Below are 57671 nucleotides of genomic sequence, written 5' to 3' on the forward strand. Positions count from 1 at the left end.
CTCGCCTGACGAGACGGGCTGGATCGCCCGGACTGATCAGCGATGGCTCTGGAACGGCGGCGCACTCACGACTGCGAGTGCGCCGCCTGTGACGGGAGACATAACGAAGAACCGGCTGGTTTGGTGGAACAGCAGCTATCTCGGTATGATAGCGGTCAGACTCGGTGCAATTTCGGCGTGGTCGCCGTCTCAGCCAGTCACTAAGCTAGAACGGATGCCCCATTCGTGAATATTAAAATTCACCACTTGGATTCCAAATCATCGATAAAACTCGGAGCTGGGCCCAGGTCAACGAATATTGAGTACCGTTCCAAACGTCAGTTGATAATCGAATTCGGATCCACTGCATGAGTTCGCTCGTCAGTCAACGGTTGGGCCGGTACTAGGTGGAAGTTTGAATCCAAAAGCGACCTACAAAATACATATATTATAGAAATAGTTTTATTCGTGTTACGAGTGGTATTCCATGCCAAGTCCTTGCTGAACCTGCAACACTACATCCCAGACTGGTGCATAATCAATTTCAAGCCATTCCGTGTTGTCGATTGCCTCTTCAATGGAGGTACCGGCATAATCGTAGTCGAGAACTGCCCGTTCAATTCCTTCTTTTACATCTGGGTGAAGGTTGTGCATATAGCATAGAGGCGCAAATGGGAACGGCTCACTCATGTAAACAATTTTGATTTCGTCAAAATCAATCTCGTCTTCGACGCGTTGCATCGACCCCGCCGCAATCGGTGCAGCGTCGTAGTCCCCGTGATAGACACCGAGTTGTCCTTCGTTGTGGCCACCGGAAAATACCATGTTGTAATCCTCTTCGGGATTGATACCGGCTTCGTCTTCGAAAAGAACACTTGGTGCTTGATGGCCGGAGAACGATCCATCGCTCGAATGGGCTACCGTCTTTCCTTCTAGGTCTTCGAGCGAGTTGATGTCGTCGTTATCTCGCCGCGTAATCAACCACAATCGATAGCCATATCGGCCTTCATTGACGGGCATTCCAATTGGGACGGCTCCACCGACATTAACTGCCAGGGGGACAGTGCCGGTAGCAAAATTAGAGACATGGACGCGGTCCGAACGGAACGCTTCTATCGTCGCCGAATAGTCCTCCATAACGTTGAACTCCACCTCACGACCGGTTTCCTCTTCGATGTTTTCTTCAAGTGGATAAAAGAGGTCTTGATAGATACCATCTGCTTCTTCACCTGAACCATATGCTAATTGGATGACGTCTGGATCGACAATCTCGTCTTCGTCATCGGGTTCATCCCAAACTGGATCACCATGTCTCGGCTCATCGAGATCCCGTTCCATTGCTTCTTCGAGAGCAGCTTCAGTCCCCTCGTGAAGATTGTTTTCGTACAACGTAGGGGCTAAAGCTGGCAACGTCTCTCTGGGATTGTCCGGATCAAAGTCCTCGTATGGGGCTACTCCGTTTCCGCTGTCTGCACTGTCGTCGGTATCCCCATTACCGTTTCCATTACCGTTTCCATTTTCTCCTCCGGTACAACCCGCAACTCCAACAGCACCAGTTGAGGCAATACCTGCTAAGTAAGCCCTTCTATTAATGGTGTTAGATTTCACCATGATCCATTAGTATGTCTCCTAATACAAATACCTATCCCTCCAGTGGAACGTGACAACAACTGAAATCTCCGCTGAGTCTGTTCGTCGCAGTTCCGCCTATCGGGTCGAACGTGCCAGAATGACTCGATGTTCTACTCTCGCCGAACGTGGTCACCTGAAAGAGGCAACCGAAGCGGTTGCCTTCATTACCTCGTATCTGGGACGCGGATACTTATACTGTCGGAGAACGGGCACAGAATACTCGAATACGCCTCACGGGTGAGTCGAGCTAGAGTAGTGATATTCCGTCACTGCACTCCCCTCGAACTCGGGCGCGGAGAATCGTTTCGACGATTACTATACTATCTACTGAAAGTCATTGCACACCTGATCGCCAAACGGAATGGTCTGGATAAATCCTAACCTCGTCACGGAGCCACTTTGCGTCGATTTCTCTCGGGTAATTATTGATCGCCAGTTGAGGTGTTCAACTATTACGCTGATTGCACATTAGCCCGCGGCCGTTCTGTTTTCCGGTATAAGACCAATTCTGTTCGTCTCAATCGGTCATCAACGTCCCAGTTTCTCGTTCAACGTATGTTCGCTTCAGTCACAGAGGACGATAAACGGGAACCTCGGGAAGGTCGAACCCACCCTGCCGAAGGCAGACGACGAAATAGAGAATTAAACCCCTCCGATCTTTTTTCGAAGATATGCAGATATCCCCTCACTGAATATTACGATTAACAAAATACTTAGCAGAATAGTGGTTACACCTGGCCAGTACAGTCGAGTGATTGCACTGTCAAGTACTAGCCCGATTCCGCCAGCACCGACGAGCCCCAACACGGTTGCCTGACGAATATTGATGTCCCACCGGTAGGTACTCATACCGATGAACGCCGGTTTGATTTGAGGAACGATGCCGTATACGAATACATCAATTTTATTTCCACCGGTCGCAGTGACGGCTTCAACCGGTATTGGATCTATCTCTTCGATTGCTTCGGACAGCAACTTGCCAATAAACCCTATCGAACGGACAGCGAGGGCGAATATTCCGGCCAAGGCACCTGGTCCAAACATAACGACAAAGATAAGCGCCCAAATAATGGCGCTAATAGACCTAGTAACCGAAATGATGAACTTACCGAAGTACACTAATGTCCAATGTGGCGAAACATTGTTTGCCGCTAAATAAGCTATAGGTACAGAAACGATGATCGAGAGAGCAGTTCCCATGATAGACATGTGTATCGTTTCTATTAGCGGTGAGGCAATCTCGTTAACATAACCTAGGTCCGGTGGGACCATTCGGTACAAAAGATCATAGATCTCGTAGTGAGCCGTTAGTAGATATTCGTAGTTAACGTTCATCACTCGCCAAGAGACGATCAAAATTGCAAGCCCAACCAGCGCGGTGCCGTAACGCCGTATGTTGTCTCGTTTATCAAACCGATTCCACATCCCTGAATCCTGTTGTGGCGCTGTAGTCATTGTATCAACCTTATATTATTGATATTTCTCTCGAACTTTGAGACTCATTACTTCACCTATCATCACACAAATGAGAATGGTGATTAGTATAGCTAGACTGAAATCCAGTTGAAACCGCTGAAACGAGGACATCAGGGTCGACCCGATACCGCCGCCGCCAACGATACCGATAATCGTGCTCGCACGAAAGTTGATGTCCCACCGGTATACCGAAAGACCAATGAATCGAGGTTTGATCTGGGGGATAATGCCATAGGCCAATGACTGAAATGGATTTGCACCCGTTGCACGAATCGCGTCATACTGTAGACGATCCATGTCCTCTATCTCTTCTGAAAGCAATTTTGCAAAGAAACCAATTGTCACCACCGCAAGGGTAATTACACCCGCCAAAGGCCCGACACCTACCGCTTTTACAAAAACAATAGCCAAGATTAATGGATGAAAGGTTCGTGAGAATACGATGATTCCCATTCCAATATAGTATACCGGTCTTGGGGCGTAATTTTTCGCAGCCATAAACGCAACTGGAGCACTGAGTATAACCCCAGCTATGGTAGCAACGATAGACATCGCTATGGTATCTATCATTCCGGTCCAAATACGTCCCCTGGCTGTAGGTCCGAAGTCGGGCGGAAACATACTAGATACCATATCCGCACCTGCCCCAAAGCCAACTATAAGCCGATCAATCGGTACACGGAGTTCCCAAACGCTCCACAAAACAAATAGAACAATCCCAGAGTATACAGCCCACTTCCTTACCCGTGACTGGAAAACGGATGGCCGATTCCAGGTGTGAGATTCCTTCGTACTCATTTATATTTCCTTTATATCAGTCGACTGGAGTTCGGAGTCATCAGATACATCTACCTCTTGCTCCGGATCCTCGCCTCGATAGATCTTGTCCTTAGCAGATTCATCTAATTCCGCCGCAAGACCCTCAAATACAACCTCTCCATCACGGAGCCCGAATATCTTATCAGCAAACCTCGTTGCCAGGTGGACCTCGTGAATATTAATGAGGACAGAAATGTCCTCTTCTTGAGCGATATCTATCAGCAACTCCATCACCTTCCGAGACGTTTCCGGATCAAGGGCACTTGTTGGTTCGTCTACTAACAAAATTTTGGGGTTCTGAATCACTGCGCGTGCGATTCCAACACGTTGACGTTGGCCACCGGAAAGTTCGTCTGCTCTGTCGTCCTCATAGCCCGCCATATCTACCGTTGAAAGGATTTCACGCGCCCGTCTGATATCCTCTTCCGGATAATTCCTTCTGAAAGCATTTAAAGAACTCATATAACCCAAACGGCCAGATAATACGTTTTCCATTACAGTCAATCGATCGACGAGGCCAAACTCCTGAAAGACCATCCCAATATCACGTCTGGCATTTCGCAGCTCCTTCTTCGAAAGTGAAGTTACTTCTACATCATCTAGAAAAATGGTGCCCTCCGTTGGTTCCTCCAGTCTATTTACACACCTAATCAAAGTACTTTTGCCGGCACCACTCGGCCCAATAATTGCAACGATCTCACTACTATCAACTTCAAACGAGACACCCTTCAGGGCCTCATCCCCGGTTGAATAGGTCTTCTTTAAACCATCTATTTTCAGCATGCGGGTTACCAATATTGCCTTGCAGCATATATATTTGACTGAATATGATGATTTATCTAGTGATATCGGGGTTAGCAACAGTACAACGTGTTCGGGATCAGTGAGAAACCACTCAATGGTGTCTCTCTATGGGGGCTTGTTGAGCCCGTAGTACCAGACGAGTCCGTGCTGGAGTTCTCGCGTGGCTGGACGTGTTCCGTAGATATTCTTGTAGTAGCAATGGAGAAAGGCGTAAAAGAGATCTGGTGGTTGGTAAACTCGCGTTCGCCCCCGGCGATAGGGGGCAAACACCCGTACTCCACCAAAACTCGAATTCAAGATAGTCAAACAACGGAACTGTTTCGATAGCGACTGTATTCAAAAACTCGTCGACCGAAGCAACGTCGTGCAGGATCGCGGTTGTGTTGGACACACATTCCGTACCCTGTTGCTTCGTTTGTGACGCTTTCTATGAGATGGCCAACCATTTATAACGGAAACTGGCATAGTGTAATATAATATTTTTGAGAGAGACTGTTTAGCAGTACTTCCGTGGTTTAGACCAAGCAGGTGATTTTTCGCCGGAGAATGCAACTATACCTACGTGGGCTGAGCAGATGACACAGAGTACGAAACACAACAGTAGCGAGAACTCTTCGCTAAGCGCCGAGAAAATGCGAATAGTCTAAACGACATTGAACACTGGGCGAAACGCAAGATTGCAATTGAACTCGTTAAACATGTTGTCTCGGCCGATATCGAACATGGCCATGTCGTTGCTGATCGGAACTACGGTAGGTCCCGGAGTTTTCGAGAGAACCTCCGAAGTCTACGGCGAAAGGAAAGAGGCTGTAACACCGCGACCGATTCAGAATCGAGTCTTCTACTCGAGATAGACCTCTTCAGCCTCCGCGGAACCGATTCCACGGTGGCATCCCTCTCTCGTATTGAAGTGAAACACGACCTCAACGAGAGAGGGTTTCTCGTTAATGCTGACGACTATCTGACTGCCCCTTTCGCCACAAAGTAAACGGTCAACTCGATACCAACGAGCGAAACCACATTGAAAAGTGGCTTCAGACGCTCTTGATGCGGATCAATCGTTCCACGCCTCTTGGCGGAGCTGTCCAGCCCGCATTTGCCGCTGGCCCAGGCACCCCAGACATCACTATAACCATGATGAGGCGAATCAAGCGCTAAGCGGTAGAACACCCGTCAAAGAGGTATAAGGTTTTTGAACATTGGTGAAGAGATTCTGAGATAAGACCGGCTAAACAGAGTTAGAGATGGATCTAATCTGGGTGAAAATTTTCCAAAGTCCTAATAGAAGGTGTGACTATAATTTCGTATGAAACATCTCATAATTGGGGATATTCATGGAAATCTACCTGCCTTGGAAGCAGTGTTGGCAGAGGAGTCAGATTGGGACAGCGTCATTTTTTTGGGGGATGCAGTCGATTCTGGTCCCCATCCAAATCAAGTCCTTACGCGCTTAGCGAATTTATCCGGTACCTTCCTCATGGGAAATCACGACAGCGAAATCACTGAATCGAAGGACAAAGATCCACCAACTCCCCGTGAGTACACTAAGTGGACCAACAATGTAATTTCTGAGGAGAACAGAAGCCTGATCAGGAGCTTCATCCCGGATACAGTGCTATCATTTCCCGATGCAGAGCTGGGAGATATGCGAGTACACCACGGGGATTTTACAATTGAGGATAGTGACATCGATTGGAACGGGCGTCTCTGGCCGGATTCCGATAGCGAAATATTCGAGTTATTATCTGATCGATATGACGAACCAATCGTCGTGTTTGGCCACTCACATGTACAATTCGAACGATATAAAGACGGAACGAGATTTATTAATCCAGGTAGCGTTGGACAACACCGATTACAGACGGTGAAAGCGTGTTATGCGGTACTTGAGGATGGCATCTTCGATTTAAAAGCAGTCGAATACGATGCAGAAAAGGCGGTCAAGGCTCTTCACGAACTTCCACTCGGTGATGCATTGATCAAAGAGCGAAGCCAGATTTATACGGATGGGATACTCACAATCGACTTGCGAGATTTCACGTCCTTACGAGAGGCAGGGTACCGGTAAATTACAATGTTCCCCCCTCCCCCCCTATATAAAGTGGAGTTCGGAAATCGAGGACCAGCTTGCAAGGACACTCAATAAGAATTGTTCCAATGGCAATTATTCAGGATCTCATAACCGATTATGGGCCTCTAAGCTTTTGCCAGACTGAAACTAAGACTTGGTCTTGAGTCCAATCCGATCGTCTAGAGGGTTGCTGAAGGAAGAAATAAGGACTGGTACTTAAACAAACGGCGTTTCCACTTTTGACGTCGAAAATGGGTTCGTGGTCACCGGCTCCGTCAGTGATCAGAGCGTATTATCTCTCTTTCAGTGGCTTTTTTTCATCACTCTCCCGGTGGGTTCTTCACCAGGTTTGTTCTCGAAAAGGACGGTCTTATTGCAGTGTTCACACTTGAACAGGCAGCTTTCGCCGTGAGCTACTAATCGATACTTCTCCATCTCCGTCGGAACGGAGCGGCAATTACACGTTGGGGAAAGATCGGCGTACCACTTGACCATTATCTCGACTCCTACTCAAGAATAGGAGTTTCTTCTATTCAATATTTTGTTTCTCTGTGAACTAGAAACACGAGAGTTGAACGAATCCGAGGGATACCACCGAATCCCCTTTGCCCATCGTGATACACGTCGTCGAAGTCGCACCCCCTGATAACGAAGCGAACTAATAGTGTGTCGGAATCGATGGTACGAGTCGTCATGACACGGGTGATCGATCGACGATAGCCCACAAATGAGGAATAGCAGTCGGTGAAACGATGAAACTATCGTACATTTTGAGTACCGAGGTGAAATGCGAGTACATACTAGGTAGTGCATCAATCGATACTCTATCGCAGGTGGCGAACGGTTCCTCTCTCCGATACGTGGCCACACTCATTCGAAAGCATCCGCATTCGACAAAACCGACGAACTGAATCGAAATGGAAACGGTCCAAACGCGATATTGAAAACCGTAGTTTTCTGTACACTTGGTTCCAGTGGTGCCACGCCGGCGGACGACGAAAGAGTTCGATGACCGATAGAGATTTAAAACTGAAAATAGGACAATAGTAAATGATGGATCAGATAAACCGGTCGGAAAGCGAATCGTTGTACGCGACCGACGGCGGATCGAAAATCCACAAGTCAGCCCACACCATCCGGCTCGAGCTGGTCGACGAGCCGGGTTCACTTCTCGAGGCGTTGAAACCGATCGTGGCGAACGAGGGCAACTTGCTCTCTATCTACCACGAACGGGGGAAGAAAAGTCCCCGTGGGCGCGTCCCGGTCGAGGTGGACTTCGAGGCGACCGATCGCCAGTACAATTCGATCATCATGGCGTTTCGCCGTTCCGGGTTCACCGTCGTCGAGACCGGAAAATCACAGTACTCGGAGGAGTTTATCGTCCTCCTGGCCGGAGACGTGATCGAAACGGACGTCACCGATACGATCGAGCGGGTTCGGGACGGATCGAACGTCTCCGTCATCGACGTCTCGCTAACGCCGGGTCAAAGCGAAGACGAAATTTCGGGAGCACGGTTTAGACTCGCAACCCAGGAAGGAAAGATGTCCGAGACGCTGGAGATGCTGCGCGAAATCACCGAGGAAAAGGGGCTGAAACTGATCGAGCCGCTGACGGAGGTAGAACGATGAGACTCGTCGTGATCGGGACCGGATCCGTCGGTCGATCGATAGCCGAACTCGCAGCCGACTACGGTCACGAGATCGTCGGACTCGCCGATTCAGCGGGGGCAGTCATCGCCGAAGACGGGGTCGACGTCGCCGACGCGTTCGAAACCAAAGCGGCTGACGGGACGGTCGGTTCGGCCGACCCAGCCGACGTGTTCGAGACGTCGTACGACGTCCTCGTCGAAGCGACGACGACGGTCGACGACGCGAACCCCGGCTTCGAGAACGCTCGAGAGGCGCTCGCTCGAGACAGGGACGTCGTGCTCGCAAACAGGGACCCAGTCGCTAAACGGTTCGACGAACTCCGGGAACTCGAACGGAACAGCGACGGAACGGTCAAATTCGGGGCAACCGTCGGTGGCTCTCTGCCGATCATCTCGATACTCACCGATCACAGGCCATCGAACATCGTCTCGGTGAGGGGGGTGCTCAACGATACGTCGAACTTCATTCTCTCGCGGATGGCCGCCGAGAAACTCGACTACGAACACGTGCTGACCGAAGCGAAAGAGCTCGGTATCGCCGACGAGGATCCGTCGGCGGACGTGAACGGAACCGATACTGCGGTGAAGTGTACGATACTCTCGAACATGTTGTCGTCGTACGACGAAAGCGCCATCGACGACTCGATCACGGTCGACGACGTCGACACCGACGGGATCACGAACATTCCCGGAAGTTTGCTCGAACTCGCCGCACAGGATAGCCGAACGATTCGGTTGATCGGCGAGGTGAACGGAAACGGCGTACGGGTCGGACCCCGACTCGTCCCCGACGACAGCCCGCTGGCAGCCGAGGGGGCACAGAACATCGTCCAAATCGAGACCACACACAGCGGAACGATTACGCTGAGCGGACAGGGAATGGACGACCACGGAACTGCGAGTGCCGTGTTCACGGACATCGATCGACTGTAACACGCAGCCGAGGTGACTTCTGATACGGATTGCGGTACCTGTGTACCTGAGACCGCGGGACGACGCCCGATCTTCGGTACTGACGGACAGTAAACAGTATGAGGCCGCCAGGTCCGGTCCATCGCTTTTCTATCTATCAGTAACCCGATCCGACGGCGGCGGCGGTGTCGGCAACCGTCGAGTGGGTGAGTAAGAGCGGATTCGAACCAGCCTCGAGTGGACGAACGAAACCGTCAGGGGAGCGGTTCGGAGAGGGAAGATCTACAGTTTCTCGGGTGAGGTCGCGATCATGACGAGAACACTCAGACACCCGATGACGGTAAATGCCACCGCCGATCCACCGAGCGAGTACCGAATTGCGTCCTGAAAGCCGAAAATCGGCTCTGCAAGCGTTATCACGCCACCCAGGAAGACGGGGGCGAACGTGGCCCCGACGCGACCGACCGCTTCCCCGGCACCCACGAGTCCACCGCGGTACTGGACCGATGCCAGTTTGGAGATGATGCTCCTGTACAGCGATAGAATAAAGCCGAATCCGACTCCGATGAGTATCGCCCCGAGCGCTGCGACGAGGACGCTCGGGGTGTACAGGACGACGAGAAATCCGAGACAGAGAAGCGAATTCGCTCCCACCAACGTAATCGTGTGTCCACTGATCATGGAGTTGATCCGTCCCGCCTGAATCGCGGTCAGCGCGTAAACGAAGTTGACGATACCCACGATGATACCAGCATCTCTCGGCGTTCCACCGACCAGTTCGACGACGACGATCGACACGTAGGTCAAAAACCCGATGTACACGAAGACGGGCGTAAACCGGGCGACGAGAAAGCTGAATACGTGAGTCTTGAGACACTGCCGAGATAGCTCTACGACGTACTCGAGGGGGACCGATCCCGAAGAGGTCGACTCCTGATCGTCGGTAGATGGGGTTCTCGATTCGGACAGGAACAGATACGACAGGCCCGCGAGCGGAATCGAAAGGCCGTACAGGTAAAACGGGTACTGCCAGGCGACGACCACGAGAATGCCCGCGAAGACGGGGAAGACGGCCGACAACAAGCCGGAGACGCCGAATCTCATCCCCTGTGCCGTCGTTTCGCGTTCGCCCGAAAACAGGTCACCGACGATCGTGATGAGGACGGGCGTGATTCCGGAAAGACCGGCCCCCTGAAGGAACCGGAGGGCGAGTGCGATTCCGAAACTCTCCGTGAACGCGATCAGGACGCCACTCGTTCCGAACAACAGTAAGCCAACAGACAACACCGGCTTTCGGCCGTACGTATCGGCCAGAAAACCGCCGAGAACGATCAGAACGATTCCCGGCGCTGTAAACGCAGTGATCATCAGCCCGACTTCGGTCGCCGACACCGAGAACGGATCCCGGAGCGAGTCGAGTATCGGCGAGACGAGGCTCGTACCGAGTGGGGTAACGATTCCCGCGATCAGAACGATCTGAAAGTCACGATTGCCGACGACGTCGTGGTTATCGCCGACTAGTCGGCTCAAAACTGAACGAGCAGTCATACCGCAGCCACTTACGGCCGGGTCAGTTCGTTGGTGATTACCTCTTCGGTGGACGCATCGAACAGGTGGACGTCCTCGTGAGTGAACGTCAGGTCGAACTGGTCGTCGGGTTCGGGGATGTCATTCGGCGGAATCGAGACACGAATCTCTTCGTCGGAGGACTCGACGTAGACGATGTTCTCGTCGCCCATCTGCTCGTAGATACGGACCGAGCCGGTGATGATCGAGTCCTCTCCGTCGGAAACCTTGTTGACCTCGTTCGGCCGGACACCGACCAGAACCTCGTTGTTTTCGACCTCCCTGTCGACGGTTTCCTGGAGTTCCGCAGTAACCGGGAGCGGACGGTTGAATAGATCAGCCGTGATGACGCCGTCCTCGACGGTCCCCTTGATCATATTGATCGTCGGCGATCCGATAAACCGTGCGACGAACGCGTTCTGTGGGTGATCGTAGATTTCGTCCGGCGGCGACTTCTGCATGATTTCCCCGTCGTTCATCACGATGACGCTGTCGGACAACGTCATCGCCTCGACCTGATCGTGAGTGACGTAAATCGTGGTCTTGGGGAGCATCTGGTGGAGTTCTTTCAACTCGGTTCGCATCTTCGATTTCAGTTTGGCGTCGAGGTCGCTGAGAGGTTCGTCGAGAAGAAACACTTCGGGATCCCGAATCAAAGCTCGTGCAAGTGCTGCGCGCTGTTGCTGGCCGCCCGAGAGCTGCGGTGGCTTCTTGTTCAACAGTTCCGTGATACCGACCATCTCGGCCATTTCACTGACCCGGCTGTCGACCTCTTCGCCCTCGGCGTCCGCGTACTTCAGACCGTATCTGATGTTGTCTTCGACCGTCTTGAACGGAAACAGGGCGATACTCTGGAAGACCATCGAGATGCCGCGGTTCTGTGAGGAAACGTCGGTGACGTCCTCACCGTCGAACAGGATGTCACCGCTCGTCGGGGTTTCGAGACCGGCGATCATACGGAGAAAGGTCGTTTTGCCACATCCACTCGGTCCAACGACTGTCGCAAATTCCCCCTCTTCTATCGTGACGTCAATCGAGTTGACGGCGACTTCTTCACCGCCATCGGAGAGTTCGAAGACACGTCTCAGGTCAATGCATTCAACACTTGCCATAGTGGATACCGGGTTTTCCCACTCCTAGTATTTATTCATACCCATTTATCGCCATCTCCAAAAATCGATACTCGATTACCGCGACGAATGGCGGGAGTACTGGGTACACCTGCTGGAGATTCTCGAGACCACCGAAACTACGTGCGGACGATCCGTGGGTGGGACTGAACGTGAAAGAATGGAACGTCTCGAACGATCTTTCGGTCAGTATCGAAGGGTTTCACTGGAGTGATGATGCCCGATTTCAGACGCCCAACGAGAAACGAGAACCGAGAAAGCCAATGGGGGCCGCCGCGGGATCAGTCCATTCCGCCGACGGAGAACCCTTCCAGGAGGTACTTGTTGAGGAAGTAGATGACCACGAACGGTGGAAGCACGAGGAACGCGCCACCGACCATGATGTGATTCCACCTGGTTTCGGTCCCGCCGACGAACTGTGCGATTCCCGTGGTGAGCACTTCCTGGTTCGGATTGCTGATCAGGACGAACGCGAAGGTAAAGTCGTTCCACGAGATCGCGAACGCGAATATTGCACAGGCGACGATTCCCGGAAGCGCCGCCGGCATCGCGACCTCGAAGATCGTCCGGAATCGAGACGCACCCATGATCCAGGCGCTTTCTTCCCACGCCAGGGGCACCGTCTGGAAGAACTGCCACATGATCCAGGTCGTGAACGGGAGCGTTACGGACGCGTGTGCCAGTATCAGCCCGATATTCGTGTTCACCAGTCCGACGCGCTGGAAGATGACGAAGAACGGGAGCCCGAGCATCATCGACGGGAACATGTACGAGAAGATAAACGCCCGTGCGACGTTCTTGCGCTGCCAGACGTCGTACCGTGCGAGGCTGTAGCCGGCGAACGAGGCCACCGTGACGCTAAAGATGATGTTGCCGGCCGCGACCATCAGACTGTTCTGGAGCCAGATCCGGTAATCGGTCTGCTCGAACAGCATGAAGTAGTTTTCGAGGGTGACCCGTCCCGGAACGAGTTCGGGCGGATACGTGATGATATCCTCGAGCGGTTTGAAGCTGGTTATGAGTAGCCAGTAAAGCGGAAGACCGAACACGATGACGGTGAGTCCGATCAGGATGCGGGTGGCGATCGGTCGGACGGTTTCTTCAGAGAGCATCAGGATTCCACCTCCTCTTCTGGGGCGAAGTAATAGAAGTATATAATTGCAACGACAGCGAGCAGGAGGAACATGATCGTCGTGACCGCAGCACCGGTTCCGTAGTCAGCGCGACCGAACGCCTGGTAGTACGCGTAGATGACCATCGTCCGCGTCGAGTCGAACGGTCCTCCGCGAGTGAGAATGTAGATCATGTCGAACTTGTTGAACATGAATATCCCGCGAAGGAGGATGACCAGAAACAGCGCACTCCGGATGTGCGGGTAGGTAACGTCGATGAACCGGCGGAACGCGTTTGCGCCGTTGATCCGGGCGAGTTCGTACAGTTCCGAGTCGATAGACTGCAACCGGGCCAGGATGATGAGGACGACGAAGATCGTAAACTTCCAGCCGGAGATCCAGGTTACGCTGTGGATCGCAAGCTCCTGCGAGAAGAAGTTGATCGTGTCGTCGACGGGCGTGTACGTTATCAGGTAGTAGTTCAAGACGCCGATCTGGTGGTCGAGCAGGAATCGGAAGATGATCGCCACGGCGACCGTCGGGATCAGATACGTGACGAGAACGAGCGTCCGGACGAAGTTCTGGAAGCGGAACGTCTCGTTGAGCAACAGCGCTATCGCGACGCCAGCGACCGTCTGCAAGACGACCGAGTAGACCGCGTACACCGCGCCCAGCCACACCGAGTGCCAGAAGTTCGAATCGGCGAACAACAGGTTCTGATAGTTGCTGAGACCGACGAAATCGAGGTTCGAGCCGGCCCCGCTGTGAAAGCTTATCCAGATCCCGTACAGGATCGGAAGGACGGACAGGAACAGAAAGACGAGGACGGCGGGAAGCAACAACAGGTATCCCAGCAGATTATCACGACTGTCGATCCACTGATTCAGATTGTCGAAGTTCACCGATATTCGCTTTTGTATAGTGCTCATCTCAAACACCCGATATTACGCGCTGATCCATACATACTACCGTATCGTAGCTTTTGGGCTCATAAGTGTTCTGATCGCTGTCGTCGCGTACCGGCCGTGACGCGGGGACGTGTGTCTCTGTCGGCCCTGTGCATCATAATGATGAAATTCGAGAGCGGCTACTGGTTGAAGCGCTCTTCGAAATCGGGAATCTCCGTTCTGAGTTCGTCCGCCGCCCAGTCGACAGCCTCCTCCGGTTCCATCTGACCGGCCATCGGCGCGGCGAGCATGTTGGTTCCGATCTCCGTCCCGCGGATCAGCGTGTCCCAGTACGGCGTCACCGCGTCGTCGCCAGTGATATTCGTATAGAACATCACACCGTCGGCGTTTTCTTCGACGTAATCGATGTACTCCGGCGAAGATTGGACGATCTCGTTTTCCTGATACCGATCCGAGCGAAGGATATTCAGGTCCGTCGGCACCCTGTGAAGCGGCACTTCGAGCAGGAAGTCGACGTAGTGGTCGGAATTCATGAAGAAGTCGACGTAGCTCTCAGCGAGATCGGGGCTATCCGCGCCGATGTCCTCGGTCGGGACCGAGAACCCTTCACCGATCGTCGCGATGGAGTAGTCGGCGTCACCCGACTGCATCGCAGGCGTGTCGGGGAACGGAGCCATCTTCACGTTCTCGGCTTCGTCTGGGTTTTGCTCGTGGAAGTTGAGCAGGGCTCGAGCCGGATATTTCGTATCCATCACCTGCTCGGTAGTGAACAGTTCGGTCGCCTCACCGTATCCGTAGTTAACGGAGTCCGGCGAGTACTGGTAGGCCTCCTGGAGGTACTCGAGGTACTCGATCGCACGGGATCGGTACGGCTCTTCGTCGACGACGACGTACGGCTCTTCGTCCATGCTGTCGCGGTCGATGAACTGGGATCCGTTGCTCAGCATCGGGTGGTAGTGCCCGTAGATCATGTACGGGTGTGCACCGTTTGCGATGTACAGGGTCGGATCCTGATCGTCCGGAAGGTGATCGTCGAGTACCTCGAAGTTGTGGAGTTGTTCCTCCCAGTCGCTGCCCCACTCGATGCCGGCTTCCTCGTAAACGTCCTCCCTGTACCACTGGGCACACATCTGGAGGTTGCCGGGAACGTACACTTCGGTTCCCTCGATGTTCAGCCTGAACGAATCCGGAATGCCGCTGGGAACGATATCCGAGAGGTCGCGGAGATACCCCTGAAGACCGAACTCGGCGTGGTAACTGACGCTGGTGAAAATCAGGTCAGGTGCGTCCTCGGCCGCCAGTCGCTGGTCGATCGTCTGGCGGATGTCGTCGCTCGGAACGACTTCGAACACCGGCTCGACGTCGGCGTCAGCCTCCTGTTCTTCCCACTCCTCGAACGCGTCCTCGAACTTCTGATGAGCGGACTGAACTTCGACGTCGCTCAGGACGTGCAGCTCTCTCGTTCCGCTACCGTTACCGCCGTTACCGTTACCGTTACCGTTACCGTTACCGTTACCGTTGCCACCCGTACAGCCGGCGATTCCGGCCGTAACGATCGCGGAAGATGCCAATATGCTTCGACGACTGAGCGGCGTATTGGTTCCAGTACCCCTCACACCATTTCCTTTACCATCATTGCTAGTCATAATCTGACTGTAATCGCAGATTGGAGTCGTCCTATATATATATTTCCCAACGGCTGCGGGGTCTCAGATCGGTCGGTTATCAATCCGATTTATGAGGGAAGTTGAAAATCGCTCACCTAAGAACCGATCTACGGCGACTGGAATAGCGTCTCGGTGATGGGATTGCTAACACTGGTAACCAGTGGATCGGTGAGCTGTCGAGGCCCGCTGGCAGTGGCTGGGATGGGGACCGGTATACTGCCGGACAGCAGTCAGTGAGACGTCGGTCGCGAATTCGCGGCCGTGCCATCGGAGACGACCGCAGGATAGCGACCGATTGTCGAATAGTTCTGTCCGACAGTATAACGACCGACAGCGGCCCGCCCAGGATCGGTAGAACGCCGACCTGCCGAACGGCCGAAACCGTCGTTGAAAAGTCGGAACACCGAAGATGAATCGTGGGCCGTCCGAAACGCCGTGGAGGCCGGTATCGGTCGAACGGGTAAGTAACGGAAACACAAAAAGTATATACAACATCGACTTTGAACATTCCAGTATGGATCTCTACGGGATAATAGGGAACCCTGCACATCACTCGATGTCTCCGCCGATGCACCAGGCGGCATACGAGGAGTACGGGATGGACGCGAGTTTCGTCACCCTCGAGTCGGATCCCGAGGACCTCGAAGCCGCTATTCGAGGTGCTGATGCCCTCGGAATACAGGGGTTGAACGTAACGATGCCGTTCAAAGAGGACGTCCTCGACCTCGTCGAACTCGACGAGGTCACCAGTCAGATCGGCGCCGTAAACACGATCGACTTCACGGGAGAGGGAGCCCCTGTCGGATACAACACCGACGGCGTCGGAGCCCGCCGTGCACTCACACACCACGGCGCGTCAATGGACGGAAACGCCGTCGTCGTGGGGGCCGGGGGGACCGGACGAGCCATCTCCTTTGCGCTCTCCGAAGCGGGGATGTCGGTCGACATTCACAACCGGACGGTCGAACGAGCCACGGAGGTCGCAGAGATCGTTCCCGGCGCGTCGAGTTACGGGTTAGACGAGCTTTCCGAACGGGTCCCGGAGGCGAGCGTTCTCGTTGACGCGACGAGCGTCGGAATGCACGAGGACAACTCGCTCGTGCCACCGAGCGCCCTGCACGAGGACCTGACCGTGCTCGATGCGGTGTACACGCCACTCGAGACCACGTTGTTGCGTGATGCGAACGAACAGGGCGCGACGACCGTCGACGGGGCCTGGATGTTGCTGTTCCAGGGTGTGGAAGGGTTCGAACTCTGGACCGACAAAGAGGCACCCGTCGACGCGATGAACGACGCCTTGCGTGAGGCCCTGTAAGGTCTCTCGCCGGTACAGTCAGCCAATCGACTTTCGAAACGAGAGAAGATACCCATGACCGAAGACGCTTCCGAAGACCGACCAGTATCGATCGATGGAGAGTGGAACGAGATCTACGTCGATGGCGAGTGGCGGCCGGTGCCGGACCGCGACCGGATCGACGTCGAAAATCCCGCGACGAGAGAGCTGATTACGCAGATCCCCGCCGGCACCACCGACGACGTCGACGACGCCTACGAGGCGGCAGTCGCCGCACAGACCGAGTGGGCACAGGCGACGCCGGCCAGGCGAGCAAAGGTCGTCAGACGAGTGGCGGAGTTGCTCGATGAGTACGCCGACGAGATCCGTGAGATCCTCGCCGTCGAAGCCGGGAGTGCGCCGCCGAAACTCGACATCGAACACGGCGGTGCGGTGACGTTCGTCCACGACACTGCGTCGTTCCCGTTCCGGGTGTCCGGACGACACAACCAGTCGAAGATCCCCGGCAAGGAAAACATCGTCCAGCGCGAACCTGCGGGCGTCGTCGGCATCATCAGCCCGTGGAACGTGCCGTTGAAGCTCGCGATACGGGCCGTCGCGCCCGCTATCGCCCTCGGGAACAGCGTCGTCCTCAAGCCGCCGACCGAGACGCCGATTTCGGGCGGCCTCGTGATCGCGCGGCTGTTCGAGATGGCGGGCCTCCCCGACGGCGTCCTCAACGTCGTCACCGGCCCCGGTTCGACGACCGGCGACCGCGTCGCCTCCCACCCCGACAGCGACGTCATCGCGTTTACCGGATCGACCGGCGCGGGCCGACTCGTCGGGAAGAACGCGATCGACCACTTCGCGCTTCCCGCCCTTGAACTCGGTGGCAACAATCCACACGTCGTCCTCGAGGACGCGGACCTCGACGACGCGGTCGCCGCCGGAACGTTCGGCTCGTTCTGGCACCAGGGACAGGTGTGTATCTCGATCAATCGCCACCTCGTCCACGAATCGATCTGCGACGAGTACGCCGAGCGACTGGCAGCGCGTGCAGCCGAACTGCCGATCGGCGATCCACGCGAGGAGGAGACGGTCGTCGGGCCGATCATCAACGAGTCCCAGCGCGACGAGATCGTCGGCTACATCGAGCAGACGGTCGAGGAGGGAGCCACGCTCGAGACCGGCGGCGACTACGACGGCCTGTTCGTCGAGCCGACGGTGCTTACGGGCGTCACCAACGACATGGCGGCGGCCTGCAACGAACACTTCGGGCCCGTCGCACCGATCGTTCCGTTCAGTACGGACGAAGAGGCGATCGAACTCGCGAACGACACCGAGTACGGACTCGCCGGCTCGGTTCACTCGGCCGACCGCGGTCGTGCTCGCGACGTCGCCGATCGGATTGAAGTGGGGATGATGCACGTCAACGACCAGCCAGTCAACGCGGAGCCACACGTTCCATTCGGCGGGAAGAAAGCCTCCGGCGTCGGTCGGTACAACGGCGACTGGATCATCGACGAGTTTACGGAAGTGAAGTGGACGTCGATCCAGCGCGAATCTCGCGAGTACCCGTTCTAGACGTCCTCCGATCGGTCCGCTGCGACCGGAATTGTTCACACCGCCACCGCGTGAGACGATGCGGAGAGATTTTGAGGGACCCATGCATTGGTCCCAGACGATGCTACACGCGAAAGGCACCTTACTAACGATCGACGTCGGCGACCGAACTGCCACGACGTCGAACATCGACGACGAACTCGCCTCGTTCATCGGCGGCCGCGGCGTCGCGACGAAACTCGCTCACGATCGGATCCCGTTCGACGCGGACCCCCTCGGTCCCGAGAACCGCCTCTATCTCGCTTCGGGTCCGCTTCAACAGTCCCGGATGAGTTTCACCGGGCGAATGAACCTCACCGGCCTCTCGCCGTTGACCGACGGCCTGCTCTCCTCGAACGCAGGCGGCTATCTCTCGCGTAACTTCGTCGCCACCGGCCACAGCGTCGTCGAAATCGTCGGCGAGAGCGACGAACTGCTCGCGATCCACGTAACCGACGACGGGGTCGAGTTCGAACCGGTATCGGAACTCGAGGAAGCCGGCGTGCCGGACGTCACCGACGCGATGAACGAGCGCCACGGTCTCGAGAGCGAGAACCTCGTCACGATCGGTCCGGCAGGAGAACACGAGGTCAGGTTCGCGTCGGTGATGACCTACGACGAACGCGCGTTCGGCCGGGGCGGTCTGGGAGCCGCGCTGGGAGCGAAAAACGTCAAGTGCGTCTCCTTCGCAGGCGAGTCGGCGCCGGAACTCGAGTTGCCAAACGAGGACCTCCACATGGAGGTCCACCGCGAGGCGGCGACCAGCGACGACATCATGCGCCGGCAAGGGACGTCGAACCTGACCGAGTTCCTGAACGACGAGTTCTCCCTGCCGACGCGGTACTTCAACGAACTCGAGTTCGAACACGCCGCGGACATCGGCGGGAACGCCGTCGAAGAGAAGAAATACGAGAAGGCGTCGTGTTCGGTCTGTGCGTTCGCCTGCAAACTGCCGACCCGTGACGAGGCGAGTGGTCTGGAGACCGAGGGGCCGGAGTACGAGACGGTGTTTTCGTTCGGGTCGAACTGCGGCGTCGACGACGTCGTCGACGTGATGAAATCCAACGAACTGTGCGACCGGTACGGGATGGACACGATCTCCTGTGGCGTCACCGTCGCGGCGTACCTCGCGGCCAACGACGAGTTCGGCAACGCCGACCTCGTCCACGAACTCGTCGAGAAGATCGCCTTCCGTGAGGGGGACGGCGACCTGCTCGCGGAGGGCGTCGCCCGCATCCACGAGGACCTCGGCGTCGACAACTGGGCGATCAAGGGACTCGAACACGCCGCCCACGACGGCCGCGTCGTCCAGGGACAGGGACTGTCCTACGCCGTCGCGAACCGCGGCGGCGATCACATGTACTCGACGACGATGATCGACGAGTACCACGGACGGATCGAGCGGGAGGGAACCACCGGCAAAGCCGAGACCGTCATCGAGAACGAAAACAGGAACGCGCTACGCGACAGCGGGATCATCTGTCAGTTCGGCGTCGGTCGAGCGGTCGAGGCGGATCGATTCGAACGACTGTTCGACGCGGAGTACGACGAACTCCAGCAAGTCGGCGCGAACGTCGTCGAACTCGAGCGTCACTTCAACAATCGACGCGGGTTCGACGACGGCGACGACCGGGTTCCGTACGACCTGCCCGACCTCGAATCGTCGAAGAGGGACTACTACCGCGCACGTGGATGGAACGACGACGGCACCGTTCCCGCAGACGCCGTCGCCAGCGCCTCGCGGTCGGACTGATCGAGGGGGTTGAGGACCGATCGGCGAGGCTCGAGGACCGTCGGTGAGGATTCGAAAACCGAATCGCTGTTGGACGGTCTGTCGCGAGTCGGTGCAACCGTTTCTGGAATCTCGCCAATCGTACCAGGGACCACGTCAGTTGTACCAGAGACCGCATCAGTCGCATCTGGGACCATGTCAGTCGCATCTGGGACCACGTCTCCGGGTGCGCCGGTAAACAGTTACAGTAATCCGTATCAGTCAGCGCCTCCTTCGACGGGCGGATACGCCCGGATCACGTCACCGTCTTCGACCGGCGTCTCGAGGCCCTCGTCGAGGCGGACGTGTCTCGCATTGACGGAGACGTTCATCGTCTCGCGAAGCGTTCCGTCCGAGAACAGCGCCTCCTCGAGTTCGGGATGCTCCTCGGCGATGGTCTCGAGGAGTTCGCCGACGGTCGTTTCGTCCGATACGTCGTGGGTGACGGATTTCTGTCCGACCGCATCCCGAAGAGTTCCGTAGAAGTCACACGTCACAGCCATAGCCGGACGTTAGCTACGCAACGACTTATACTGTCCGTTGACCGCGATTCCAGCGAATTTCGGCTCGAACGACCGGGTTGAACGGGTTATCTCCAATAGTATTAAATACCGGCGCACAGATGACTACCCACATGCCGGTTGATGCAGCAATAGTGGGTCCTGGGAATATCGGGACCGACTTAATGTATAAGATTCTCGATAGAAGTGACTCGATCAACCTCCAGCGAATGATCGGTATCTTTCCGGTCGAGGAGTCGGAGGGACTCCAGGCGGCCGTCGACGAAGGTATCGACGTCGGGACCGACGGCATCGATAGCGTCCGAGAGTACGCCGACGAGTTCGACGTGGTCTTCGAGGCGACGAGCGCGACGGTTCACGAACAGCAAGCGCCGGTGTACGAAGAACTCGATCTGTTTGCGATCGATCTCACGCCTGCGGCGGTCGGGCCGTACACGGTCCCGGCCGTCAATCTCGGAGACGTCGTCGACACCGAGGACAACATCAACATGGTCACCTGCGGGGGACAGGCGACGATTCCACTCGTCCACGCGGTCGACCGCGTCGCGGACGTCGAATACGCGGAGATGATCTCGACGATCGCGTCGAAAAGCGCCGGACCGGGGACGCGCCAGAACATCGACGAGTTCACCCAGACCACCGCCGCCGGTCTCGAGCAAGTCGGCGGAGCCGACGAGGGGAAGGCGATTATCGTGCTCAACCCCGCCGAACCGCCGATCATGATGCGAAACACCGTCTACACGAAAGTTCCCAACACGACCGACATCGAGGAGGTCCGAGACTCCGTCGACGACATGGAAGCGGAGATCCAGTCGTACGTGCCCGGATACGAGGTGACGCTCGATCCGGTCGTCAAGGATCAGGACGATGTCGGCTTCGATCTCGGAGAGTCGATCGTCATCACCACCATGCTCGAAGTCGAAGGGGAAGGACAGTACCTCCCCTCCTACGCCGGTAACCTCGACATTATGACCAGTGCAGCCCTCGGCGCGGCCGAACGCATCGCGACTCAACCCGCTGAAGCGAACCCGATCGGAGGTGAAAGCGATGACTGACCCCGACGTTCGCCTGGTCGACATGACGCTTCGCGACGGCATGCACGCCGTCGACCACCAGTTCACCCCAGAACAGATGGCCGACGTCGCGAGCGCGCTCGACGACGCCGAGATGGACGTCGTCGAAATGTCCCACGGCGACGGGATGGGGGGCTCGTCGATCAACTACGGCTTCGCGGCCGCCGACACCGGCGAGTACCTCGACGCCGTCGTCCCCGAACTCACGGACACCAAACTGTCGGTGCTGTTGTTGCCCGGAATCGGAACCGTCGAGGAACTCGACCTCGCTGTCGACCGCGGCGCTGACATGTGTCGAATCGCCACCCACGTCACGGAAGCGGACGTCTCCGCCGAACACTTCGAGTTCGTCAACGAGCGCGGACTCGAGGCGAACGGGCTGTTGATGCTCTCGCACATGGCCTCGCCCGAGACGGTCCTCGAGCAGGCCAAGCTCATGGAGGAGTACGGCGCCGAGGCTGTCTACGTGATGGACTCCGCGGGCGCGATGTTACCCGAGGACGTCCGCGAACGCGTCGGACTGCTCGCCGACGAACTGTCGGTCGACGTCGGCTTTCACGCGCACAACAACCTCGGTCTCGGCATCGCCAACACGCTCGCCGGCATCGAAGCCGGCGCGACCACCGTCGACGGCTGCCTGCGCGGGCTCGGTGCCGGCTCGGGCAACGCACAGATGGAGGTGCTCGTCGGCGTTCTCGAGAAGGCGGGCTACGACGTCGAGCCGGACTTCTTCGGCGTCATGGACGCCGCCGAGGACGTACTCGTCCCGATGCTGACTGAGGATACGATGCCCGAACTCGACAACGACTCGCTGGTGCTCGGCTACGCGGGCGTCTACTCGTCGTTCCTGCGACACACCCGCCGCGTCGGAGAACGCTTCGATCTCGATCCCCGCGAGATCCTCGTCGAACTGGGCGACATCGGCGTCGTCGGCGGTCAGGAGGACATGATTACCGACGTCGCCGCGCGGATGGCCGACGACGAACCGGCGGCCGCCGAATCGGAGTCGGACGACTGATACGGATTGCTGTAACTGTGTACCGGAGCGGCCGCGGACGGTACCCGGTCTTCGGTACTGACGGACAGCAAACCGTATAAGTTGGTTTCCCGCGTTTCCGGACGAAATCGTTTTTCTCGGTATACACCGATCGGAGAGCGGAGACGCTCGAGGCGAGCGGCAAACGGAGACGGAGAAGCCGATTTCGCTACGCAGTGTACCCGCCGTCGGTCTCGAGAAGTGAAAACCGTGAGAAAACGTCGGATAGCCGTCTGTGACAGTTGACGGGCGCAATCGCGACACCTCACCCGGCGGATGGACGAAACTGCTCGGCGGCAACCGCAAATACTCCACAGCACCCACAAGAGCTCGACGGCAGCCCGTATCATACGGTTTACTGTAAGTCGTTACCGGAGCGACCGGGCGCAGTCCCGCGGTCGCTCCGGTACACAGTTACAGTAATCCGTATCAGTCGAACTCCTCGACCAGTTCGATCCCGTAGCCGTCGGGGCCCTCGAGGAACGCGACGCGGGCGTTCGCTCCCTCGGAGTCGAGGGGACCGCGCTCGAGGGTGCACTCGGTCTCTTCGACGAGGCGTTCGACTTCGGCGTCGGTGTCGTCGACCGCCAGCGCGACGTGGTCGATGCCGGCCGGCTCGGATACTTCCCGGTCCGGATCGTACTTGAACTGCAACTCGACGCCGTTGTCGCCCGCGACGTAGACGTTGCGGGCACCGTCACCGCTTACGAACTCGTTCGTCTTCTCGAGGCCGAGTTCGTCCACGTAGAACGCGAGCGTTTCGTCGATGTCCGATACCCAGATCGCGCTGTGTATGACGTTCATACCTCGAGATTCCGATACAGCGCAATAAAATAACCGGATCGACCGCGTCGACGGAGTCGGCGACCGCTGCCGGGACTGTCCGTCGCCGCCGCGGTACTCCGAGGGGTTCGTCGCCGCCACAGTACTCCGGGCAGTCCGTCGCCGCCGCGGCCCTCCGGACGGCTCGATGCCTCCGAAGTGGCTACTCCGGTCGGGAGCGACTCGAGATCGAACCATCGGCGTTTCACGGTCCGTATCCGGAGTTTGTACGCGAAACGAGGACGTGAGCTTTATGTGGTGGGTGTCCGTTGCTGTTGATGCTCATGAAGATCGACGCATTCACTCACGTACTGACCGAGCGGTTCTACGAGACGCTGCTCGACGAGCACGGGTTTCAGGGACTCAGCGGCTCGCCGTCGTTCCTCTGGGACCTCGAGCAGCGACTCGAGGACATGGACGAGTACGGCATCGACAAGCAGGTTCTGACCATCGCCCTGCCACCGATCTGGCAGGGGATGGACGACGAGACGGCCCTCGAACTGACGAAGCTCGCGAACGACGAGATTCGCCACATCACGGACGAGCACCCGGACCGGTTCGTCCCCGTCGGGACGATTCCGAAGGTCAACGACGAGTTCATCGACGAGTTCGACCGGTGTGTGAACGACCTCGAGATGGCCGGCATCCAGATCTTCTCGAATATCGACGGCGAGCCGCTCGACCGTCCCCAGTTCGATCCGCTGTTCGCCAAAGCCGACGCCGAAGACGCGCCGCTGTGGCTGCACCCACAGATTCACGAGTGGTACGACTGGGCGAGTGAGTATATGGACCACCGACTGTTCGGCTGGCCGTTCGATACGACGCTCGCGCTGTCGCGACTCGTCTTCGGCGGCGTCACCCAGAAACACGACTTCGACGTCGTCGCACACCACGGCGGCGGCATGATTCCGTACTACAGCGGCCGGATCGACGGCTTCTACGAAACCCGACAGCAGTACCCCGAAAACTACGCCGACACCGACCTCCCCGACCTCGAGCAACCCGTCAGCGACCACTTCGCGGAGTTTTACACGGACGCCTGTCTGGGCAGTTCCGTCGCCGCCCACGAGTGTGCCTACGACTTCTTCGGCGACACGCTCATCTACGGCACCGACTACCCGTTCGGACCCGGCCGCGGTCGGACCGGAATCGAAACCGGAATCGACGCGGTCGAATCCATGGACATCGACGACGAGGCTCGCGAGGGGATCTACGCGGAGAACCTCCTCGAGTTGATCGACTGATCGACCACCGACGCGACTCGTCCACGAAAACACCTAAATAACATACCTGCAAATAGCCGACCAAGCCGCTATCGAGGGGTTGTGCCCGTAGAAATCACAGTGCGGCTGCCATCAACTCGACCATGACTACGAAACCACCAATTGCCAAACTCGGCCACGTCGCTATTCACACGCCCGACCTCGACGAATCGCTCTGGTTCTTCGAAGACGTTCTCGGGCTCTACGTCGTCGAGCGAGACGACGAAACGGCGTATCTCCGTGCACAGCGTGACTGGGAGCACCACACCCTGCGCATCACCGAATCGGGACAGCAAGGCGTCGATCACATCGCGTTCCGAACCTCGAGTCCCGAAGCGCTCGACGAACTCGCGGAGGGATTCGAAGCCGAGGGAACCGACGTCACGTACGTCGACGCCGACGAGAGGAAGGGACACGGGGAGGCGATCCGCGTCGAGAAGTTCGGCCATCCGTACGAGTTTTACTACGACGTCGAGAAGCCGGACGCACCCGACGGAGAGCGGTCGGGGCTCAAAAACAGGATCTACAGCGAGACGGACACGAACCGCATCGCACCGCGACGAATCGATCACGTCCACGTCCAGGACGAGGACGAAACGGCGAAAGAACACGCCGCCTGGCTGCAAGACGAGCTCGGATTCCAGCTCAACGAGCAGTATCGCGCCGGTGACGGCGAACTGTGGGGCTGGTGGTTTGCGGTGACGGCGCTGCCCCACGACATCGCGATCCACCGCGAGCCGGCCGGGTCGCCCTCGGAGTTTCACCACCTCTCGTATCACCTCGATAGTCTCCACGATCTCTGGAGCGCGGCCGACATCTTGAGCGAGGAAGGGATCGAACCGGACGGCGGTCCCGGACGTCACGCGATCACTCGAGCAGACTTCCTGTACGTCTCCGATCCGGCCAGCGGATTCCGTATCGAACTGTTCGCCGGACCGGGATACCTGAACTTCGAACCCGACTGGGAGCCGATCGAGTGGACCGAATCGGACATCGGCGGCGAAACCAGCCACCAGTGGGTCGGCCAGGGGCCGGACTGGAACGGTCTCGGGTACGTCGACGAGTAATACTATCGGACAGAACTACTCGAATATCGGTTGCTCTCCTGGGGCCGTCTCCGATGGTGACGGCCGCGATTCGCGACCGACGTCTCTCTGACTTCTGTCCGACAGTATAAGCGACCCCCGTTTTCGATTACACTGCCGGCCAGCAGGAGGCGTCGGAGTCGACTACGTTAGCCACGGAACGTCACTGTACACCCGATCGCCGGACTGATCGGCGATGGGCGGGTAAATCGTTTCAGGTGTTACTATCGTGGCGTTCCACACCTGAACTGACGAGCGAAACCGGCGGACGGGATGGCCTCGAGTCGGTAGTCGACGACGTGGTGGGATGGGCGGCCTGACGAAGGCGGTACCGTTAAATAAGTCGTCTCCAATATCCGGACACTGATGAGCCTCAGTGAGGAGAAACTGGACGAGTTCGCCGAATCGTTGTACGACGCACAGCAGAACGGATCCCCGATCCCGCCGTTGACCGACGACGAGGAGTTTTCGGTCGAAGAATCCTACGAGATTCAATCACGAGTGGTCGAGCGCCTTCGCGGTGACGACGGCGGAATCGTCGGACACAAACTCGGTCTCGTCAGCGAGGCCAAACAGGAGCAACTGGGCATCCAGGAACCAATTTTCGGCTACGTAACCGACGATACCGTCCTCGAGGAACCCGTAATTCCGACCGAATCGATGATCTCGCCGCGCCTGGAAGCGGAGATCGGTCTCGTCCTGGGCGAAGACGTACCCGCGCCCGCCACGCCGACGGACGTCCTGACTGCGACGGAGGCGGTCGTGCCGATGGTCGAGATTCTCGAGAGCAGATTCCAGGGCTGGTCGATTCCGTCGGCACAGGACGTCATCGCGGATAACACGTCAGCCGGCCGTATCTACGTCGGAGAGACGCTACGGGACGTGACAGACGTCGATCTGGCGATGGAAAGCGTCGTCATCTCGGTCAACGGGGAGGTCGAAGCCACCGGCGTCGGTGCAGACATCATGGGCAACCCCGCCCGCGCCGTATCGTGGCTGGCGAACCGTCTCGAGGATATCGACGACGGACTCCAGGCCGGCGAAGTGATCCTCACCGGCGGTATCAACGCCGCGATCGATATCGAACCCGGTGACGTCTACACCGTCACGTTCTCGAACATCGGCGACATACAACTTCGCGCCGAATAGCCGACCGGTACGTATCTGCTACGGATTGCTGTCGCGTTTTCCCAGTGATCGTCGATCCCACGAGCGATCGCCGGAAGCGATCTACAACGGCCCGTACGATACGCCCGCGACCAGTCAGTGGCGGGTAACCGCGACCGATCTTGCGGTCGTGGGGACGTAACGCAGTTCGTCCGAGATGCAGGGCGGACCCACCGGCCGCATCCGACCCATCCCGAACCGTTCGTGTTTTGATATCGAAAACACCATCGAGCGGAGTGATCGGCCAGACACACCCATCGGGGATCGAGGGTGATCGGAGAGTTTTGTCATAGAAAACGCACAGAATGTCGCGGAAACGGGGAAATCGAACGAGAGCGGGTTACATGTACTTAATATCCAGTGCGATCTCGTTCGCCGTGCTCTTGACCTGGCCGACGAGGTCGTCATCGAACGCACGATCCCCGAGGCGACTCGTCGGTGCCGAGATACTGATCGCACCGAGGATGTCGTCGCCCGGCTGAATCGGTGCAGCGATACAGCAAAGCCCCTCGGTGCGTTCCTCGAGGTCGGTCGCAAACCCCTGCTCGCGGACGGACTCGAGTTCCTCGAACAGCGTTTCTCGATCCGTGATCGTGTTCTCGGTTTCCGTCGGAAGACCCCATTCGTCGACGATCGCTTCGACGCGTTCGTCGGGAAGATACGCGAGAATCGCCTTTCCGATCGCGATGTTGTGAAGGCGAAGACGGTGGCCGACCTGCGTGTCGAGATTGACGGCGTACTCACCGCGAGCCTGGTAGAGATAGACGCTCTGCCCGTGTTCCTCGGTCGCGAGGTTGACCAGCATCCCCGTGTCGGCAGCGAGTTTGTTCGCTTTTGGGCGGCCGAACTGATAGATAGAGTAGTTGCTCCGAACGTACCCTCCGAGAGTCAACACCTTGAGGCTCAGCCTGTACTCGTTGCCCTCTTTTATAACGTATCCGTGCGTCCGAAGCGTGCTGAGGTGATTGTGGATCGCGCCTTTCGTCATCTCGAGTTCGTCCTCGAGTACGTGGATCCGCGCCCCATCCAGTTCTCTGAGTTTTTCGATGAGGTGCAACGATTTCTCGGTCGTTCGCACCGGGTGATTTGCTTCCGTCGTCATACACCACACCATACCGTCCACACACATAACCGTTTTCAATTCGAAAACAGCGATGCGGACGACCAGACAGTGAAACAGCGGCTTCGATGCCCACCTCTGGGGCCAGAGCGGCGTTACTCGACCCGACTCGTCAGCGTACCGATCGACGTGAATTCGACGGTGATCACGTCACCCGGTTCGACGTCGACTGCCGGCGTCACCGAACCGCTCAGGATGAACTGGCCGGCCTCGAGGGTCTCGTCGAGTTCCGCAAGCGTGTTCGCGAGCCACGCGACGGCCCGCGCGGGGTGATCGAGAACGGCCGCACCGACGCCGGAGGACTCGAGTGTCCCGTTTCGATACAGCTTGACGCCCTCTAACGAAAGGTCGACGTCGTCGACGTCGCTTCTCGTCTCCCCAGTGAGGTACAGTGCGGAGGATGCGTTGTCCGCGATCGTATCCTGAATCTGGATGTCCCAGTCCCGGACGCGACTATCGATCACCTCGAGAACCGGAACGACGAACTCCGTCGCCGCCAGCACGTCGAGGTACGATACTGGGGGCTCGAGGTCCTCACCGATCAGAAAACCGATTTCGGGTTCGACCCGCGGTGCGATGAGATTCTCGCTCGGAATCGTTCGCCCGTCGACGAACATCGAATCGAGCAGTCGGCCGAAGTCGGGTTCGGAGACGCCGAGTTGGTTCTGTATTCCGTCGCTCGTGAGCCCGATCTTGTGACCGACGACGCTCGCACCGTCGTCCAGGCGGCGGTCGATAAACGCCGATTGGACGGCGTAGGCGTCTTCGATCGTGAGATCGTACGTATCGGTCGGTCGATCGATGGGGTCGGTCGTCTCCAATGCCTCGTACAGCGACGTCGCGAGTTGATCGCGCGTCTCGTCTTCGAGTGACATACGTACGGGAACCGCTGGGACCGACAAATAGATTGGGATAGACGCGACCGACGATCCTTCGAGAACGGACGTTTTCAGTGTCAAAATCCCCAAATTTGTTTTCGGTATGAAAACGGTATTCCGTCTTCCCTGACACGAGTACACCTGTAATATCTACCGTATTCGATTCGTCGATACCTCCAGGCCGGAGACACCGATCACACACCGGAAACGTCGTAATCGACCACCACCATTACACTTGTACTACTGTAAATAAAAGCCGATCAACAGGCGCGCCAATGGAATCGAACGGGACGTCGGTCGAGTAGTACGAATCCGGAATCGGACCTTTCTGCCTCGATTCGAGGTTCGACACCGCCCGAGTGTCATCTACCGGCGAGTCCACATCGCTGGAGACGACAAAAGAGAGCCTTCTGTTCGATTTTCGTATGGTCATTTTCCAGTTACTTAGAGGTACCTGATAGGCATGTTACCAACAGGATCTGGAGGGGCAGCCGACCCCACGTCGACCGTGGGTGATACAACAGGGGAACCACCCGCCGAACGACGAAGAGGGATCGAATACGTCGCGTTGAAAGGGACAATACACCGAACGGAAAGAGAGACCGTCGTAACCCACGTCGAGCCGGCCAGATACATGAAAGAAGGGGCAGTGATCGATGACGGTGGATACTCGGACCGGTCAGGGCCAAGACTGGTACGGTTTACTGTAAGTCATTGCCGGCGCACCCGCGAACCGAGCGGCGGGTGCGGCGGTAAATTGTTACAGCAATCCGTATGACGGGTTGTCATTAGTTCCCCGCTCGAGCGTGTCCTCCGTCCCCCACAGCTCGTGTAGTTTCCGGCCACGAGAAGAGACGCCCATGCTTATTCTTTCTGGTATGAATTTGTATATGATACGAGTTCGTCGAGAACGACGTCCGTCGAGCGTGTACGGCAAAGTCACAGTGAAATCCCGGTTCGACCGCCAACGGTGACGGGCCAGCTGCTAACGGGAGCCGACGCCCAGCTATTAGTAGGCGAAGGTGGTAACACGCCTATGCGAGATACGGTCCTCGTCTACGACGACGATTGCGGCTTTTGCACCTGGTGGGCCGAGTTCTTCGACGAACGGTCCGACGTCCCGATCGTCGGCTTTTCCGATCTCGAGTCCGACCTCGAGGACAGACTCCCCGAGGACTACGAGCGGTGTTCTCATCTGCTGACGCCGGAGGCGCGGTACTCGTGTGGCGCTTCGATAGAGGAGACGTTCGCCCGGTCGAGCGTCGGACGCCCCCTTCGGCCCCTCGTTGATCGTCTGCGGAGATACGACACCTACACCACCCTGAGGGAGGGGGCGTACCGCCGAATCGCGCACAACCGGGCCGTCTGGGGACGAGTGCTTTCGAAGACGCCTCCGGCGCGAGAGGGTGAATCGACCGAGGCATCGATAGAGTGACGGCGAGCCGCCCCACAGTCGGCGGGGCACGAACCGCTGGTCCCCCAGAGAAGGGAGGTCGAGCGCGAACGGACGACCAGGAATTCGAAGACAGATACCAAGACGCGACGGGGCTGTCGCGGTCGAGAGGCGAACGAAGGCTATAGTAGCCACTGAACGTCAATGGACACCCGATCGCATGACGGCTCTGCGATCGGTGTGTAACTCGTTTCAGTTGTTACTATACCGGTGGGTTCCCAAACACAGGATCGAGGACAAAGACCGGTCCCGGGCACACGGTTCCGAGTGAGGATGGTGCCAGAAGTCGATCAGATGGGGTCGGTTGGATCGTGTTCCTCGGCCATTCGGGTGGCCTCCGTCGCGTACCGTTCCTGAAGTGCCGTATCGTCGACAGTCCCAAGGTTCGAGGGGGCCGCCGTCACGGCTGCCGTCGTCGTCCGAACGTCCGTCGAACTCGTTAGCGCGCGCTCTTTCCGGAAGTACTGCGTTCCGTCGGGCGTCGCGTAAACGAGGATTACGAGGTTCTGCTCGTCGTCGGAGTACGTCCGTTCGACCAGCCAGACGCGTACGCCGTCAGTTTCGGTATCCATATCGGGAATCCTCAGCTGTGGCGTTCGATGAGCGCCTCGAGGGTCGCGCGATCCTGCGCACCGACGCGTCGATCGACCGGCTGGCCGTCGGCGTAGAGGACGAGCGTCGGGACGCCCCGAGCACCCAGCTGCTGGGCCAGACGCTGGTGGCTATCGACGTCGACTTTCGCGACAGCGGCGTCGGTATCGGCTGCCAGCGCTTCGATCGTCGGCTCGAGCATCTGGCAGGGACCACACCAGTCGGCATAACAGTCGACGAGGACGACGTCGTAGGAGTCGACCACCGTCTCGAGGTGGTCTTGCCCATTGATCTCGATCGGTTCCGCCGGCGGCTGCTCGGACGGAGAGTCGTCGGTTGCCGTATCGGCACCGTTCTCGAGTCGCTCTCTGAGTTCGCGTTTCTTTCGTTCGCGGATACGCTGACGTTCGTCGTCTATCGCGTCACTCATGCCTCCAGGTACGGCCCTGTCGACCATAATTGTTTGCATATACCCCACAATACACCAGCAAGACGGTGACGGTATACGACTACGATTCGTTCGGACTCTTATCTCCAAGCAAACCAACATCCCCTTATATCACGGTTTTCCCTCGAGCAGATTGGATGTCCATCGTGGTAGGATTCGACATCGATATTGGACTAGTTCCACAATAAGCCAGTGGGAACTGTTCCCGGTGAGTCCGGCCTATTCGCCCCAGTGCGAACCGGATGAGTCACCGTCCGCTCCGTCGACGAGTCGCTCACCGGAAAATCGACGGAAACCGGTTGGACCCGATCAGGACTCGAACGCCGAGCCACCCCGTCTCCGTCGTCGCTGGCGAACGTCTTTGAGTTCGCGAGTGAGTTCGCCGTAGTGGTCGATCAGGTCGTTCGTTGTAACGATTCCCCGCATCTCGAGGGCCTCGACGACCACGAGTTTCTTGATCCGTTCGGTTCGCATCCGCTCGACGACCAACCGTACCGACTGCCGCGGTTCGACAGTGACGAGTGGGTGACTAGCGACTTTCTGCGTCGGAATATCCGCGAACGGTCGACCGGTACGATAGCCCGCCATCACAACGTCCGACTCCGTGACGATTCCGTACGGCGATCCGTCGTTCGTAACGACGACGCTGCCGACGTCGTTGTGAAGCATCCACTCGGCGACCACCTCGAGGGTCGTCGACCGGTCTGCGGTGACCACGTCTTCGGTCATGACGTCCGCGACGCGAGCGCACATGAGGCCGATTCCGCACTCGAATCCGATAACTGTTCTCGCCGCTGGTCGGGTTTCGCTCGGTAGACACCGACACCGAACTCATCCACTCCAGTCTCCAGTGGGGAATAGACACCGTCCGTTCGGGCAAGTCGAACCCGATATCAACAGTATCGAACGGAACCGCTCGAACATGGGTCGCGCTACTGTGGTCGATCCTCAATGGTGGCGGGCGCGAACTCGCGGCCGACTATCCACTGGCTGCTGTCCAACAGGATACGACGGCCACGATCTGGACCCTCGGACGCGCCATCGACTGACCGCTGACTACGGAGACTCGAGATCGATCTAGGGACCTGCCAGTATACGTATGGAAAGTCCTTGCTACTAGAACAAATATGCTTTCGGCGTTCGGAACACTGGCCGGGCGGACCGTGCTGGTTCGATCGGATCGTTACAGCGTGTCGAACTCGACGACCGTCTTGATCCGATCGTCACCGCCCGCCAGTGCGTCCTCGACTTCCGCTGGCGAAAATACGTCGGTAATGATATCGTCCGTGAACCAGTCTGGAAGTCGGCCGAGCGACTCCTTTGCTGATTCGAAGTGACGGAGATGGGAGTTGACACTACCCAGTAATGCCTTGTTTTCGAGAACGATCTCGCGGTGCAGTCGGCCGCCGTCGATCTCGAACGACCAGTCGTCCGGAATGCCAAGCAAGACGCCGACGCCGTTCGGTGCGAGCGCGTCGACCGTCTCGTAGGCGTGTTTCGCGTATCCCGTCGCCTCGTAGACGAGGTCGACGGGTTCGTGCACCTCCGCGATCTCCGAAACCGGCGTCTCGCGAGAATCGACGTACGTCGCCCCGAGTTCGTCGATCACGTCGATCGTGGGATCGGGGCGGTCTCGGCGACCGAGACAGTACGACCGGTCGACCGTCTCGTCCAACATCGCGAGGGTCAACAGCCCCAGCGGTCCGTTCCCGAGGACAAGTGCCGTCTCGGGAGACCAGTCGAACATCGACCGAGAAGCGAACGCGTGTTCGAGCGCCTTGACCGTGTTGCTCATCGGTTCGACGAGAATTCCGGTTTCGGCGAACTCGTCCGGAATCGGGACGAGGTACTCCGCCGGGCTGGTGAAAAACTCCGCCATAAAGCCGTGCGCACCGTCGATCCCGCGCTCGAGGTACGTACCGGGTGGGGCCATGTCGGGTTCGCCGCGTTCGAAGTACTCGTTCGATCCGGCCGGCGGTCGGCGGACGGTAGGAACGACGAGCTGGCCCTCCTCGAAGTCGGTTCCGTTCGCATCCTCGACGACGCCGACGGCCTCGTGGCCGAGTACCTGATGGTCGTCGCCCTCGGGAAATCCGCCGTGGTTCCCTTCGATCACTTCGAAGTCGGTGCCGTCGATCCCGACACGCAGTGTTCGCATCAACGCCTCGCCCTCTCCGGGTTCCGGAACGGGCTTTTCGATGAGGCGTGGGGTGTTTTCCCCCCGTTCGACGCCGATTGCCTTCATTGGCTGACCCGTGCGATGATCTCGATCTCGACGCCGATATCGACGGGGAGATCTTCGACCTGAACGGCGCTTCGGGCCGGATACGGCGCACTCAGGTACTGCTCGTACACGCCGTTAATCGCGTCGTAGTTGTCCATATCCTGGACGAAGACGGTCGCTTTCACCACGTCGTCGAGCGAACTTCCGGCCGCCTCGAGAACCGCACCGATGTTTTTCATCGTCCGGTGAGTCTCTTCTTCGATCGTGTCGCCGACGATCTCCTCCGTTTCGGGGTCGATCGGACCCTGTCCCGAGACGTAGACGGTTCCATCGTCGACGATTCCCTGGGAAAACGGACCAATGCTCGGCGGTGCATCCGACGTAGATACCTCTTTCATACTCAGTTACCACGACTTTCGCGTCGATAAAGTAGGTTTCGGTTCGCCCGTGGACGTTCCGCCACGATCGGGGTATCAGTGGGACGGACCGACGCAGGCCTCGATGCGATCGAGGACGTAGTCTGCCTCCTCGTCCGTGAGACACATCGGATTGATCGTCACGATGTTCTCGTCGAGACGATCCGTTCCGACGAAGACTCGCGGGTTCTCGCGTCGTAACGCACGGACGAGGTCCGTCGCCGACACCCCCGCTTCGGACGGGACGATATGTACGACGACCTCCGGAGAAACCGACACGTCGTTACCCGACGTGACCGTCGTCTCGAAGCCGTCGATTTCCGAGAGGACAGTCGAAATTCGAGCGGCCCGATCCTGCCACTCTCGGGCGAGTTCCGCCTGATCCTCCTCGAGGAAGGACTCGAGAGCGACGATCAGACCGGCGAGTTCCTCCTTGCCGACCTTCATCGGGCGCCCGATTCCCTGGCGAGGAACGGCATCGAGTCGGTCGCCGTCGATGAGGGCAGACGGCGGGTCCCAGACGGCGGCTGCGGCGTGCATATCGAGTTGCTGTAATGCAATCGATTCGATGAGGTCACGCCTGCCCGCGACGATTCCGGTCGTCTGTGGACCACGAATCGCCTTCCCACCGCTAAACACGACGAGATCGGCCCCGTCGTCGATAAACCTCGAGAAGTTTTCCACTGGCGGGAGTTCGGCGGCCGCATCCACGATGACCGGAACGTCGTGACGGTGGGCGATTTTCGTGACGACCTCGAGAGGCGGTTCGGTGTAGGACTTTTGGACGTATCCGATCGCCGCCGTCTCGTCGGAGATCGCAGCTTCGATCTCCCAGGGTTCGACGTTGGTCGCGCCCGTTCCGAGGTGTCTGTCGTTGGTTCCGACGTCGACGATCGTTGCCCCTGCTGCACGGAAGGCGTGATCGTACCCCGTGCGGTGAGTCCGGGGCATGATAATTTCGTCGGGGATGCCGGACGTCTCCGGCAGACGATCCATTCGATGAACGTCCCGGCCCGCCAGCGTGGCGGCCGCACCGAGAAGGAGGCCCGCGGACGCACCACTCGTTACGTATCCCGCCTCTGCACCGGTTATTTCGGCGATGCGTGCGCTCGCTTCGGCCTGCATATCGGAGATTCGAACGAACGAGTCGGACGCCCGGACCATCGCATCGACAGCTTCGCTTCGAATTCGACTGCCGCCGATCCGTGTCTTGGTCCCTGTCGCGTTGATGACGGGGGGGACTCCGATCTCGTCGTAGATAGATCCATCTTCGACAACTCCATCCATGGGGGTAGTTGCTGGATAGCGGATAAAAAAGTTCGGGTGTCCGGCCGTTTCGTCCTGGGAAATATTAAAGGTCACCCGGGCAAAACACCTCGTCTATGACTGCAGAGGCGAAAACCGAGACGATCGAAGCGACGAATCGATCGTTTTCGGTGCTGAACGTGTTAATCGACAGTCCACAACCCGTCGGGGTTACCGAAATCGCATCGCAAACGGAGATGACAAAAAGTACCGTGTACAAGCACGTGAACACGCTCGTCGAACTCGGGTACGTCACGAAAGTCGACAGCAAGTACGAACCAGCGCTTCGGTTTCTCGACTGTGCGAGACGGGTCCGGTGGAACGACGACCTCGTCCAGACCGTACGGGGGCCGGTCGACGAACTCGCCGAGATGGCGAACGAGGTCGCCGGACTCCTGGTCGAACGCAACGGCGTCGCGGTCGACATCTACTGTGCAGACCAGTACTACAGCGGGACGTTCCCTGCATACAACACCCGACACTTACACTGCAGCGCCGCTGGAAAGGCGATTCTCGCCGAGTTACCGGACGAACGAGTCGAATCCATCGTCAAGACGGCCCCATCGTTGACCGAACACACGATTACGAACCAGGAGGAACTGCAGATCGAACTCAATCGAATTCGCGAACGGGGGTTCTCGCTCGACCGCCAGGAGCAGTTCTCGAACGTCAACAGCGTCGCCGTCAGTCTACAGACCGATTCGGTGATCGGCTCCGTCTACGTCTCCGGACAGGCCGACGAGCTCTCGGGAAAGCGATTCGAGGAGAACATCCCCGGCCTCCTGCTCAGCGTCGCCCGGACGCTCGCGTCCGCACTCGAGTGAGCGACCAGTACGGGAGCGGTCAGCAAAGAAATAGTTAAAAGCGGGCCATCGCAATGTACCCGTTGTACAATGGAACTGTTAGCAATCGTTGCACATCCGGACGATGCAGACATCTTCTGTGGTGGCACACTCGCCAAACACGCAGACCGCGGAGATACGGTTACGATCGCCCACATGACCAAAGGGGAGTACGGCGGGTTCGACACGGACGAAGAGACGATCGCCGAAACGAGAGCGGAGGAAGCACGGCGTTCGGGGAAGAAACTCGGCGCGGACGACGTCACGTTTCTCGGGTTCGAGGACGGCCGAATCGAATACTCCCTCGAGAAGCGCCTCGAGATCGTCGAGACGATCCGGGCACACGATCCAGACGTGATCCTGACGCACTTCCGTGACGATATGCATCCGGACCACAAAGCGACGGCACGGCTCGTCACGGACGCGTACTACATGGCGTCGCTCCCGCTCGTCGACACCGAACACGATCCGTGCGATCCCGACAACGTGTACTTCTTCGGGAAGCCGACGTCGTCGTTCGAACCGACGACGTTCGTCGATATCTCGGGATACGAAGATCGGAAAGCCGACGCGATCGATCAACACGAATCACAGGTCGCGTTCCTCGAGGAACACGGCGGAATCGACGCCGAGTTCGACAACCTCATCGAGGGCGTCGCGGCGGAAGATGCCACTCTCGGCAAACGGACCGGTGTGGCGAGTGCCGAAGGGTTCGTTGCGCTTCACGATCAGGCCAGCGACTATCTCGGTTGAACGGGGCCGGTAATCGTCGTCCCACGGCGATACCGTCTCCGATTCGTTCACTCGACTCGCCGACGGCCCCACCGTCGATCGTCACGCAATCGAGATCAGCGACCCGTTTTCGACCGACGACACTGCCCTCAGTGGCGGTTTGGGAATCCACCGCCCCTGTTCCAGCCTCGGGCTACCAATCGATCACACAACCCGTGACGGAGACGAACCGCCGCATGAGATTCCGCCTCCCTGTCGTGTGTTCTCGAGTTCGTATCGAACACGAGTCTTCCGGAGTTCCGACAGGCGCGAATCATTTCTTTGTGAGAAAATTCCGATTCACCCCGCCCAGTATTACACCCGTACGTGCGTAAATGACACCGATCGATCGGCACATATTCTCGAGAGGAGGTCTATTTGTTTCGTCTGAAGAAACCAGGTGATTTGAGAATGCGACATTCGAGAGATATTGCGGTGGGGTGACGTGCTCTAACAGCCCTCATTCAGTGGATTGATCGTGGTTAATTCCGTCTATGAGAGGTCGGCACCGGGATTTCTACAGTCGAAACGTCCGGATTCGGACCGGTACGCAGGCATCCGGCGAGACGAACCGTGATGCCAGTTCATACGTGAAAGTCAGGTCAGCACACGTCGGACGACCACGAGTCTCGTGGCCGAAATCGGACGGACACAGAACTGGTGGATCAAAATCGGACGGGCACGGAACTGGTGGACCGAAAGGAGGCCAGTCATACGGCCCGCTATCCGGCAGTGCCGGTGAGATTACTGTAACTGTTTACCCGCGCACCCGCCGCCCGGGTCGCGGGTGCGCCGGCAATGACTTACAGAAAGCCGTATCAGAATTCGTATCACCGAAAATGCACGCGGCGGACGTCGGTCACCACTCGGCGATGCTGCCGTCCTCGTGTCGCCAGATCGGGTTCGACCAGTCGAGGTCCTGGCGCGAACGCTCACGCACGGCCGACTCGTCGATCTCGAGGCCGAGGCCCGGACCGTCGAGCGGGGAGAGGTAGCCGTCGACGAACTCGAAAACCGAGGAGTCGTGAAGGTAGTGATCCGCCGCACTCTTCGGTGCCGGATAGATGTCGAACCCGTGATCCTGTACCAGCAGGTTCGGAATGTACGCACTCACTTGCAACGACGCCGCGAGCGCGATCGGCCCGAGGGGACAGTTCGGCGCGACGGCGACGTCGTGGGCTTCCGCCATCGCCGCGAGTCTGACGAGTTCGGAGATACCCCCCGCGTGGGAGACGTCCGGTTGAATCACGTCGATCCCGCCTCGCTGGAACAGCGGTTTGAAATCCCACCGAGAGTAGAGCCGTTCGCCGGTCGCCATGGGAACGTTGGTCCGTGCCGCGAGGTCCGGGAGGTACTCCAGGTTCTCCGGGAGCAGCGGCTCCTCGACGAACAGGGGATCGAACTCCTCTAAAGCCCCGATGACCTTCTTTGCGAGCGACTTCGAGATCCGGCCACGGAAGTCGACGACGATATCCATCTCACCGCCGATGACGTCGCGAACGTGTCCGACGCGCTCGGTGATCTCTTCGACTGCCCCGGGGGGCTCGAGGTGGCGCATCTGATTCGACGCGTCCATCTTCAGGGCGGTGTATCCCGCATCCGACAGCTGTTTCGCTTCCGTTCCGATCTCCGCGACGCGGTCGCCGCCGATCCACTGGTAGACGCGGATCCGATCCCGTGTCTGTCCCCCGAGCAGTTCGTAGACGGGTACGTCGAAACTCTTCCCTTTGATGTCCCAGAGAGCCTGGTCGATGCCCGCAATCGCGCTCATCAGGACGGGGCCACCCCTGTAGAAACAGCCACGGTACATCGCTTGCCAGTGATCTTCGATATTGTGCGGATCTTTCCCGACGAGGTAGCCGTTCATCACCTCTTCGACCGCAGTCCGAACGGTTCTGGCCCGACCTTCGACGATCGGTTCCCCCCACCCGGTAACGCCGGCGTCGGTCTCGATTTTCAGGAAGAGCCAACGCGGCGGGACTTCGAACAGTTCGTAATCGGTGATTTTCATAGCAGGCCTGTTCGTGACGTACCGGTATATATCCCCCCGATGGTGACGACAGCCGGTCGAATTGATACCGCTGCGGTTCCTGGCGCAATTTTGGAAACAGTTATGTATAATGTGTCACAATAAGCGGTCGAGGTTTCGCTATGAGAGAGCATACTCGCCGGAAGGTGTTAGCAACGACTGGTGCAGTAAGCGCATTCAGTCTAGCAGGGTGTATCAGTGATGGGAACGGCGACGGGACGACGATCGAAACACGGTACATGGACGCTCCAGGTGCCGAAGAGTACTTCGAAGAACACGCCGCGAACTTCGAAGAGGAGACCGGCATTCACGTCGAATTCGAGTTCGTCGGGTGGGGTGAAGCCCAGGAAGTCCTGATGAGCGACATCACGAGCCAGACCGGCCCGGACGTCCAGGAGATCGCCTCGACGTGGATCCCCGAGCAGGCCGACGCGGGCGGATGGATGGACCTCGAGTCCGACGAGGTCGTCGATCACATCCCGGACACCGGGATGTTCGAGGAGGGTGCGATGGACGTCGCGACGTTCCAGGACGACCTCGTCGGTATCCCGTGGTTCTGGGGGCCGCGCGCGTGGCAGCAGGTCGACGAAGAGGTCGAAAACGGCGGCGTCGGCGGACATCCCGACGACTGGGACGACCTCGTCGACCAGGCCCAGTCCTACGACGGGGACAACGATTTCTTCGCGCTGATGGGGTCGGACTTCGAACCCATGCGGAACTTCGCGATGTTCCTCTGGCAGAGCGGCGGACAACTGCTCAACGACGACCTCTCCGAACCGGCGTTTCACAACGAGGAGGGGGTTCAAGCACTCGAGTTCTACGCCGATCTGTACCGGGAGTACGACGTGTTGCCGTCGGAGACGGTCGAGTGGGCCGCAGCCGACATCAACGGCGCGTTCGCGGGTCGACAGATGGCCAGCACGGTCGACGCCCTCGGAACGGTCGGTGCGTACGAGGACGAGGACGGTCACTCGCTCGACGACCTCTCTATCTCCGCCCCGCCAGCCGGTCCCGACGGCGACGGCGGCACGTTCTTCGGCATGGAACTGCTCGGCATCCACCCGTGGACCGACGAACCCGAAGCGGCCGCCCAGTGGATCGACTACCTGCTGCGTGCCGAACCCAACGCCGAGATTTCGAGTACGATCGGCTTCCTGCCGACGAACCCCGACGGGTTCGACACCGACTACTACGATCACGACCTGTACGACGCGTTCAACGAAGACGTCTTCCCGGTCGCACAGACGTACCCACAGGTGCTCGGTTGGGGTGAGATCGAAGGCGAACTCAACAGCGTCGTCGCCGAGGTCATCCAGAACGCCGTCACCGGTGACCTCGAGGACGGAGACATCGAGGACGCCCTCGACGACGCCGCGGAAGTCGCACACCAGACGTTGTAATCGAACGTACGGAGCGTCGGTCCCTGACGGGATCGCACCGTGAGATACCACTGAGTTCGGATCGCCGACCACCAGTCGCATCCTGTCGCGGGCAGGACGACAGTCGCGGGACTGTCACGTCCGTGGCGCTTCCAAGAGCGAAAAGCATTAATCAGACTCATCCCACATAATCGTTATGGCGAGTACGACGAGACAATTCCGAAGACGAGTAGCCGATCTTCAACTCGGGAACTATCTCCCGTTTTACAGTCGGCTATCCGAAGAGCAACGCTTTGCATACAAGCTCCTCGCACCGGGGCTTGCGATGATGTGTATCATCCACTTTCTCCCGATCATCTGGGGGACGCTGATCAGTTTTATGGGGGTCGACTCGACCTACGCCCGACAGTGGCACAACGCACCGTTCGTCGGCCTCGAGAACTACCTCTACGTGCTCGATCCGCGTACCGTCATCGGCGGTCGGTTCTGGTTCTCGATCCGCCAGACTGTCATCTTCGCTGTGGGATCGCTCGTCGTGACCTACGTCCTCGGGCTGACGGCGGCGCTGGTCCTCAACCAGAAATTCAAAGGCCGGTTCGTAGCGCGGACCCTGCTGTTGCTCCCGTGGGTCGCGCCGGTCGTCGTCACGCTGCTCATCTGGCGGATGATGTTCCAGCAACAGAGCGGGATCATCAACAACATCCTCCTCTCGATCGGGATCATCGACGAACCGATCTACTGGCTGATCGGTGACAACACCATCTGGACGCTCGTGCTTACCCACTCCTGGACGCAGTTCCCGCTGGTCATGATTATGCTCTACGCCGGCCTCCAGGGGATCCCTCAACAGCTGTACGAGGCTGCCTCTATCGACGGAGCCAGCCGCTGGCAGAAGTTCCGGTACGTCACCTTTCCACAACTGAAGCCGGTTTCGGCGGTCGTCGTGTTGCTCGTGATGTTGTGGACGATGATCAACTTCACCGCACCGTACGTTCTTCTCGGGGCACAGCCCCCACGGGCCGGCCAGGTCGGCATTCTGTACATCTACGAGTTCGCCTTCTCGAACTTCCAGTTCGGACGCGGAGCCGCGATGAGCGTGATCCTCTTTATCATCGCGATGACGATGGCGATGGTCTACTACAAATATCTCTTCGATGACGACTTCACGGAGGATTCCCAATGATTCCCGAAGAACTACAGCTCTCGTCGGCCACAAAGGACCGTCTATTCGGACTGCTCGTAAAGGGAGTACTCGGCACTCTGTTGCTGTACGCCCTGTTTCCCATCTACTGGATGGTGATCTCGAGTTTCCGAACCCGAACCGAGATCACGGCCGCAGACCCACAGCTACTTCCGGTCGAACTCGGGCAGATCCCGGCTATCGTTCAGGACCCTGCACTCCTGTTGGAGATCCTCCACTACGAGAACTACATCACGATGTGGGCGCGGTTCCCAGTGTTAGATTACTTCATCAACAGTCTCATCATCGCCACCACGACGACCGTGTTCGCCCTCGTCGTCGGCTGTCTGGGCGGGTACGCCTTCTCGAAGTATCGGTTCCCCGGAAAGGGAGGCGTCGGCGGTGCCCTGCTCGGAACCCAGATGATCCCCGGAATCCTCATCCTGCTCCCGATGTATCTGCTTTTCATCTGGATTCAAGACACGATCGGATTCCCGATGACCAACACCTATCACGGAATCATCTTCGTCTACACCACGTTTACCGTCCCGGTAGCGATCTGGATGCTCAGGGGCTTTTTCGACACGATTCCCGACTCGGTCGAAGAGGCGGCTCGAGTCGACGGCTGTTCGCGGATACAGGCACTCGTCCGGATCATCCTCCCGATGGCCGCGCCAGGGATTGCGGCGACCGGGATGTTCGTCTTCCTCGTCGCGTTCAACGAGGTGCTGTTCGCGTCGATTCTCGCCAGCGGCGACGTGACACCGTTTGCGATCGGTATTCAGAGCTTCGAGACACAGACGACGGCCTACTGGGGTGAGATGATGGCGGCGTCGACCGTGGCGACGGCTCCGATCCTCCTCCTGTTCGTCCTCTTCCAGAAACCGATCGTCGAAGGGCTAACCGAGGGGAGCGTCAAGCAGTAGTGACGGAATCCGTCCGCGTTCCGTCTCGGTTCGTCTCACATTAGGTAGTTATAAGTATCTGCGAAAACCAGGTGAGTGCAAATGGCCCGTGTTATCGTAGACGATCTGACGAAGGAGTACAACTCTCCTGGGGGCTCGATCCTGGCAGTCGACGAGTTGAACCTCGAGATCGACGACGGCGAGTTCGTCGTCTTTGTCGGTCCGTCCGGGTGTGGAAAGTCGACGACGCTTCGGTGTATCGCAGGACTCGAGACGGTTACCGATGGCACACTTCACTTCGGCGACGAGGATGTCACGGATCAAAAGCCCAAAGAACGGAACATCGCGATGGTGTTTCAAAACTACGCGCTGTACCCGCACATGACCTCACGGGAGAACATGGCGTTCGGGCTGAAGATGTCGACTGACCTCTCGAAAGACGTGATCGACGAACGCGTCGAGGACACCGCCGAGATGATGGGGATCAAAGAGTTGCTCGCTGACAAACCGAAGGCGCTCTCGGGTGGCCAACAGCAACGCGTCGCACTTGGCCGGGCGATCGTTCGCGATCCGGAAGTCTTCCTGATGGACGAACCGCTCTCGAACCTCGATGCCAAGCTTCGCGCCCAGATGCGAACAGAACTCCAGCAGTTACAGAGCGAACTGGACGTAACGACGGTGTACGTCACCCACGATCAGACGGAGGCAATGACGATGGGCGACCGGATCGTCGTTCTCAACGACGGGAAACTCCAGCAGGTCGGAACCCCCCTCGAGTGTTATCACAGACCTGCAAACAGGTTCGTCGCGGGATTCCTCGGATCGCCCCCAATGAACTTCCTCGAGGTCGACGTCGACCTCGAAAGCGGGACGCTCTCGAACTCGGCGTTTTCGCTCCCGATTCCGGAATCGGCCGTCGACGACGTCAGCGGGTCGAAACTGACACTCGGAATTCGACCGGAGCACGTCTCACTCGTCGACGCTGTGGAAACCCACGCCGAACCCGATCACCTGATCGAGACGGAAGTCACCGTCACCGAGCCGATGGGAGACATAACGAACGTCTATCTCGACGTCGGTGGGGAATCGCTGACCGTCACCTCCGACGACCGCCTCGGGGTCAGAGGCGGAGACACGGTCCACATACACGTGCCAGCCGCGAAGATACACCTGTTCGATGCCGAATCGGGCGAAGCGATCAAACACAGCGACGAGCCGATCGATTCGACGCGGATCGCGGAAGCCAGTGGCCACGCCGAAACGGCGTGAACGGGGGGCCTTCGCCTCGCTAGCGCTGTAACTCCCGGCAGAATTGTTACACCGATTGTTCTGCGATTCGAAGTACCACCTCCGCGCCGTGACCGGTGGGAGTCGCTCCTCGAAGAAGTCAGCCGGAAACGGCCGGGAGTCAGATTGCGGCCGGTGGCGTTGTGAATCCCTCTATAGTAACAACCGGAACGAGTTACACACCGATCGCCGATCCGTCCCGCGACCGGGTGTGCAATGACGTTCAGTGGCTACTATAGTTGTTACTATAGATCGGGTGAGCCGTCTCGAGCGGGATGGTAACCCGGGAGCCTGGTTGCAATCGCAAAATAGTGTAGTTTTACAAATTATAGTATATTTTCACATATATTGTTGGCAATCCAATAGCTAAATCCCAGTTGCGTAAAACCATACTTCTCTTTCGGTATTATTTTATAGAAGGAGCCACGATATAATGATAGTCACGATAGATCGTGGCTATCCGGCGATGCAGGCCGGTATCGATAATCGACAACTATGAAACGAACACGTCGAAACGTTTTGAGTAACGCGACGAGACTGTCCGCACTGCTTGCCGGAATCGGTGCAAGCGGTGCAGCAGCGGCCCAGGAGTACCCCGAATGGGACCCCGACACGGCGTATACGGGGGGTGACCGGGTCGTCTACGACGGCTCTGTTTGGGAAGCCCAGTGGTGGACCCAAGGGGACGAACCGAGTGAGGACTCGAGCGTCTGGGAGCTGGTCGAGGACGGCAACGGAGGGAACGACGACGAAAACGGCGACGTCGACTACCCCGCGTGGGATCCCGACGTCGTCTACACCGGCGGCGACCGCGTCGTCTACGACGGCTACGTCTGGGAGGCCAACTACTGGACCCAGGGAGACGAGCCCGGCGAAAGCGAGTGGGGCCCCTGGGAGGAGATCGAAGAGCACGACGACGATGATGATGACGAGGACGAGGACGAACTGACTGCACGATTTACCGTCAGCAACCAGTTCCCGGATCCCGGCGACGAGATCGAGTTCGACGCCTCCGACTCCGAAGGCGAGATCGAGTCCTACGAGTGGGAGTTCGGCGACGGAACCGAAGCCAGCGGTGAGGTCGTCACACACTCGTTCGACGAGGGTCAGTACGACGTGACGCTGACCGTCGAGAACGCCGACGGCGAGACCGACACCGATTCGATCAGGATCACGGCGGGGCGTCCCTCGTCGGACGAAAAGCGCGTCGTCGCGTACTACCGCCAGTGGGCGCAGTACGATCGCGAATTCGTGCCGGCGGACATCCCGTACGACCAGGTCACGCACGTGCAGTACGCGTTCGCACGACCCGAGTCGGACGGATCGGTCAACCTCGTCGGCGACTCCCACGGCCAGCAGGCCTTCTGGGCGGAAGAGGACTGGCAGGGTGTCGAGGGCGGCACCTTCGCCGAACACGCCGCCGAGCACGACGACACCAAGTTCGTCCTGTCGATCGGCGGCTGGGGCGACTCGCGGTACTTCTCCGATGCAGCGCTGACCCAGGAGAACCGGGAGCGCTTCGCCGAGGACTGTATCGAGTGGATCGAACGGGGCAACTTAGACGGCATCGACATCGACTGGGAGTTCCCCGGCGGTGGCGGCTGTACGTCCGAAGACGCCGAAGAGCCCGCCAGCGTCTGTCCGAGCGATGGCAACATCGTCCGCGAGGGCGACCAGGAGCGCTTTACGCTGCTTTGTGAGACGGTTCGAGAGCGCCTGGACGAGCACGCACAGGAGGTCGGTCGCGACGAGCCCTACGAGCTCACCGCAGCCGTCTCGGCCAATCCCGACGTCGCCGAAGGAGTCGAGGATGGCAACGACGGACTCGAGCACGAGAAGCTCTCGGACCTGCTTGATTTCATTCTGGTGATGACGTTCGATTACGCTGGAGTGTGGTCCGAGACGACCCGTCATCACGCCCCGCTGCGGTCGAGCCCGGACGATCCGTTCGACGAGGCCGACACGTGGAACGCAGAGTACGCACTCCAGTACTGGGAGGAACAGGGCTGGGACCCAGACCAGCTCAACATGGCCGTCCCGTTCTACGGACGGAGCTGGGACGATGTCCAGCCGCCAGAGGGTGACTTCGGAACCGGCGAGAACGACGGCCTCTTCCAGGAGTACGAGGGTGAAGGAGCCGACGCCAGCATGGACGGCTCCTATCCGTCGCCTCCCGGCAGCCCCGGCTCCCAGCTTGGCGGTGTCTTCGAGTGGTTCGACCTCGAGGGCGACGGCCGCGGGGGGAGCAACTCCGTCAACCTGGACAGCTCCGATTGGGAGGTCCACTTCGACGAGGACGCGATCGCCGCGTGGGCCTGGAACGAAACCACCGGGGAGATGATCAGCTACGAGTCCGAGGAGTCGATGGCAGCCAAAATGAACTGGCTCCGTCAGTCGCCCTACGGCGGGACGATGCTGTGGGCCATCGGTGGAGACACCTACGAAGGCGATCTCATCGGGGCCCTCTGGAACAACCTCAACGGCTGAGACGGATTGCCGTCGGATGTATCGGGGCAACCCCAGACTGATCGCGGTTGCATCGATACTGACCGACAGCAGACCGGACGACGCGTTCGAGGGCTGCCCCGGCGACTCTCGTGACGCGACGCATAGCACACGAACAACTGATACGGTCTGCGATGACCGATTGCCGGTCGATCGCCCGCTGTCATGCGAACGGGCGGTACAGACTCATCGCAGTCCGTTTGAAACGGACTGTGGTGCCGACTTCCCGGTACGACCGCAGACGGGTTGCGGTCGTGTGGGAACGACGGACAACGGTCCATGCGACGGACGACTGACGATACCCAATGAAACGATCACGACGTGACATACTGAACGACGCATCGAAGGTACCGATCCTGTTTGCCGGACTCAGTGCGAGTTCGGCGGCAGTAATGGCACAGGAGTATCCCGAGTGGGACCCTGACGAGGTGTACAACTCCGGCGACCGGGTCGTCTACGACGGTTCGGTCTGGGAAGCCCAGTGGTGGACACAGGGTGACGAACCCAGCACTGGTCCTGGTCCCTGGGAACAGGTCGAGGACGGCAACGGAGAGAACGGTAACGAAAACGGCGACTACCCCGCGTGGGATCCCGACGTCGTCTACACCGGCGGCGACCGCGTCGTCCACGACGGCTACGTCTGGGAGGCAAACTGGTGGACCCAGGGCGACGAGCCCGGGGAAAGTCAGTGGGGCCCCTGGGAGGAGGTCGGACCGGTCGACAACGATCCGGAACCCGAGCCCCCGGGACTGGAAGCCAACATCGACTCGAGTACGACCCGTATCGAAGTGGGTGAGGAAGTCGAACTCGACGGCTCCGGCTCCGAAGGCGACATCGAGTCCTACGAGTGGGACCTCGGCGATGGGACAGAGGCAAGCGGCGACGTCGTCACCCACACCTACGAAGAGACGGGCGAGTACACGGTCGAACTGACCGTCACCGACGCGGACGGCGAGACCGACACCGCGTCTGTCGTCCTGGACGTCCTCGACGAGATCGAAGGGCCGGGCGATGACTTCAAAGTCGTCGGCTACTACCCCGGCTGGAAGGCCAACGAAGAGCAAGATTACTACCCGAGTGACATCCCCTTCGACAAGGTGACCGACGTCCTGTACGCGTTCATCGGGCTCGACGATCAGGGTAACGTCTTCCCACCCGAAGACGACGAGACCGAGTTCGACATCGACCGCCAGAGCCACGAGGAAAACCTGGAGGAGTTCGCCGGACTGGCCGACGACGTCGACTGTCGGTTCCACCTCTCGGTCGGCGGCTGGACGCTGTCGGATGACTTCCACATCATCGCTTCCGATCCGGATCTGCGCGAAACGTTCGCAGAGAACTGCGTCGAGTTGATGCGAGAGTACAACTTCGACGGCGTCGACATCGACTGGGAACACCCCGGTCCCGAGCAGGGACAGTGTCAGTGTGGCAACGACGACGACTACGAGACCCACGTCCTCTTGCTCGAGGAGCTTCGCGAGAAACTCGACGAGGCGGCCGACGAGGACGGACAGTACTACTACCTGTCAGTGGCAAACGGCGGCTCCGACTGGAACGCCGGCGGCATTCGCCACGATCAGGTCGGCGAGATCTGTGACTCGGTGTACGTCATGGCCTACGACTTCACCGGCGAGTGGATGGACACAATGGGTCTGAACGCGCCGCTTTACGGTCCCGACACCCACCCAACGGACGATCAGGACGTCTACCCGGACGGCGAACAGTACTGGGCCGAGTACTCCGTCGATACACTGTGGGCCGGTGATCACGGCGACGATGGCTACTGGCCCGGTCAGTGGGAGTACCCTGCTGCCGATCCCGCGGAGTACGACGAACTCGTGCTTGGCATGCCGTTCTACGGACGCGGGTTCGAGGCCGGCTTCGGTGGACCCGAACTGGGCGCGCGGTTCAACAGCCTCCCGGAGGGGACCTGGCATCACCTCCTCGCGGATGGCGAGGACGCGACCGGCGCGTTCGACTTCGGTGACATCGAAGAGAACCTGCGTGACGACGACGACTGGGAAGTCAACCGCCACGAGATGGGTGAAGTGCCGTACCTCGTCAACGAGGACGAAGGGGTCCTCATCAGCTACGACGACGAGGACGCCATCGAGGCGAAAGTCGAGTTCGCCAAAGAACGCGGTATGCAGGGCGTGATGTTCTGGGAGCTGGCCCAGGACTGGAACGAGACGCTGCTCGACACGATCCTGCAGAACATCTGAGACGGTTTGCTGTAAATCATAACCGGCGCACCCGCGATCCGGGCGACGGGTGCGCCGGTACACAGTTACAGTAATCCGTATCAATCCCGACCACTGTGGTGGACCGAGAGGCACATCCGTCGCGGACGGGTACGGGTCAGCATACCCGACGCGATTTCGGAACTCACCAGTAGTGAACCGTTTCCGAAGGAAATAGCGAGTATACTCGACACCGAGAACGACTCGAGACACGCTCCGGGAACGGTCGGATTCCCGTGGGAGCCCCCTTTCATAACGACACACAACACGTAATCATGAAACGAACGCGACGCAACGTACTCGGTACAGCATCGACAGTTACAGCACTCCTGTTCGGCGCGAGCGTGAGCAGCGCCGAACAGGAGCACCCCGAGTGGGACCCCGACGACGTGTACACCTCGGGCGACCGGGTCGTCTACGACGGCTCGGTCTGGGAAGCCCAGTGGTGGACACAGGGCGAGGAGCCTGAGACGGGTCCCGGTCCCTGGGAACAGGTCGACGAAGACGACGGAAACGGCAACGACGACGACGGCGAGAACGACGACGGCGACTACCCAGCGTGGGATCCGGACGCGGTCTACACCGGAGGCGACCGCGTCGTCCACGACGGCTCCGTCTGGGAGGCAAACTGGTGGACTCAGGGCGACGAACCCGGGGAAAGCCAGTGGGGCCCGTGGGAGGAGATAGAGGAACACGATCCCGGCCTGGAAGCCGCGATCGACGTCAGGCCCGGCCGTCCCGATCCCGGCGAAGAACTCACCGTCGACGGCTCCGGGTCCAGCGGTGAAATCGATCGCTACGAGTGGGATCTCGGCGACGGTACCGAAGCCGACGGAGAAATCGTCACGCACAGCTACGACGAGGAGGGCGAGTACACGATCGAACTAACCCTCGTTGGTGCGGACGGCGACCGGGATAGCACCGAGACCATCCTCACGGTCGCCGACGGGGACGACGGGGGCTGGCCGGGCGAAGACCACCCCGTTATGGCCTACGAGTTCAGCGGTCCTGCACCCGCCGAGAAGGTCACCCACGTCATCCAGACGTTCGGCGACGTCGCCGCCGACGGATCGGTCTCCGTCCCGTGGGACGTCGGCGGCGTCGACGGCGCTGTGACGCTGTTGTCGATCGGCGGCTGGGGGAACTCGGATGGGTTCCCACAGACCGCCGCCGACGCCGAGAGTCGCGAACGGTTCGCGAGCGACTGTGTCGACCTCATGCGCGAACACGACATCGACGGGATCGACATCGACTGGGAGTATCCCGGACCGTTCGGTCCCGACGGCCTCGTCTCCTACGACGACGACCCCGAGAACTTCACGGCGCTATTGAGCGAGTGTCGCCAGCAGTTCGACGAGGCTGCCACGGAAGACGACACGGAGTACTACCTCACGGCGGCGCTGTCGGCCCACGAAGAGCACCTCGAGATCCTCGAGCACGAAGAGCTGGCCGACGTGCTCGACTTCGCGAAGATGATGACCTACGATATGCACTCGCCCGGACTGGAGTGGGTCGAGTACACCAATCACAACGCGCCGCTTTACTCGAATCCGGAGTCGCCGACCGACAAGTCGGTCCACGACACGATGACGTACATGCAAGAGCAGGGCTGGCCGGAACACAAACTCGTCCTCGGGCTCGCCTTTTACGGACGGGAGTATTCCGGCGTCGAAAGCGCCGAGAACGACGGCCTGTTTCAGCCGTTCTCGAGTGCGGGTGCGGTCCCGTCCTATCCGGAGATCCAGGACGGGTTCGACGACTACGATCGACTGTGGGACGACGAAGCCAAGGTGCCGTGGCGTTTCGACGGGGAGAACCTGCTCGGCTACGACGACGAGGAGTCGATCGCCATCAAAGCGGAGTATGCGTCCGAACACGGGTATCCACTGATGTACTGGGCGTCGGGCCACGATCCGAACGAAACGCTGGTTGATGCGGTGAACGATGCGCTCGACAAGTAGCCCGCCAGGTCCGGTGACGTAGCGTTCGAGAGAAGTCGCCGATCCTCGGCCGACGTCGGTCGTTCGATGCCCGTGGGATCGGTGTCTAAACGGCTTCGGTAATCCGCCTCGAGGGAGCCGGGTGTCCACGATCGCGACGGGAGGTCCGACAGCGACTGCTGGAACACCGCGACCGAGATCAGCAGGCGAGTGATTAATAGTATTATATCTACCATAATCATTTTATCAATCAAGGTGTAAAATGTGTCCGTGCTTGGGTGACACTCGCCACCGATACGACTGGACAACAGCCGATTGTCGGGACCCGTCCGAACCGATCCGCGAAATTCGGGCTCGAGTCGGCGGCGGTGACGCCGATTTCGGACGGGATAGCGTCGTCCTGTAGGGATGTTGATACTCCGAGCGCACGATCGTTCGCGACAGACGAGAGAGAACACGTCCGAATACGAGGACTCACAACCATGAAACGCACACGTCGAACGGTACTGCACAACGCGTCGAAACTCACCCTCGCTGTCGGCGGTCTCGGAATCGCCGGGCCGGCCGGGGCACAGGAGTATCCCGAGTGAGACCCTGGCGAGGTGTACAACTCCGGCGATCGGGTCGCCCTCGACGGCTCCGTCTGGGAGGCAAACTGGTGGACCCAGGGCGACGAGCCGGGCTCGAGCGACTGGGGTCCCTGGCAGGAAGTCGAAGCGGACGATCCCGATCCGGAGCCACCCGACGGACCGACCGCGGCCTTCGACGTCAGCGACGACAGTCCGGCTCCCGGCGAAGACGTCGAGTTCGACGCCTCGACCGCCGAGGGTGAGATCGACTCCTACGAGTGGGACCTCGGCGACGGCACCGAACTCGAGGGCGAAATCGTCACGCACAGCTACGACGACGATGGAGAGTACGAGGTCGAACTCCGATCACCGACCCGGCCGGAACGACTCCGGTCGGGTGATCGACGAGAATGGTCCCTCGAGCAGGCACGGGATTCGCTCGTAGTGTACGATCGTCGAACGGAGAACGTGTAAATATACAACAATTTTATTCTAGATGTGTTTATTGAGAGGATAAAATTTTATAGTCGATGAAATTGATAATTATGTGTATCGGTTCCCGACGCGTCCGTCGGGGACCGCCAGATCGCCACCTATGAGACAGACACGCCGCGATATCCTGATGCGAGCATCGCTGGCCTCGGTCGGCACCCTCGGGGTTGCAGCCACCTCGTCGGTCACGGCGACGGAGGGGGAGACTTCGGCGACGGACGTCGATCCCGACTACTCCGTCTTTAACGACCGAGGTCTCTGGGACTGGGTCCCGTACACGATTATCACCGACGGTGAGACGGTGATGGACGGCTACGACGGTCGGTGGGAACTGTTCTTCGATAAAGCCGACGCCCATTCGATCGGGACGTTCTACCCACACTACTCGGATCCGACCGCCGACGAACCCCTGGAAGAACCAGTCCGGGCGGCACCCGACGAGGACGTCGAGCGATTTCTTCGGGCCTGCCACGACCAGAACATCCAGGTCGAACCGCTCATCGGCGGCGGCGTCGCCGGCTGGGTCGCCTCGGAGGCCTGGCCCCAGGCGGAGTCGATCCTCGAGTGGAACAGCAACCACCCGCCGGAGGAACGCTTCGACGGTATCCACATCAACGTCGAGAACGGGGACCGCTACGACGTCAAACCCGAGATACTCGATCGACTCGACGACGCCCCCGACGATCTGATCGTCTCCATGTCACAGGATCCGCTGTGGGCCAGAAACACCGATAATGATCGTGTGCGCGAAGTGATGGAACACCGGAATCTCGATTACTACTGCACGATGGTCTACGATCTCGACATGGACCACTTCTGGCCCAACCTGGGGCGGGTCACCCAGCCCTACGACACCCCGTTCGCGCTGGGCCAGGGGATCAACGAGCACGGCCATCCCAACCGAAACTGGGGCGACGCGGATGCGCTCTACGGCTGGGTCGAGGAGAACTGGATCGAAGAGGGTCCGCCAACCGACTACCAGTACATCGACGAAGGCACCGGCCAGAAGTACCTGGGGCTGTCGATCCACTCCTTCTGGGGGCTGATCGACGCGCCAGAGGTCGGCGACGAGACGAACATCGGCGAACCGAGCCGCGAGTACCGGACGGATCCAGCGCCGGGTTCCGGCCCCGACCCCGATCCCGATCCGGACCCCGTGGCGGTGATCACGGCGAGCGACGACGCTGTCGCACCCGAGGAGACGGTAACCCTCGACGGCGGCGACTCCTCAGCACCCGAAGGAGAGATCGTCGCCTACGAGTGGGACCTCGACGACGGCAGCGAAGCGAGCGGCGAGACCGTCGAACACGCCTACGACGACGAGGGCGAGTACGTCGTGGAGTTGACAGTGACCGACGATCGCGGCGAAACCGACGCGACGGCGACCACTATCGCGGTCGAGGAGCCCGACGAGGACGAGCCAGTCGCCGCCTTCGACGTCGACCCGACCGAACCCGTCGCCGGCGAGGAGGTAACGTTCGACGCCACAGACTCACACGCGCCGGCGGGCGAGATCGTCGAGTACCTCTGGGACTACGACCTCCAGCCCGGGCTCGAGGAGCGCGGTGAGACCTTCACCCACGTCTACGAATCAGCCGGCGGCTACGACGTCCGGCTCGTGGTCGTCGACGACGAGGGCCGCGAAGGCGAGACGATTCGGACGGTCACCGTCGCCGAGGACGACGAATCCGACCCGGACTACCCCGAATGGGAGCCGGATGCGGTCTATCAGGGCGGTGATCGAGTCGTTCACGACGGCACGATCTGGGAAGCTCGGTGGTGGACCCAGGGCCAAGAGCCCGCTCGCGACGCTGGGCCGTGGGAGCCAGTTCGGGACGTCGACGACGATCCCGATCCTGACCCTGACCCCGACCCCGATTACCCCGCGTGGGATTCCGATTCCACCTACACGGGCGGTGACCGGGTGACTCACGACGGAACGGCCTGGGAAGCCCAGTGGTGGACCCAGGGAGACGAACCGGGTACGACCCAGTGGGGTCCTTGGGAGGAAGTCTGATCGCCGTGATCTTCCTCGAGACCGACGGCCGGACCGTCGAGCAACCCGCGAGACGATCGCACGCGAACTACTACCGACCCGTCAGAACACCGGGCGAATCTACGAACTCATGAGACACACGAGACGCGATGTATTACGGAGTGCAACGTCGATCTCCGCGCTGGGGATCGCAGCAAGCGCGAGCGCAACAGCATCCGCCGACTGCGAGGGCGTCCCCGAATGGGACCCCGACGCCACCTACACCGGCGGCGACGAGGTCGTCTACGAGGGCGAACGCTTTACCGCCGAGTGGTGGACCCAGGGCACCGAACCCGACGACGGCGACGCCGTCTGGACCCTCGAGGGCCCCTGCGAGGACGACGGCGGCGAGAGTGACGGTCCCATCGCGTCGATCGACGTGACGGCGACGACGGTCGAACCCGACGAGACGGTCGAGTTCGACGGGAGTGACTCCACCGGCGGCGATGCGTCGATCGAGGGCTACGAGTGGGACCTCACCGGCGACGGCGAGGCCGACGAAACCGGCGAGACAGCGAGTCACAGCTACGCCGAGAGGGGCGAATACACCGTCCAGTTGACGGTCACCGACGACGAGGGGCGGACGGACACGGCGGTGGTCACGATTACCGTCGGAATCGGGGACGACGGTCCCTGTGGCGGCGTCTCCCGCTGGGAATCCGACGCCACCTATCAGGGCGGAGACGAGGTCGTCTACGACGCTCACCTCTGGGAGGCCCGGTGGTGGACCCAGGGCGACGAACCCGGGGCCAGCGACTGGGGACCCTGGGAGAACCTCGAACGCTGCGGCGACGCCGAGACGCCGGATCCGATCGATCGAACGCTCGAGGACGTCGTTCCGAAACCGGTCGACGTGAGCACGACTGACGCCGAGTTCGAGATCACGGCCGAAACGGCGATCGTCGTCGACGACGAGGCCGAAGCGGTCGGCGAGTCCCTCGCGGACCTCCTGCGTTCACCGACGGGATACGACCTCCCCCTCGAGGAGGCCCCCTCGGACGCGACCGACGTAATCGAACTCGCAGTCGGGGACCGAACCGACCACCTCGGCGAAGAGGGCTACGAGCTGGCCGTCGACGAGGACGGCGTCACGATCGAAGCGGCGACCGACGCGGGCCTGTTCTGGGGTGTTCAGTCGCTCCGACAGGTCTTGCCCGCGGCGGTCGAAGCCGACACCGAGCAGTCCGCCGAGTGGACCGTCCCCGGCGGCGAGATCGTCGACTATCCGCGTTTCGATTTCCGCGGTGCACACCTCGACGTGGCGCGGCACTTCCGTACCGCCGACGAGATGAAACAGTTCGTCGACTATCTCGCCCAGTACAAGATCAACCACGTCCACATCCACCTGACGGACGACCAGGGCTGGCGTCTCGAGATCGAGGAGTGGCCGGAGTTGACCGACGTCGGTGGCCAGTATCAGGTCGACGGCGAGTGTGAGGACTGTTATTATACCCAGGCGGAGTACGCAGACATCGTCGAACACGCCGAGGATCGCTTTATCACGGTCATCCCCGAGATCGATATGCCTGGCCATACGAACGCGGCGCTGGCGTCGGTCTGTGAACTCAACTGTGACGACGAGTGCGAGGATCCCTACACCGGTATCGAGGTCGGGTTCAGTTCGCTCTGTGTCGACCAGGAGTTCACTTACGAGTGGATCGAGGACGTCGTCGCCGAGGTCGCAGAGCTAACTCCGGGGCCGTATTTCCACATCGGCGGCGACGAAGCCGATCCGCTCTCGGACGACGAGTACGAGTACTTCATGGATCGGGCCGTGCCGATCGTCCAGGACGCCGGCAAGCGGCCGATGGGCTGGCACGAGATCCTCGGTGCGGACCCGCCGACGGAGACGATCGGCCAGTTCTGGGCACCGGATTCCACGGCCTCCGGCGTCGACGTTCCGGGTGCTGTCGAGGAGGGCCACGAGATTATCGCCTCGCCGGCCAGCCACGCCTATCTCGACATGAAATACCACTGGGAGACCGAACTCGGACTCACCTGGGCCGGAACCACGTCCGTGCGAGAGTCCTACGAGTGGGATCCCGGAAGCTACATCGACGGCGTCGACGAGTCCTCGATCGTCGGTCCCGAAGCGGCGCTGTGGTCTGAGACCCTCGAAACGTTCGCCGACGTCGAGTTCATGCTGTTCCCGCGGATCGCGTCGATTGCCGAACTCGGCTGGACGCCCGACGCCGACACCGAGTGGGAGGACTTCCGCGAGCGGGTGGCGGGCCACGGCCCGCGGTGGGACCGCCAGGGAATCAACTACTACCGCTCCGACCAGATCGACTGGCCGAACGGAGAGTAGGGCCGGCGTGGCTTCCGGGTAGTCACCGAAGGCGCTCCCGGCACCTACCGTGGCTGTCCTCGCGAACGGAACTGGTAACGATCCGTCTCTGGGTTACTACACTCCGAGGCGCGAATGGTATGTTTTGATCATTTAACACTTTTCCGTAATATTATGTTTCTGGAGACGTAACTAACGGTCGTCCCCGGCGACAGTCTACCGACGGGGCTCCGACTGCAAGCCGACTCCGGGGACGAAATTCAGTGTGGAGTCCGTCGGTATCAAACGCAGGTAAACCATGAAACGAACACGACGAGACGTACTACGTAACGCATCGACACTCTCGGCGATTCTGGCTGGCGTCGGCGTCGGCGCCGCTGGCAGCGCCACAGCACAGGAGTACCCCGAATGGGACCCAGACACGACGTATACGGGGGGTGACCGGGTCGTTCACGAGGGCTCCGTCTGGGAGGCCAACTGGTGGACCCAAGGGGACGAACCGAGCGAGGACTCGAGCGTCTGGGAACTGGTCGAGGACGGCAACGGAGGGAACGACGACGAAAACGGCGACGAGGAGTATCCCGCGTGGGACGCCGACGCCGTCTACACCGGCGGCGATCGGGTCGCCCACGACGGCTACGTCTGGGAGGCCAACTGGTGGACCCAGGGCGACGAGCCAGGGGAAAGCGAGTGGGGCCCCTGGGAGGAGATCAGCGTCTACGATCCCGGTCCGAGCGCCGACTTCGACGTCGATCCCGCATCCCCGGACCCAGGCCAGGAAGTCACCTTCGACGGATCGAGCTCCGAGGGAGAGATCGAGAGCTTCGCGTGGGCGTTCGGCGACGGCTCGACTGCAAGCGGCGAGGTCGTCACACACAGCTACGACGCCGAAGGCGAGTACGACGTCACGCTCACCGTCACCGACGTCGACGGCGAGGAAGACGACACCCAGCGGACCCTCTACGTCGGCGACGTCGAGGCGCCGACTCCCGACGGAGTGTACACGCCGTATCAGGGAACCTGGTACGACATCGTCGACGGCACTCTCGGCCGCGACACCGACCGCGTCATCATGTCGTTCATCGGTGACGCCACCCGCGACGACGAGATTTCGCCCGGCTGGCTGACCGGCTGTAACGAGGGGGCGTGCGATCAAGAACCGCTCGACACCTACGCCGACGAGATCGACACCCTCCAGGACGAGGGCATCGAGGTCGGCCTCTCGATCGGCGGCTGGGACAGCCCGGTCGTCGCCCGCGACGCCGACGATCCCGAGGAACTCAAGGAAGCCTACGCGGATCTCCTCGACTACTTCGGCGTCACGCACATCGACATCGACGACGAGAACGCAGACGACGCCGGCCGTCGCGACGACCTCCACGAGATTCGCAACGAGGCACTCGCAATGTTGAAAGACGAGCGCCCGGAGGTCACCGTC

Annotated in this window: 45 protein-coding genes and 2 pseudogenes (1 of these 47 running past the window's edge); 26 read left to right on the plus strand and 21 right to left on the minus strand. The window is 59.3% G+C overall.

The window, feature by feature from the left end:
• Window positions 1-450: 450 nt before the first annotated feature.
• The 5 genes and pseudogenes from phnD to EA473_RS14115 all read right to left on the minus strand — a co-directional run.
• Window positions 451-1590 (minus strand): phosphate/phosphite/phosphonate ABC transporter substrate-binding protein, encoded by a 1140-nt coding sequence (gene phnD, locus EA473_RS14095; RefSeq protein ID WP_124196297.1) that lies wholly within the window; start codon window positions 1588-1590, stop codon window positions 451-453.
• A 663-nt stretch (window positions 1591-2253) separates the two neighbouring features.
• Window positions 2254-3066 (minus strand): phosphonate ABC transporter, permease protein PhnE, encoded by an 813-nt coding sequence (phnE, locus tag EA473_RS14100; protein ID WP_124196298.1) that lies wholly within the window; start codon window positions 3064-3066, stop codon window positions 2254-2256.
• Between the two features lie 15 nt (window positions 3067-3081).
• Window positions 3082-3885 (minus strand): phosphonate ABC transporter, permease protein PhnE, encoded by an 804-nt coding sequence (gene phnE, locus EA473_RS14105; protein ID WP_124196299.1) that lies wholly within the window; start codon window positions 3883-3885, stop codon window positions 3082-3084.
• Window positions 3886-4689, minus strand: a complete 804-nt coding sequence (gene phnC, locus EA473_RS14110) for a phosphonate ABC transporter ATP-binding protein (protein ID WP_124196300.1) — start codon at window positions 4687-4689, stop codon at window positions 3886-3888.
• Between the two features lie 129 nt (window positions 4690-4818).
• Window positions 4819-5101: pseudogene (locus EA473_RS14115) on the minus strand (IS5/IS1182 family transposase); the annotation flags it as partial.
• A gap of 237 nt (window positions 5102-5338) precedes the next feature.
• Here EA473_RS14115 and EA473_RS23250 point away from each other — a divergent pair.
• From EA473_RS23250 to EA473_RS14135, 4 genes and pseudogenes are all read left to right on the plus strand, one after another.
• Window positions 5339-5698: pseudogene (locus tag EA473_RS23250) on the plus strand (hypothetical protein); the annotation flags it as partial.
• Between the two features lie 318 nt (window positions 5699-6016).
• Entirely contained in the window at window positions 6017-6778 is a 762-nt protein-coding gene (locus EA473_RS14125) for a metallophosphoesterase family protein (RefSeq protein WP_124196301.1), read from the plus strand.
• A gap of 1056 nt (window positions 6779-7834) precedes the next feature.
• The gene (locus tag EA473_RS14130) at window positions 7835-8410 is read left to right on the plus strand and encodes an amino acid-binding protein (protein ID WP_207890190.1); all 576 of its coding nucleotides are present in this window, start codon (window positions 7835-7837) and stop codon (window positions 8408-8410) included.
• Entirely contained in the window at window positions 8407-9363 is a 957-nt protein-coding gene (locus EA473_RS14135; protein ID WP_124196302.1) for a homoserine dehydrogenase, read from the plus strand. Before EA473_RS14130 ends, EA473_RS14135 begins: the two co-directional genes overlap by 4 nt.
• Before the next feature lie 261 nt (window positions 9364-9624).
• Here the strand turns inward: EA473_RS14135 and EA473_RS14140 are convergent, their stop codons facing one another.
• The 5 genes from EA473_RS14140 to EA473_RS14160 all read right to left on the minus strand — a co-directional run bounded on the left by EA473_RS14140 (window position 9625) and on the right by EA473_RS14160 (window position 15629).
• Complete coding sequence (locus tag EA473_RS14140; RefSeq protein ID WP_165875297.1) at window positions 9625-10872, minus strand: MFS transporter; 1248 nt, start codon at window positions 10870-10872, stop codon at window positions 9625-9627.
• Window positions 10873-10901: 29 nt separating this feature from the next.
• The gene (locus tag EA473_RS14145; protein WP_124196304.1) at window positions 10902-12020 is read right to left on the minus strand and encodes an ABC transporter ATP-binding protein; all 1119 of its coding nucleotides are present in this window, start codon (window positions 12018-12020) and stop codon (window positions 10902-10904) included.
• A 299-nt stretch (window positions 12021-12319) separates the two neighbouring features.
• The gene (locus tag EA473_RS14150) at window positions 12320-13150 is read right to left on the minus strand and encodes a carbohydrate ABC transporter permease (RefSeq protein ID WP_124196305.1); all 831 of its coding nucleotides are present in this window, start codon (window positions 13148-13150) and stop codon (window positions 12320-12322) included.
• The gene (locus tag EA473_RS14155) at window positions 13150-14079 is read right to left on the minus strand and encodes a carbohydrate ABC transporter permease (protein ID WP_124196306.1); all 930 of its coding nucleotides are present in this window, start codon (window positions 14077-14079) and stop codon (window positions 13150-13152) included. The genes EA473_RS14150 and EA473_RS14155 overlap by 1 nt, the downstream gene beginning before the upstream one ends.
• 158 nt (window positions 14080-14237) lie before the next feature.
• On the minus strand, window positions 14238-15629 hold the full coding sequence (locus EA473_RS14160) for an ABC transporter substrate-binding protein (RefSeq protein ID WP_124196307.1): 1392 nt from the start codon (window positions 15627-15629) through the stop codon (window positions 14238-14240).
• A 610-nt stretch (window positions 15630-16239) separates the two neighbouring features.
• Here EA473_RS14160 and EA473_RS14165 point away from each other — a divergent pair.
• The 3 genes from EA473_RS14165 to EA473_RS14175 all read left to right on the plus strand — a co-directional run bounded on the left by EA473_RS14165 (window position 16240) and on the right by EA473_RS14175 (window position 20353).
• On the plus strand, window positions 16240-17040 hold the full coding sequence (locus tag EA473_RS14165; RefSeq protein ID WP_124196308.1) for a shikimate dehydrogenase: 801 nt from the start codon (window positions 16240-16242) through the stop codon (window positions 17038-17040).
• Between the two features lie 54 nt (window positions 17041-17094).
• Complete coding sequence (locus tag EA473_RS14170) at window positions 17095-18582, plus strand: aldehyde dehydrogenase family protein (RefSeq protein WP_124196309.1); 1488 nt, start codon at window positions 17095-17097, stop codon at window positions 18580-18582.
• A gap of 100 nt (window positions 18583-18682) precedes the next feature.
• Window positions 18683-20353: an aldehyde ferredoxin oxidoreductase C-terminal domain-containing protein gene (locus EA473_RS14175; RefSeq protein ID WP_124196310.1), complete on the plus strand. Its 1671-nt coding sequence runs from the start codon at window positions 18683-18685 to the stop codon at window positions 20351-20353.
• Window positions 20354-20589: 236 nt separating this feature from the next.
• Here the strand turns inward: EA473_RS14175 and EA473_RS14180 are convergent, their stop codons facing one another.
• Window positions 20590-20874 carry a ubiquitin-like small modifier protein 1 gene (locus tag EA473_RS14180; RefSeq protein ID WP_124196311.1) on the minus strand — a complete coding sequence of 95 codons (285 nt, stop codon included), beginning with the start codon at window positions 20872-20874 and terminating at the stop codon, window positions 20590-20592.
• 131 nt (window positions 20875-21005) lie between these two features.
• Here EA473_RS14180 and EA473_RS14185 point away from each other — a divergent pair, with 131 nt between their 5' ends.
• Both EA473_RS14185 and dmpG read left to right on the plus strand, forming a co-directional pair.
• Window positions 21006-21947, plus strand: coding sequence for an acetaldehyde dehydrogenase (acetylating) (locus tag EA473_RS14185; RefSeq protein WP_124196404.1), 942 nt, complete (start codon window positions 21006-21008; stop codon window positions 21945-21947).
• Window positions 21940-22983: a 4-hydroxy-2-oxovalerate aldolase gene (dmpG, locus tag EA473_RS14190; protein ID WP_124196312.1), complete on the plus strand. Its 1044-nt coding sequence runs from the start codon at window positions 21940-21942 to the stop codon at window positions 22981-22983. The genes EA473_RS14185 and dmpG overlap by 8 nt, the downstream gene beginning before the upstream one ends.
• Window positions 22984-23430: 447 nt before the next feature.
• Here dmpG and EA473_RS14195 read toward each other — a convergent pair whose 3' ends face one another.
• Window positions 23431-23805, minus strand: a complete 375-nt coding sequence (locus EA473_RS14195) for a VOC family protein (RefSeq protein WP_124196313.1) — start codon at window positions 23803-23805, stop codon at window positions 23431-23433.
• A gap of 302 nt (window positions 23806-24107) precedes the next feature.
• Here EA473_RS14195 and EA473_RS14200 point away from each other — a divergent pair, with 302 nt between their 5' ends.
• The 3 genes from EA473_RS14200 to EA473_RS14210 all read left to right on the plus strand — a co-directional run bounded on the left by EA473_RS14200 (window position 24108) and on the right by EA473_RS14210 (window position 27319).
• Window positions 24108-25067 (plus strand): amidohydrolase family protein, encoded by a 960-nt coding sequence (locus EA473_RS14200; protein ID WP_207890191.1) that lies wholly within the window; start codon window positions 24108-24110, stop codon window positions 25065-25067.
• Window positions 25068-25189: 122 nt separating this feature from the next.
• Window positions 25190-26152 carry a VOC family protein gene (locus EA473_RS14205; RefSeq protein WP_124196315.1) on the plus strand — a complete coding sequence of 321 codons (963 nt, stop codon included), beginning with the start codon at window positions 25190-25192 and terminating at the stop codon, window positions 26150-26152.
• Window positions 26153-26536: 384 nt separating this feature from the next.
• Entirely contained in the window at window positions 26537-27319 is a 783-nt protein-coding gene (locus tag EA473_RS14210; protein WP_124196316.1) for a 2-keto-4-pentenoate hydratase, read from the plus strand.
• Between the two features lie 358 nt (window positions 27320-27677).
• Here the strand turns inward: EA473_RS14210 and EA473_RS14215 are convergent, their stop codons facing one another.
• Window positions 27678-28439 carry an IclR family transcriptional regulator gene (locus EA473_RS14215; RefSeq protein WP_124196317.1) on the minus strand — a complete coding sequence of 254 codons (762 nt, stop codon included), beginning with the start codon at window positions 28437-28439 and terminating at the stop codon, window positions 27678-27680.
• Between the two features lie 113 nt (window positions 28440-28552).
• Complete coding sequence (locus EA473_RS14220) at window positions 28553-29332, minus strand: 2-keto-4-pentenoate hydratase (protein WP_124196318.1); 780 nt, start codon at window positions 29330-29332, stop codon at window positions 28553-28555.
• Window positions 29333-30371: 1039 nt separating this feature from the next.
• On the opposite strand from EA473_RS14220, the gene EA473_RS14225 reads away from it, so the two are divergent.
• On the plus strand, window positions 30372-30770 hold the full coding sequence (locus tag EA473_RS14225) for a DCC1-like thiol-disulfide oxidoreductase family protein (protein ID WP_124196319.1): 399 nt from the start codon (window positions 30372-30374) through the stop codon (window positions 30768-30770).
• Between the two features lie 308 nt (window positions 30771-31078).
• Here the strand turns inward: EA473_RS14225 and EA473_RS14230 are convergent, their stop codons facing one another.
• From EA473_RS14230 to EA473_RS14255, 6 genes are all read right to left on the minus strand, one after another.
• Window positions 31079-31360: a hypothetical protein gene (locus tag EA473_RS14230; RefSeq protein WP_124196320.1), complete on the minus strand. Its 282-nt coding sequence runs from the start codon at window positions 31358-31360 to the stop codon at window positions 31079-31081.
• An 11-nt stretch (window positions 31361-31371) separates the two neighbouring features.
• Window positions 31372-31809: a thioredoxin family protein gene (locus tag EA473_RS14235; RefSeq protein WP_124196321.1), complete on the minus strand. Its 438-nt coding sequence runs from the start codon at window positions 31807-31809 to the stop codon at window positions 31372-31374.
• Window positions 31810-32136: 327 nt separating this feature from the next.
• Complete coding sequence (locus EA473_RS14240; protein WP_124196322.1) at window positions 32137-32580, minus strand: CBS domain-containing protein; 444 nt, start codon at window positions 32578-32580, stop codon at window positions 32137-32139.
• A 430-nt stretch (window positions 32581-33010) separates the two neighbouring features.
• Window positions 33011-34072, minus strand: coding sequence for a glucose 1-dehydrogenase (locus EA473_RS14245; RefSeq protein ID WP_124196323.1), 1062 nt, complete (start codon window positions 34070-34072; stop codon window positions 33011-33013).
• Window positions 34069-34449: a RidA family protein gene (locus EA473_RS14250; RefSeq protein ID WP_124196324.1), complete on the minus strand. Its 381-nt coding sequence runs from the start codon at window positions 34447-34449 to the stop codon at window positions 34069-34071. The genes EA473_RS14245 and EA473_RS14250 overlap by 4 nt, the downstream gene beginning before the upstream one ends.
• Window positions 34450-34524: 75 nt before the next feature.
• Window positions 34525-35754, minus strand: coding sequence for an aminotransferase class V-fold PLP-dependent enzyme (locus EA473_RS14255; protein WP_124196325.1), 1230 nt, complete (start codon window positions 35752-35754; stop codon window positions 34525-34527).
• Window positions 35755-35849: 95 nt separating this feature from the next.
• Here EA473_RS14255 and EA473_RS14260 point away from each other — a divergent pair, with 95 nt between their 5' ends.
• Entirely contained in the window at window positions 35850-36596 is a 747-nt protein-coding gene (locus tag EA473_RS14260; protein ID WP_124196326.1) for an IclR family transcriptional regulator, read from the plus strand.
• Window positions 36597-36665: 69 nt separating this feature from the next.
• Window positions 36666-37367, plus strand: coding sequence for a PIG-L deacetylase family protein (locus tag EA473_RS14265; protein WP_124196327.1), 702 nt, complete (start codon window positions 36666-36668; stop codon window positions 37365-37367).
• Between the two features lie 877 nt (window positions 37368-38244).
• Here EA473_RS14265 and dgoD read toward each other — a convergent pair.
• A complete protein-coding gene (gene dgoD / locus EA473_RS14270; protein ID WP_124196328.1) occupies window positions 38245-39396 on the minus strand; it encodes a galactonate dehydratase in 1152 nt (383 codons plus the stop codon).
• Between the two features lie 140 nt (window positions 39397-39536).
• Here dgoD and EA473_RS14275 point away from each other — a divergent pair, with 140 nt between their 5' ends.
• The 11 genes from EA473_RS14275 to EA473_RS14335 form a co-directional block, all read left to right on the plus strand.
• Window positions 39537-40814: an extracellular solute-binding protein gene (locus EA473_RS14275; protein WP_243645268.1), complete on the plus strand. Its 1278-nt coding sequence runs from the start codon at window positions 39537-39539 to the stop codon at window positions 40812-40814.
• 175 nt (window positions 40815-40989) lie between these two features.
• Window positions 40990-41976: a carbohydrate ABC transporter permease gene (locus EA473_RS14280; protein ID WP_124196329.1), complete on the plus strand. Its 987-nt coding sequence runs from the start codon at window positions 40990-40992 to the stop codon at window positions 41974-41976.
• Entirely contained in the window at window positions 41973-42899 is a 927-nt protein-coding gene (locus EA473_RS14285) for a carbohydrate ABC transporter permease (protein ID WP_124196330.1), read from the plus strand. The genes EA473_RS14280 and EA473_RS14285 overlap by 4 nt, the downstream gene beginning before the upstream one ends.
• 81 nt (window positions 42900-42980) lie before the next feature.
• Entirely contained in the window at window positions 42981-44147 is a 1167-nt protein-coding gene (locus EA473_RS14290; RefSeq protein ID WP_124196331.1) for an ABC transporter ATP-binding protein, read from the plus strand.
• Window positions 44148-44660: 513 nt separating this feature from the next.
• Window positions 44661-46652 carry a glycosyl hydrolase family 18 protein gene (locus EA473_RS14300; protein ID WP_207890192.1) on the plus strand — a complete coding sequence of 664 codons (1992 nt, stop codon included), beginning with the start codon at window positions 44661-44663 and terminating at the stop codon, window positions 46650-46652.
• 323 nt (window positions 46653-46975) lie between these two features.
• Window positions 46976-48892: a glycosyl hydrolase family 18 protein gene (locus tag EA473_RS14305; RefSeq protein ID WP_243645269.1), complete on the plus strand. Its 1917-nt coding sequence runs from the start codon at window positions 46976-46978 to the stop codon at window positions 48890-48892.
• Between the two features lie 293 nt (window positions 48893-49185).
• A complete protein-coding gene (locus EA473_RS14310) occupies window positions 49186-50871 on the plus strand; it encodes a glycosyl hydrolase family 18 protein (RefSeq protein ID WP_124196332.1) in 1686 nt (561 codons plus the stop codon).
• Window positions 50872-51452: 581 nt separating this feature from the next.
• The gene (locus EA473_RS23095) at window positions 51453-51893 is read left to right on the plus strand and encodes a PKD domain-containing protein (protein WP_207890193.1); all 441 of its coding nucleotides are present in this window, start codon (window positions 51453-51455) and stop codon (window positions 51891-51893) included.
• 121 nt (window positions 51894-52014) lie between these two features.
• Window positions 52015-53928 carry a PKD domain-containing protein gene (locus tag EA473_RS14320; RefSeq protein ID WP_124196333.1) on the plus strand — a complete coding sequence of 638 codons (1914 nt, stop codon included), beginning with the start codon at window positions 52015-52017 and terminating at the stop codon, window positions 53926-53928.
• Between the two features lie 109 nt (window positions 53929-54037).
• Window positions 54038-56254 carry a family 20 glycosylhydrolase gene (locus EA473_RS14325; RefSeq protein WP_124196334.1) on the plus strand — a complete coding sequence of 739 codons (2217 nt, stop codon included), beginning with the start codon at window positions 54038-54040 and terminating at the stop codon, window positions 56252-56254.
• Window positions 56255-56531: 277 nt separating this feature from the next.
• Window positions 56532-57671 carry the 5' portion of a PKD domain-containing protein gene (locus EA473_RS14335; RefSeq protein WP_243645270.1) on the plus strand. 399 nt of this gene lie beyond the right edge of the window, so 1140 of the gene's 1539 nt are visible here — the first part of the coding sequence; it begins with the start codon at window positions 56532-56534; its stop codon lies off the right edge, out of view.

The sequence above is a fragment of the Natrarchaeobius chitinivorans genome, assembly GCF_003841505.1.
In the GTDB taxonomy this organism is placed as follows: domain Archaea; phylum Halobacteriota; class Halobacteria; order Halobacteriales; family Natrialbaceae; genus Natrarchaeobius; species Natrarchaeobius chitinivorans.

Excerpts from the sequence above, each read along its gene's own strand:
- phnE (WP_124196298.1), bottom strand. The coding sequence starts at position 3,066 with ATGACTACAGCGCCACAACAGGATTCAGGGATGTGGAATCGGTTTGAT.
- dmpG (WP_124196312.1), top strand. The coding sequence starts at position 21,940 with ATGACTGACCCCGACGTTCGCCTGGTCGACATGACGCTTCGCGACGGC.
- EA473_RS14155 (WP_124196306.1), bottom strand. The coding sequence starts at position 14,079 with ATGAGCACTATACAAAAGCGAATATCGGTGAACTTCGACAATCTGAAT.
- EA473_RS14225 (WP_124196319.1), top strand. The coding sequence starts at position 30,372 with ATGCGAGATACGGTCCTCGTCTACGACGACGATTGCGGCTTTTGCACC.
- EA473_RS14260 (WP_124196326.1), top strand. The coding sequence starts at position 35,850 with ATGACTGCAGAGGCGAAAACCGAGACGATCGAAGCGACGAATCGATCG.
- phnE (WP_124196299.1), bottom strand. The coding sequence starts at position 3,885 with ATGAGTACGAAGGAATCTCACACCTGGAATCGGCCATCCGTTTTCCAG.
- EA473_RS14290 (WP_124196331.1), top strand. The coding sequence starts at position 42,981 with ATGGCCCGTGTTATCGTAGACGATCTGACGAAGGAGTACAACTCTCCT.
- EA473_RS14205 (WP_124196315.1), top strand. The coding sequence starts at position 25,190 with ATGACTACGAAACCACCAATTGCCAAACTCGGCCACGTCGCTATTCAC.
- EA473_RS14150 (WP_124196305.1), bottom strand. The coding sequence starts at position 13,150 with ATGCTCTCTGAAGAAACCGTCCGACCGATCGCCACCCGCATCCTGATC.
- EA473_RS14265 (WP_124196327.1), top strand. The coding sequence starts at position 36,666 with ATGGAACTGTTAGCAATCGTTGCACATCCGGACGATGCAGACATCTTC.
- phnC (WP_124196300.1), bottom strand. The coding sequence starts at position 4,689 with ATGCTGAAAATAGATGGTTTAAAGAAGACCTATTCAACCGGGGATGAG.
- EA473_RS14215 (WP_124196317.1), bottom strand. The coding sequence starts at position 28,439 with ATGACGACGGAAGCAAATCACCCGGTGCGAACGACCGAGAAATCGTTG.
- EA473_RS14320 (WP_124196333.1), top strand. The coding sequence starts at position 52,015 with ATGAGACAGACACGCCGCGATATCCTGATGCGAGCATCGCTGGCCTCG.
- EA473_RS14135 (WP_124196302.1), top strand. The coding sequence starts at position 8,407 with ATGAGACTCGTCGTGATCGGGACCGGATCCGTCGGTCGATCGATAGCC.
- EA473_RS14240 (WP_124196322.1), bottom strand. The coding sequence starts at position 32,580 with ATGTGCGCTCGCGTCGCGGACGTCATGACCGAAGACGTGGTCACCGCA.
- EA473_RS14195 (WP_124196313.1), bottom strand. The coding sequence starts at position 23,805 with ATGAACGTCATACACAGCGCGATCTGGGTATCGGACATCGACGAAACG.
- EA473_RS14275 (WP_243645268.1), top strand. The coding sequence starts at position 39,537 with ATGAGAGAGCATACTCGCCGGAAGGTGTTAGCAACGACTGGTGCAGTA.
- EA473_RS14280 (WP_124196329.1), top strand. The coding sequence starts at position 40,990 with ATGGCGAGTACGACGAGACAATTCCGAAGACGAGTAGCCGATCTTCAA.
- EA473_RS14305 (WP_243645269.1), top strand. The coding sequence starts at position 46,976 with ATGAAACGATCACGACGTGACATACTGAACGACGCATCGAAGGTACCG.
- EA473_RS14250 (WP_124196324.1), bottom strand. The coding sequence starts at position 34,449 with ATGAAAGAGGTATCTACGTCGGATGCACCGCCGAGCATTGGTCCGTTT.
- EA473_RS14310 (WP_124196332.1), top strand. The coding sequence starts at position 49,186 with ATGAAACGAACGCGACGCAACGTACTCGGTACAGCATCGACAGTTACA.
- EA473_RS14220 (WP_124196318.1), bottom strand. The coding sequence starts at position 29,332 with ATGTCACTCGAAGACGAGACGCGCGATCAACTCGCGACGTCGCTGTAC.
- EA473_RS14300 (WP_207890192.1), top strand. The coding sequence starts at position 44,661 with ATGAAACGAACACGTCGAAACGTTTTGAGTAACGCGACGAGACTGTCC.
- EA473_RS14145 (WP_124196304.1), bottom strand. The coding sequence starts at position 12,020 with ATGGCAAGTGTTGAATGCATTGACCTGAGACGTGTCTTCGAACTCTCC.
- EA473_RS14185 (WP_124196404.1), top strand. The coding sequence starts at position 21,006 with ATGCCGGTTGATGCAGCAATAGTGGGTCCTGGGAATATCGGGACCGAC.
- EA473_RS14230 (WP_124196320.1), bottom strand. The coding sequence starts at position 31,360 with ATGGATACCGAAACTGACGGCGTACGCGTCTGGCTGGTCGAACGGACG.
- EA473_RS14235 (WP_124196321.1), bottom strand. The coding sequence starts at position 31,809 with ATGAGTGACGCGATAGACGACGAACGTCAGCGTATCCGCGAACGAAAG.
- EA473_RS14165 (WP_124196308.1), top strand. The coding sequence starts at position 16,240 with ATGGATCTCTACGGGATAATAGGGAACCCTGCACATCACTCGATGTCT.
- EA473_RS14255 (WP_124196325.1), bottom strand. The coding sequence starts at position 35,754 with ATGGATGGAGTTGTCGAAGATGGATCTATCTACGACGAGATCGGAGTC.
- EA473_RS14170 (WP_124196309.1), top strand. The coding sequence starts at position 17,095 with ATGACCGAAGACGCTTCCGAAGACCGACCAGTATCGATCGATGGAGAG.
- EA473_RS14130 (WP_207890190.1), top strand. The coding sequence starts at position 7,835 with ATGGATCAGATAAACCGGTCGGAAAGCGAATCGTTGTACGCGACCGAC.
- EA473_RS14180 (WP_124196311.1), bottom strand. The coding sequence starts at position 20,874 with ATGGCTGTGACGTGTGACTTCTACGGAACTCTTCGGGATGCGGTCGGA.
- EA473_RS14285 (WP_124196330.1), top strand. The coding sequence starts at position 41,973 with ATGATTCCCGAAGAACTACAGCTCTCGTCGGCCACAAAGGACCGTCTA.
- EA473_RS14175 (WP_124196310.1), top strand. The coding sequence starts at position 18,683 with ATGCTACACGCGAAAGGCACCTTACTAACGATCGACGTCGGCGACCGA.
- EA473_RS14325 (WP_124196334.1), top strand. The coding sequence starts at position 54,038 with ATGAGACACACGAGACGCGATGTATTACGGAGTGCAACGTCGATCTCC.
- phnD (WP_124196297.1), bottom strand. The coding sequence starts at position 1,590 with ATGGTGAAATCTAACACCATTAATAGAAGGGCTTACTTAGCAGGTATT.
- EA473_RS14245 (WP_124196323.1), bottom strand. The coding sequence starts at position 34,072 with ATGAAGGCAATCGGCGTCGAACGGGGGGAAAACACCCCACGCCTCATC.
- EA473_RS14210 (WP_124196316.1), top strand. The coding sequence starts at position 26,537 with ATGAGCCTCAGTGAGGAGAAACTGGACGAGTTCGCCGAATCGTTGTAC.
- EA473_RS14125 (WP_124196301.1), top strand. The coding sequence starts at position 6,017 with ATGAAACATCTCATAATTGGGGATATTCATGGAAATCTACCTGCCTTG.
- dgoD (WP_124196328.1), bottom strand. The coding sequence starts at position 39,396 with ATGAAAATCACCGATTACGAACTGTTCGAAGTCCCGCCGCGTTGGCTC.
- EA473_RS14200 (WP_207890191.1), top strand. The coding sequence starts at position 24,108 with ATGAAGATCGACGCATTCACTCACGTACTGACCGAGCGGTTCTACGAG.